This is a genomic window from Curtobacterium sp. MCBD17_035, assembly GCF_003234815.2.
In the GTDB taxonomy this organism is placed as follows: domain Bacteria; phylum Actinomycetota; class Actinomycetes; order Actinomycetales; family Microbacteriaceae; genus Curtobacterium.
In genome coordinates, this window is sequence record NZ_CP126279.1 from 908,781 (window position 1) to 963,850 (window position 55,070).

Consider the following 55,070-nt stretch of genomic DNA (forward strand, 5'->3'; position numbering starts at 1 on the left):
CGTGACCTGGAACATGATCACCTGGCTCCGCGGCCTGCCGTCCTCGTCCAGCCACGCGCTGTTCGGTGGCCTCATCGGCGCGGCGATCGTCGGCGCGGGCTTCGGCTCGGTGAACTACGCCTCGCTCCTCACGGTGGTGATCATCCCGGCCGTCCTCTCGCCGGTCATCGCATCGGTGGTCGCGTTCCTGGCGACCCGCATCGCCTACGCGGTCACGCGGCGCAAGGGCGCGCCGAACGAACGCGGCGGCTTCCGCATCGGTCAGATCTTCACCTCGTCCATGGTGTCGCTCGCCCACGGCACGAACGACGCCCAGAAGACCATGGGCGTCATCACGCTCACGCTCATCGCGGGCGGGTTCCAGCGCAGCGGGTCGGGCCCGGAACTCTGGGTGATCGTGGCCTGCGCCATGGCGATCGCGCTCGGCACGTACACGGGCGGTTGGCGCATCATCCGGACGCTCGGCAGCGGGCTCACGGACATCCGCGCGACGCAGGGCTTCGCCGCCGAGGCCTCGACCGCCGCGACGATCCTCGCGTCGAGCCACGTGGGCTTCGCCCTGTCGACGACGCAGGTGTCGTCGGGATCGATCATCGGTGCGGGGCTCGGTCGCCGCGGGTCGAAGATCCAGTGGTCGACGGCGGGCAAGATCGTCATCGCGTGGTTCATCACGTTGCCCGCCTCGGCAGCCGTGGGCGCGGTCGCGTCGGCGATCGCCCGCATCGGCACGGCCGGGCTCGTCGTCGACGCCGTGCTCGGGGCCGTGATCATCGCCGGGCTGTTCCTGTGGTCGCGGCGGAACCCGGTCGAGCAGGCCGCGGCGATCGAGGTCGACGTCGCCGCGAACTCGGTCCTCACGCGCAAGCAGCGCCGCGACCTGCAGCGCCGGAAGCGTGCTGAGGAGGTCGCGGCCCGCCGGGTGGCGTTGAGCCGCGAGAAGACCCTGCGCCGGATGGCCGCACGGAGAGGAGGCCGTCGATGATCGACTGGGGAGGCTTCTTGCTCGTCGTGCTCGTCGCGCTGATCTCCGCGTGCTTCGTCACCTCGGTGTACGGGCTCGGACTCCGTCTGTGGGTCACCGGGCGCGACGGCCGCGCGCGGTCGGCGCGCGCGGCGGCGGTGCTGTGCTTCGCGGTCTGCGCGGCCACGGTGCTGTACGGGGTGTACCTGATCGTCCCGCAGTTCCACCAGTAGCCCCGTCGGCCCGGTCACGAGACCGACGGGGCGGGCGCGGGTCGGGCCTCCCGGCCGTCAGTCCGTCGGCAGCGGCCGCTCGTCGGCGCGCACGCGGACCTGGTTCGCGAGGTCGCGCAGACGCTGTTCCTCGCGTTCGGTCTCGGGATCGGGCTCGGGCAGCTCCGCGGCGGCCAGGCGCACCTGCCGCGCGGTCGCGACGTCGTGGTCGTGCCACCGGGCCAGCGCGAAGTTGCGGCGCACGTCGCGGAGGGGGAGGCGGATCGTGGCGTCCGCCTCGACGCCGGCGAACAGCTGCCGCATCCGGATGATCTCCGAGTCGAGCTCGCCCCCGACCACGAGCACGAAGTTCGAGATGTAGAGGTAGACGAGCAGCAGGATCGCGCCACCGAGCCAGCCGTACGCGTGGTTGATGGACCCGATCGTCTTGACGTACACGACGAACCCGAGGGTCGCGAGGGCCCAGGTGCCGATCGCGAACCCGGCTCCGGCCGAGACCCACCGCAGGTGTGGTGCCCGGACGTTCGGCGTCGCGTAGTACAGCACCCCGACCATGACGACGAGGGTCGCGAGGAGGACGGGCCACTTGCCGACGTCCCACAGGCCCTCGAGCCAGGCCGGCCACCCCATGCGGTGCACGACCGTGGCGACCGCCGTCGGAGTGCCGAGCAGGATCGTGATCGCCACGGCGCCCCCGACCATGATGAGCATCGTGACGAGCAGCATCATGCTGCGGAACTTCCAGATCCGTCGCCCCTCCTCGACCTCGTAGGCCGTGTTCATCGCGCGCCCGAACGCGGTCGCGTACCCGGACAGCGACCACAGGGTCAGGAGGAGGCCGATGGCCAACGCGAGCTCCGGGCTGTCGAGCGCGGTGAGCTGCCGGAGCGGCGTCTCGAGGTGTCGCGCGGTCTCCGGGCGGATGATGGCGCCGAGGATCTGGATGATGTCGGTGATCGTGTCACCGGAGCGGTCGAGGATCGACACGGCCGACACGACGGTCAGGGCCGTGGGGAACGCCGTCAGCGTGGCGAAGAAGGTGAGCGAGGCAGCGGCGTCGACGACCCGGTGCCGGATGACCTGGTGGGTCGTCCGCCGGACGACCGCCCGGAACCCGGTGCGCTTGAGGGCACGCGAGTCGGCGTCCTGCATGCCGCCCACGCTAGCCGTCCGCGGGGCGGAGGGCGTCGTACCGCCGGAACGAGGGAACGAGGCGCAGCAGGAGCGCCACGAGTCCGATGATCACGACGCCGCCGACGATCGGCGGGACCGCGATGCCGACGGCCACGACGAGGCCCGCGTACAGGTCGCCGATCCGGGGACCGCCGGTCACCACGACGACGAAGATGCCCTGCAGTCGGCCGCGCATGCCGTCCGGTGCGGCGGCCTGGAGGATCGTCCCGCGGAACACGCTGCTCACGTTGTCCGCACCACCGGACACCAGGAGCGCCGCGGACGCGAGCACGAGCGCCGGCAGGATCCCGATGCCGAACCCGACGTGGGCGCGGCCGCCGAGCGCGTGGGCGGCCGCGATCACGATGCCGAACACGGCGATCGAGGCCCCGTAGACCGTGATCGCCCAACCCACCGCCTCACCCTGGCGTCGGACGTGTCCGAGCGGGCCGGAGAACACGCTCGACACGAGTGCCCCCACGGCGTACGCGGCCGTGAGCACGCCGACCGTGATCGAGCCGCCACCGATGACGAGCGCCCCGATCGCGGGGAACAGGACGCGGGGTTGGCCGAACGTCATCGCGATGATGTCGAGCACGAACGTCATCGTGATCGTCGGGGAGCGCCGGAGGAACCGCGCGCCCTCGACGAGCGACCCGAGCCCCGGGCGCTGTGCGTCGTGCTCCGGCGCCATGCGCGGCAGCGTGATGACCCCCGTGAACGCGAAGCTGAAGAGGACGACGTCGATCGTGTAGGTGGGCGCGTACCCGACGGCGGCCACGAGCACGCCGGCGACGGCGGGCCCCACCGTGACCGCGAATCCCGTCCCGATGCCGCTGAGCGCTCCGGCGGCCGGCAGCAGGTCGGTGCCGATGAGCCGCGGGATGATCGCGGAGCGGGAGGCCCCGATCACCGTCCCGGCGACCGCGTTCACCGTCGCGAGCACGTACAGCAGCGCCACGTTCTCGAGGCCGAGCCAGGCGTGCGTGGCGATGAGGGCGGTGGACACCCAGGCGAGGACCGCGCTCGCGAGGGCGACGGCGCGGCGGTCGAACGCGTCGGCGAGCATGCCGCCGTACAGCCCGGCCGCGATCATCGGCACGAGCGAGATGACCCCGACGAGCGAGACCGCGAACGTCGACCGGGTGATGTCGTACACCTCGAGGCCGACGGCGACGGTCGTCATCTGGGTCCCGATGCCGGCGACCGAGCTCCCGACCCAGAGGCGGGCGAACGCGGGGGACCGGCGCAGCGGCGTGAGGTCGGCGAGGAGCGACCGGTGCCGGGTCGGCTCGGTGTCGACGGACGCGGGAGGGGTCGGAGTGGTGGGGGTCTGATCGTGGGGGAGGCGGGGCCGTCGTCGGCCGGATGTGGAGTCACGGTGGGACCATTCTGCCGTCCCCCGCACCCGGACGCGCCCGGTGGGACCGGCCGTCATGCGGGCGTCACCCTCGTCGTGTTGGATGGCGACATGACTGACCTCAACAGCAAGCCCGAGTTCGACGCCCCGGAGGGCCCCGCCCCGACCGAGCTCGTCATCACCGACATCGTCGAGGGCGACGGCGCGGAGGCCCAGCCCGGATCGACCGTCAAGGTGCACTACGCGGGCGTCGAGTACGACTCCGGCGAGGAGTTCGACAGCTCCTGGAACCGGGGCGAGCCGATCGACTTCCCGCTCGCGGCGCTCGTCCGCGGCTGGCAAGAGGGCATCCCCGGCATGAAGGTCGGCGGCCGTCGCAAGCTCGTCGTGCCGCCGGATCTCGCCTACGGGCCGGCCGGTGGCGGGCACTTCCTGTCCGGCAAGACCCTGATCTTCGTCATCGACCTCCTCGGCGTGCGCTGATGCCGACCGCGGTCCCCACCGTCGAGCTCAACGACGGCACCGCCTTCCCGCGCCTCGGGCTCGGGACGTACGGGCTGAACGGCGACGAGGGCGTGGCGGCGGTCCGTGCCGGCATCGACGCGGGCTACCGGCTCCTCGACACGGCGCTCAACTACGGCAACGAGGACGCCGTGGGCCGTGCCGTACGCGAGTGCGGTCTCCCGCGTGAGGACCTCGTCGTCACCTCGAAGCTGCCCGGGCGACACCACGGGTACGACGAGGCGCACCGATCGATCGAGGAGACCCTCGGCAACCTCGGGTTGGACTCGGTCGACCTGTACCTCATCCACTGGCCGAACCCGTCCGTCGACAAATTCGTCGACACCTGGAAGGCCTTCGTCGACCTCCGGGACAGCGGCGTCGTCCGCTCCATCGGCGTCTCGAACTTCACCGAGGAGCACCTGCAGCGCATCGTCGACGCGACCGGTGTGGCCCCCGCGGTCAACCAGGTCGAGCTGCACCCGTACTTCCCCCAGGGCGCCCTCCGCGCGGTGCACGAGCGCCTCGGGATCGTGACCGAGAGCTGGAGCCCGCTCGCCAAGCAGAGCGAGCTCCTGACCGAACGCGTCGTCACGGACGCCGCGGCGGTGCACGGGGTCACCCCGGGGCAGGTCGTGCTGCGGTGGCACGTGCAGCTCGGTGCCGTGCCGGTGCCGAAGTCGGGCGACCCCGGACGGCAGCGCGAGAACATCGACGTGTTCGCGTTCGAGCTCACCGACGACGAGATGACGGCGATCTCCGGGCTCGAGCGTGGCCGGCTCTGGGGCGGCGACCCCGACTCGCACGAGGAGATGTGAGCCCGCGACGGGGCCGGTCGGACCGGCCCCGTCGTACCTCCACGCCGACACCTCCCACCACGGCGCGCGCGGGGCTACACTTGTCACCCCCGTCCCGAAGGGTGTTGCGTGACCGAGGAGTCAGAAGTCGACCGCGAACGTCAGTACGTCGACGGCCTGTTCGCACGGCTCGACGAGTTGTCCGCGGACGCCGCCCGGCGGCTGGCCGAGACCCGTCGTGAGTCCGTCGGTGGGAACCACCAGAGCCGCAGCGAACGCGACGCCTTCGCCCGCCTCTACGAGGACACCCTCACGACGCTCGAGCGCGTCGGGGACCGGCTCGTGTTCGGCCGCCTCGAGGTCGCGGACCCGGAGCAGGACGAGAGCGCCTTCCGCTACATCGGCCGCGTCGGGCTCCGCGACGCCGAGCACCGGCCGCTGCTGCTCGACTGGCGCGTCCCCGGCGCCAGCGCGTTCTACCAGGCGACGGCGGCCCACCCGATGGGCATGCGCGCGCGTCGGCACCTGACGCTGGCCGGTCGCGAGGTCGTCGGCGTCGAGGACGAGGTGTTCGACGCGACGCTCTACGACAGCGAGCGCACCCACCTGCAGGGTGAGGGCGCGCTGCTGGCCGCCGTGAGCGCGGACCGCACGGGCCGGATGACCGACATCGTCGCGACGATCCAGGGCGAGCAGGATCGCATCATCCGGTCCGCCATCGAGGGCGTCCTCGTCGTGCAGGGTGGCCCCGGCACCGGCAAGACCGCCGTCGCACTCCACCGGGCGGCCTACCTGCTGTACTCGCACCGCGAGCGTCTCCGCGGCTCCGGCGTGCTCGTCGTCGGTCCGTCGCCGGCGTTCCTGACGTACATCGAGCAGGTCCTCCCGTCGCTCGGCGAGACGGGCGTCGTCATGGCGTCCCTCGGGTCCCTGTACCCGGGCGTCGACACCGATCGGCACGACGGCGCGCGGGCCGCCGCGGTCAAGGGGTCGGCCGAGATGGCCGACCTGCTCCGCCGCGCGGTGCGGTCGCGGCAGATCGTGCCGACCGAGACCGTCACGGTCGACATCGAGGGCGAGCGTCTCGTGGTCCCGCCGTCGCTCATCGCCGCGGCGATGCGGAAGGCCCAGGAGCGGGGCAAGCCGCACAACGTCGCGCGGGTGACCTTCAACAAGGCGGCACTCGATGCCCTCACCGGTCTGCTCGCCGAGCAGCTGCGCGAGCGCGGGACCACGGTGGACGAGGCCGACGAGAAGGTCCTCCGCGAGGACGTCCGTTCGTCGTACGACGTGCGGGTGCTGCTGAACGGCGCGTGGATGCCGCTCCCGGCCGAGAAGTTCGTCGAGGACCTCTACGCGCGCCCGAACTGGCTCGCCTCGCTGACCCCGCACTGGTCCGCTGACCGGCGGGCGTTGCTCCGACGCTCGCGCGGTGCCGGGTTCACGGTCGAGGACGTCCCGCTGCTCGACGAGGCCGCCGAGCTCCTCGGCCCGTTCGACCCCTCGGGCGGTGGCGCCCGGCGGCAGGCGAAGGCGGCCCGACAGCGCGACGTCGAGAACGCCCGCATCGCGATCGAGAACATGGGCGTCGAGGGCATCGTGACGGCGGAGCAGGTCGCGGGGTCCTTCGCCGAGGGCGGTGACCCGCGCACCATCGCGGAGCGTGCAGCGGAGGACCGCGAGTGGACCTACGGCCACATCGTGGTGGACGAGGCCCAGGAGCTCTCGCCGATGCAGTGGCGGGTGCTCGCGCGGCGGAACCCGTTGCGGTCCTTCACGATCGTCGGGGACATGGCGCAGGGGTCCTCGCCCGCCGCCGCGCGGAGCTGGGACGACGTGCTCGGTGCCCTCGCCCGCCGTCGTCGAGGCCGGGCTCCCCGCGTGCCGCTCGACCACCGGATCGAGTACCTCACCGTCAACTACCGCACGCCGCGGCAGATCGTCGAAGCCGCCGGTCGGTTCGCTGAGGACGCCGGGCTCGCGGTCACCGCCACCCGTGCCGTCCGTGACGGTGATCCGGTCGAGCACGTCGCGGTGTCCCGCGCCGGCCTCGTCGACGCGGTCGTCGAGCAGGTCCGGGCCGAGCGGCGTCGGATCGGCACGGGCACCATGGGCGTCATCGCGCCCGACGACGCGATCGCGGTGATCCGCGAGCGGCTGGCGGCGACCACGGACGACCTCCGTTCACTCGAGGCGCCACGGCCCGGCGCGGTCACCGTCCTCACCGGTGCCGAGGCCAAGGGGCTCGAGTTCGACGGCGTGGTGCTCGTCGACCCGGACGGCGTCGGCGCCGACGCTGCCCGCGCGGCCGCCGCCGTGTACGTCGCCATGACGCGGCCGACCCGGCGGCTCGTCGTGCTCGACGTCATCGCGACCGACGAGGACGCCGGTGCGGCGGAGGCGGGGGACGTCGCGGCCTGATCTCGCCGGCGGTCAGCCCCGTTTCCGGTGCTCCACGAGGTCGAGCGCGTACTGCTGCCACCACTGCCCCGCGGCCGGTCCACCGTTGCACGTGCCGTCGCTCAGCCCGGGGGTCTTCACCCAGAGCAGGGCGTCGAGTCGGGTGGAGCCGGCGGTGACGTGCGGGGTCTGCCCGAGCCCGGCCCCCGGCGGGTTGCACCAGGTGCCGAGCCACCCCCGGCCGTTGCGGGACACGTCGATGACGAAGTGCGGGTCGCCCCCGATGCGGTCCGCGAGCCGGTCGGCGTACGCGCGCTCCTGGTCGACGCGGTAGAAGTTCGACACGTTCGTCGAGAAGCCCTGGGCCTCGTCGACACCGGCCTCGCGGAGACGCCGCGCCATGGTGTCCACGGGAACGCGGTCCTCGTTGCCGCCGTCGAGGTACACCGTGAGCCCGGCGTCGACGAGGGTGTGCACGGCCTGCCGGATCACCGGGATGCGACTCGTCCCGATGCGGGGGCAGTTCGAGATCTGGGCGAGGGAGTCCGGTTCGACGAGCACGACGGCGTGCGATCCCCGCATGGCGTCGGCCACGTGCCGCACCCAGGGGCCGTAGGCGGCCGTGCCGAGGCCGCCCTTCGAGTACCCGCCGCAGTCGCGGTCCGGCACGGCGTAGAGCACGAACGTCGGGGTCGCCTGGTGCGTCTGCGCGCTCTCGAGCACCGCGCGGACCGTGCGCACGGTGTCGGCGTTCGACCCCGCGCCCGTGAGCCACGTGGCGATCGGCTGGTCCGCGATCACCGAGAGCGCGTTCGCCGTCGCGACGTCGCCGCGGGTGCGAGCGGCGGACTCGGACCGGGCGGGGTGGTTCACGCTCGTGGGCTGCACGGCGAGTCCGCCGGGGAAGGCCTCAGCCGCGGTCCTGCGGGTCGCGATGACGCGCGTCGGCGTGGGGGTGGCATCGGGGGTCGACATGGAGCCTCCGTTCCGGTCGGCGTGGGGCAGGACGACCGTCAACGCGAGCACGAGCAGCAGCGCCAGCCCCACGGCGACCGCGCCGAGGACGGCCCACTGGCGGCGCCCCGACCGGTGGTGGCCGGCCGGCGGGCGGGGGTCAGGCCGCTCCGTGGGCATGGCGGTCCTCCTCGTCCTCACGGGTCGGTCGGACCAGCCTCGCATCACCGGCCCCGCGGCGGCCACTCGCCGGTCCGCTGTGTGCGATCTGCCAGGCGCGGCGCGGTCGGTGTCCAGCCAGGGCACAGGGGTGCGGCAGGCTGCTGCCCCAGACTGTGCGGATGTTCCGGAGACTGCTGCTGCTCGTCGTCACCGCCGGTTACGCCTGGGTGGTGTGGCGGATGACGCTGACACCCCAGCTGTTCTCCCGCTCCGGCAGTGATGCGGTCGCCCTCGTCCTCCGGCTGGCCCAGCAGCACGCGGCGACGGCGTGGGTCACCTACGACCGCGCGGAGTTCATGGCGAACATCGCGATGTTCGTCCCGGTCGGTGCGATCGCGGCGATGTGGCTGCCCCGGCGGGCGTGGTTCCTCGCGGGCATGCTCGCCGTCGGACTCTCGGTGGGCATCGAGTGGACGCAGCACGTCGCCCTGCCGGGCCGCGTCGCCGATCCGCGCGACGTCCTCTCGAACGGGCTCGGGGGGTTCCTCGGCGCCACGCTCATCGGGTTGGCCCGGTCGGCGGTGCCCGAACGCCGCCGCCGGCGCCCGCGCATGGTCTGACGGCCGCGCGTCGCGCGACCGGTCGACCCCGGTCCTCCCGTCCGTCCCCTGGTCCGGCCGTCCGGGGGGCACCCCTTCTGGAGCTGGCACCGGCCTGCCCGGGTCCGACACCCTGGGTGGTGGGCCGTGCAGGACGGCCCGACAGGAGGACCACCGCGTGCCCACCCACGACGTCCCGGGGGCGGTACGACTCGACGACCTCACGGACCGGGTCCCCGGGCAGACGCTCATGGCGGCCTGCCTCGCCGAGCAGGCGGCCGCGCCACCGCGAGGCCGTCTCGCACGCGTCGTCGGCGCGCGCGTGCTCACCGACGCGGCGCGGTCCTGGTACGTCGGCGTGGTGGGGGAGCGCGTGACCGCGCGGCTCCTCGAGGGGCTCGGACCGGAGCACGTCGTACTGCACTCCATCCCGGTGACGGACTCGGGCACGGACATCGACCACCTCGTCGTCGGACCCATGGGTGTCGTCACGGTGCACACGAAGCACCACCGCGATGCTCGCGTGTGGGTCGGCGGCGACACCGTGCTCGTCGCGGGTCAGCGCCGGCCGTACGTGCACGCGGCACGGAGCGATCGGACGCGCGTGCTGCGTGCCCTGGCGGCGCTCACGCTCCCCGTCGCACCGGTGACGAGTCTCGTCGCGGTGGTGCACGCCGCCCGGGTGCAGGTCCGACGCGCGCCGGAGGACGTCCGCGTCGTCGACGCCCGTCACCTCGTCCGGACGCTCCGCCGGCTCCCGACGGTCCTCGGTCAGGACGCGGTGTGGGCGCTCGCCGGGGCCGTGACCTCCACCGAGACGTGGGGCGTGCGGCCCGAGGGTGAGCCCGCCGACGTCGTGGCACGGTTCGCAGCGCTCGGACGGGAGGTGCGGGTCGCCCGCGCTGCGCGTCTCGCGTGGGCGGGTGCCGAGTGTGCGGGCGTCGCGGCCGGCCTCGTCGCGGTCGTCGCGGCCGTCCCCGGCCTCGTCGGGGCACTGTTCAGCTGACTCCGGGGCACGGACGGGGCTCGTCGGGGTCGTCCGGCAACGGGCCGGGGCCGGACGGGGCCCGTCGGGGTCGTCCGGCGACGGGCCGGTGGGGTATCATCGTGAGGTTGCCGTCGAACGGCCGCGGACACAGAGCGCCCACACATCCGGTGTGGTGCACCGCGCAGCAACAGGAAGGGGATCACCCATGGCACTCGAATCGAACGTCAAGAAGGCGATCATCGAAGAGTACGCGACCCACCCGGGCGACACGGGATCCCCCGAGGTCCAGGTGGCCGTGCTCACGCAGCGCATCAAGGACCTCACCGAGCACCTCAAGGAGCACAAGCACGACCACCACTCGCGTCGTGGTCTGCTGCTCCTCGTCGGGCAGCGTCGTCGTCTCCTCGGCTACCTCGCCGACGTCGACATCAACCGCTACCGCTCGCTCATCGAGCGCCTCGGCCTGCGTCGCTAGTCACTGCTCTGTCGGTCACTGCGGTCGACGATCGAAGTGCCTCCGCCAGGCGGGGGATCCGGTCTTGACCGAACGCCCCGTCCCTCCCACCGGAGGGGCGGGGCGTTCTGCGTTCCCGACGGGTGCGGTCGTCTCCCCGCGCGTTCGCACGGAGCGGGAATAGCGTGCACTGCACCGTCGTTCGGCTACCATGTACATGCAAACGCATCGAAAGAGGAGCGCATCGTGCAGTTCGGCATCTTCACCGTGGGTGACGTCACCACCGACCCGACGACCGGCAGGACGCCGACCGAGGCCGAGCGGATCCAGGCGGTCCTGACCATCGCGCAGAAGGCGGAGGAGGTCGGCCTCGACGTCTTCGCCACGGGCGAGCACCACAACCCGCCGTTCGTGCCGTCCTCGCCGACCACCATGCTCGGCTACCTCGCCGCGAAGACCGAGCGGCTGGTCCTCAGCACGAGCACGACACTCATCACGACGAACGACCCGGTGAAGATCGCCGAGGACTTCGCGATGCTCCAACACGTGTCCGGCGGCCGCACCGACCTCATCCTCGGCCGCGGGAACACCGGGCCCGTCTACCCGTGGTTCGGGCAGGACATCCGACAGGGCGTCAACCTCGCCATCGAGCACTACGCACTCCTCCGCCGCCTCTGGACCGAGGACGTCGTCGACTGGCAGGGCCACTTCCGCACGCCGCTGCAGGGTTTCACCGCGACGCCGCGCCCACTCGACGGCGTCGCCCCGTTCGTCTGGCACGGCTCGATCCGCACCCCCGAGATCGCCGAGCAGGCGGCCTACTACGGCGACGGCTTCTTCGCGAACCACATCTTCTGGCCCGCCAGCCACACCGCGAACATGGTCCGGCTCTACCGTGAGCGGTTCGAGCACCACGGACACGGGCCGGCCGCGAACGCGATCGTCGGGCTCGGCGGCCAGGTGTTCATGCGGAAGAACTCGCAGGACGCCGTCGCGGAGTTCCGCCCGTACTTCGACAACGCGCCGGTCTACGGCCACGGCCCGAGCCTCGAGGACTTCACGCGGCAGACCCCGCTCACGGTCGGCAGCCCGCAGGAGGTCATCGACCGGACCCTCGGCTTCCGCGAGTACGTCGGCGACTACCAGCGCCAGCTGTTCCTCATGGACCACGCGGGGCTGCCGCTCACGACCGTGCTCGAGCAGCTCGACATCCTCGGCGAGGAGGTCGTGCCCGTGCTCCGGAAGGAGTTCGAGGCCCGCCGTGCCCCGGGCGTCCCCGACGCCCCGACCCACGCCTCGCTCGTCGCGGCCGCGCAGTCGGCCGCCGTCGCCAGCGACGTCGCGGAGGTGCGCGCATGACCACCATCGCCGTCGTCTCCGCGGGGCTGTCCGAACCGTCGTCGTCGCGCCTCCTGGCCGACCGGCTGGCGGATGCCGCCGTGACCGCCCTCGGTGACCCTGACGACGGGGTGCCGGGAGGCGCGACGCGCGTCGTGCACGTCGACCTGCGCCCGCTCGCGCACGAGATCACCGACGCGATGCTGACGCGCTTCACACCGCCCGCGCTCGGCGCGGCGGTCGCCGAGGTCGTCGAGGCGGACGCCGTCGTGTTCGTCGCGCCGGTGTTCACCGCGGGCATGAGCGGGCTCGCGAAGTCGTTCCTCGACGTCCTCGAGACGGACGCACTCGTCGACATGCCCGTGCTGCTCGGTGCGACCGGTGGCTCCCCGCGGCACTCGCTCACGGTCGAGCACGGGTTCCGACCGGTCTTCAGCTATCTGCGCGCCGCCGTGGCGCCGACCGCGGTGTTCGCGGCCACCGAGGACTGGGGCGACGCCGAGGGCGTGGCGGCACTCGACCGTCGGATCCGCCGGGCGGGGGCCGACCTCGCCCACATGGTCCGGACCTCCCGGCGTCGTGTCCCCGTGACGGAGCCCGACGTCGTCGACTTCGGGAGTCTGCTCGAGGGCCTCGGTCAGTAGGGGGCACGCGGAGGGGGAGAGCCGCTCAGTACCAGTGCGGGTTCTCGCTCATCTCGTGGTTCCACGCGGCGCACGGGCTGCCGTACGCGTCCTTGATGTACGCCAGGCCCCAGTTGATCTGGGTGTCCTGGTTCGTCCGCCAGTCCGCGCCCGCCGTGGCCATCTTCGACGCGGGCAGTGCTTGCGGGATGCCGTAGGCGCCGCTCGAGACGTTGAGGGCGTTCGCCCGCCAGCCCGACTCCTGCGTCCACAGCGACACGAGGCACGAGAACTGGTCGGAACCCCAGCCGTAGGCACCGATCGCGCCTCGCGCGTACGCCTGCGCGCCCGCGGGGTCCGCGCCGACGCCGGACGGATCCGGGTACGACGTCGTGGGCGCGGCCGCCGCGACGGCGGACGTGGCGCGTTGGGCGGCCGCGCGCTCCGCAGCGAGCTGCGCGGCCCGCTTCTGGGCCGCGACCTGGGCGGCCACGGCCTGGCCGATCGCGTACTGCCGCTCGACCTTCGCCGTCGTGTCCTTGAGGGTGGCGAGCTGCGCGTACAGCTCGTCGCTGTGCTGCTGCGTGCTCGACACCGCGGCGTTCGCCGCTGCCTCCGCGGCGTCCGCCGCCGTCGACTTGGTCTCCGCGGCGTCGGCGAGGCGCTGGCGCTCCGCCTCGGCCCGCTGCGCCTGGTCGTGGAGGGACGTGGCCGTGTTCGCCGCCACGCTCGCGTCGCTCATCACACCGGCCCACGTGTCCGACAACTGGTCGAGGGTGCCGAGCTGGTACAGGAGGTCCTGGGGCTTCTTGGAACCGACGATGCGGCTCGTGATCGTGTCGCTGTCGCCCGAGCGGTAGAGGTGCGCGGCGAGCTGCCCCGCCCGGTCCTTAGCGCGCGCCGCGGTCTCGGCGGCGGCCGCTGCCCTGGCGGTCAGGTCGTCGGCCGTCTGGGTCGCCGCCCGGAGGTCGGACTCGGCCGCGGCGGCCTGGGCCGACGCGGTGAGCGCGGCGGCGGACTTCTGCGCGGCCACCGACTGGAGGCCCTTGAGCGCGTCCTGCACCTTCGCGACCTCGGCCTGCGTGGCCGCCTGGTTGCCCTTCGCCGCCTGGACGTCCGCCCACGACGGGTAGGTCGTGGCCTGGGCCGGGAGGGCTCCGACGACCGGCGCGACGAACGCGCACACGGTCAGGGTGAGGCCCGTCACGAGCAGCCGACGGCGCGCACGTCCGGGCGCGGCGGCACGCGTGGGGGAGGAGTGACGCATGGGCCCAGGCTAACGACCCACCGCGTGTTCGCCGCGAGCCATGCCGGAGCGGCGGACCCGGATGCTAGGCTCGTGACCGTCGGTGACGTATCCGTCATCGATCTGGAACCAACCGGAGCAGGCCGGCACGAAGCTGGTCATCGGTGGTGACCTACGGGACCGTCCCCCACGCGGGGCGAGCGGCGCCGTGGATTTCTACTGCTGGCCAGGCATGCGTCCCGCTGTCGTGTGGGCGCACGTGCACACCGTGCCCTCGACCCCCGGCCCTGCTGCACACACACCATGCGGCGTCGACCACGACGCCGACACCACCACGCACGCTCGACGAGTGTGCGTGGCCGTCACGCACACGAGGAGGCACCCCTTTGGAGGGTCCCGAGATCAAGTTCGCCGAGGCAGTGATCGACAACGGTCGCTTCGGTACCCGTACCGTCCGGTTCGAGACCGGTCGTCTCGCGCAGCAGGCGCAGGGCGCCGTCGCCGCGTACCTGGACGACGAGACCATGCTGCTGAGCGCCACGAGCGCCGGCAAGCACCCGCGGGAGGGCTTCGACTTCTTCCCGCTCACCGTCGACGTCGAGGAGCGCTCCTACGCCGCCGGCAAGATCCCCGGCTCGTTCTTCCGCCGCGAGGGCCGACCGTCGACCGAGGCCATCCTGGTCTGCCGGCTCATCGACCGCCCGCTCCGTCCGTCGTTCGTCGACGGGCTCCGCAACGAGGTCCAGATCGTCATCACGGTCCTGAGCATCGCGCCGGACGAGTTCTACGACGCCCTCGCGATCAACGCGGCGTCGGCCTCCACGCAGATCTCCGGTCTGCCGTTCTCCGGCCCGATCGCCGGTGTGCGCCTCGCGCTCATCGACGGCCAGTGGGTCGCGTTCCCGAAGCACTCGCAGCTCGAGCAGGCCGTGTTCGACCTGACCGTCGCCGGCCGGGTCGTCACCGACGAGGCCGGCAACGAGGACGTCGCGATCATGATGGTCGAGGCGGAGGCCACCGAGAACAGCTGGGGCCTCATCCAGGGTGGCGCCGTCAAGCCGGACGAGTCCGTCGTGGCGCAGGGCCTCGAGGCCGCCAAGCCGTTCCTCAAGGTCCTCGTCGAGGCCCAGGCGAAGATGGCCGCGCAGTCCGCCAAGGAGATCCAGGACTACCCGGTGTTCCCGGCGTACTCCGACGAGGTCTACGCGGCGGTCGAGGGTCTCGCCCTCGACGAGCTCAAGGGCGTGTACCAGATCGCCGGCAAGCTCGAGCGCCAGGACGCCGACGACGCCCTCAAGGCGCGCGTCAAGGAGGCCGTCGCGGCCCAGGTCGAGGCCGGCACCCTGCCCGCCGAGGCCAACGGTCAGGTCTCCGCCGCCTACAAGTCGGTGACGAAGAAGGTCGTGCGCGGCCGGATCCTCACCGAGCAGGTCCGCATGGACGGCCGCGGCCTCGCCGACATCCGTCCGCTCGACGCCGAGGTCGCGGTCATCCCGCGCGTCCACGGTTCGGCGATCTTCCAGCGTGGCGAGACCCAGATCCTGGGCGTCACGACGCTGAACATGCTCAAGATGGAGCAGCAGATCGACTCCCTGAGCCCGGTCACGAAGAAGCGCTACCTGCACCACTACAACTTCCCGCCCTACTCGACCGGTGAGACCGGCCGCGTCGGTTCGCCGAAGCGTCGCGAGATCGGACACGGCTTCCTCGCCGAGCGCGCCCTCGTGCCGGTCCTGCCGAGCCGCGAGGAGTTCCCCTACGCCATCCGTCAGGTGTCCGAGGCCCTCGGGTCGAACGGCTCCACCTCGATGGGCTCCGTGTGCGCCTCGACCCTGTCGCTCCTCAACGCCGGTGTGCCGCTGCGCGCGCCCGTCGCGGGCATCGCGATGGGTCTCGTCTCCGACACCGTCGACGGTCAGACCCGCTACGCGGCCCTGACCGACATCCTCGGTGCCGAGGACGCCCTCGGCGACATGGACTTCAAGGTCGCCGGCACGAGCGAGTTCGTCACCGCGATCCAGCTCGACACGAAGCTCGACGGCATCCCGTCGTCGGTCCTCGACGCCGCCCTGAAGCAGGCCAAGGAGGCCCGTTCGGCGATCCTCGGTGTCCTGACCGAGGCGATCGACGCCCCCGACGAGATGGCCGACACCGCGCCGCGCGTCATCAGCGTCCAGATCCCGGTCGACAAGATCGGCGAGCTGATCGGCCCGAAGGGCAAGACGATCAACGGGATCCAGGACGAGACCGGCGCCGACATCTCGATCGAGGACGACGGCACGGTCTACATCGGTGCGGTGGACGGTCCCTCGGCCGAGGCCGCTCGCGCCCAGGTCAACGCGATCGCGAACCCGACCAACCCGGAGATCGGGGACCAGTTCCTCGGTACGGTCGTCAAGATCGCCACGTTCGGTGCGTTCGTCTCGCTCCTCCCGGGCCGAGACGGACTCCTCCACGTGTCCGAGGTCCGGAAGCTCGCCGGTGGCAAGCGCGTCGAGAACGTCGAGGACGTCCTCGGGGTCGGCCAGAAGGTCCTCGTCGAGGTCACGAAGGTCGATGACCGCGGCAAGCTGTCGCTCGCGCCCGTGATCGCCGACGAGGCCGACACGGCGGCCGAGTCCGCGGACGCCGAGGGCGCCACGGTCTGACGCTCGCGCTCGACGGAACGGCCGTCGGTCCCCTCGGGGCCGGCGGCCGTTCCGCGTCTGCCGTCCGTCCGCCGTCCGCCGGCCGCCATTCGGACACCGCGAGATCGCAGAAGTTGCCGCTCCGCCCCGCGGCAGAGCGGCAACGACTGCGATCTCGGCGGGAGAGGCGCCGGGCGGCCGTGCGGCCGGGCGGCCGGGCGGCACGGCGGCCGGGCGGCAGGTCAGGCGGCGGGCGCGTCGGTGCCGAGCACGCGACTCGCCACGCGGCCCAGAGCCGCGCACGCCGCGATCGTGTCCCCGGCGTACGACCCCACCATCGCGCCGTCACGCGCGAGCATGAGTTCGTCGGCGCCGTCGCCCGGGAGCGGGTGGCCGGCCTGCTGCAGGAGCTCGGCGAGCTGATCGGTGTACCAGTCGCGGTGGGCCGACACGACCTCACGGACGGGGTGTCGGGGGTCGTGGTACTCCGCCGCGGCGTTGAGGAACGCGCAGCCCCGGAAGTCGGGGTCGTTGGTGGTGTCCACGACGGTGTCGACCCAGGTGCCGACCGCAGTCCGTGCGTCGGGTGCCTCGGCGATGATGGTGTCCATCGCCTGCTTGACCTGCTCGTGCCGGCTCCGCACGTAGGCGAGGATCAGGTTGTCCTTCGAGCCGTAGTGCTTGTAGAAGGTCGCCTTCGTCACGCTCGCCTCGGCGATGAGCCGGTCGACGCCGACGCCACGGATGCCCTCTTCGTAGAAGAGCCGGGCCGCCGTCTCGAGGATCCGGAGCTTCGCGCCGCCGGTCGGACGCGCGGTGCGGGTCCGGGGAGCTTCGCTCGACCCGGGTGTCGTCGGTCCCGGGAGACGCTGGACGGTCGGTTGGGGGGAATCGACCGTCACAGCGTGGCTCCTCGGGACAACGTCGGCTGTCGCGACACCGCGGGGGGACGTGTGTCGCACCAGGACCCGGTTGTCCGGTAGCCGCCGGACCGGCATCGAGGGGGCGGTGCCGTTCCGGTGCCGTCACTCTAGCACGAGGAGGACAGACAGACGAGTCCGTATGTCCGCATCGACTGTACCCCGTCCCCGGGTCATCCGCGGGCTGTCCACAAGCGCGTGCCGTTCCTGAGTCACGTCCGTGGAGACTCAGTAGGCTCGACGTGATGAACCGCCCCGTGCCGTTGCCGCTCGAAGCGCCGGAGACCGCCTTCCCCACCGCAGGGGGGACCCTCGTCCGGCGTTCGGTCCTCGCCTCGGGCGTCCGCGTGCTCACCGAGGCGGTCCCGTCTGCGCGGTCGACGAGCATCGGGTACTGGGTGGGGGTCGGTTCGCGCGACGAGCAACCCGGCCAGTACGGCTCGACCCACTTCCTCGAGCACCTGCTCTTCAAGGGCACACGCGAACGCAGCGCGTTGGACATCGCCGTGGCGTTCGACTCGGTCGGCGGCGAGCACAACGCGGCGACCGCCAAGGAGTACACCTGCTACTACGCCCGCGTCCGGGACCTCGACGTCCCGATGGCCGTGGCCGTGATCGGCGACATGGTGACGAACTCGGTCCTCGACCCGGAGGCCTTCGACGTGGAGCGCGCGGTGATCCTCGAGGAGCTCGCGATGGCTGCCGACGACCCGGCCGACCTCGCGGGCGAGGCCTTCTTCGCCGCCGCCTTCGCCGGCCACGCGCTCGGGCGTCCGATCGGTGGCACGCCGGACAGCATCCGTGCGGTCGAGCGCGACGAGGTCTTGGACCACTACCGGCAGCACTACATGCCGAGCGGCATCGTGGTCACGGCCGCGGGCGCGGTCGACCACGACCAGCTCGTCGAACTCGTCGCGGCGGCCTTCGGGGACGTCCCGCCGGCCACCCCGAACGCCCGTCGCTCGGCCGAGGTCCCGGCGGAGGGCGTCGAGTCCCGCCTGGAACTCATCCGTCGTCCCACCGAACAGGTCAGCCTCATCCGGGGTTCACACGGGCTCGACCTCCGCGACGACCGCCGCCCGGTGCTCAGCGTGCTCAACGCGGTGCTCGGTGGGGGCATGTCCTCGCGCCTGTTCCAAGAGGTCCGCGAGCGCCGCGGTCTGGCGTACGCCGTGTCCTCGTTCGCCCCGGCGTACCTCGACAACGGCGCGTTCGGGGTCTACGCCGGTTGTGCGCCCGACAACGTCGGGGCGCTGCTCGGCATCGTCGACGACGAGTTCCGCAAGATGACGGACAGCGGGATCTCAGCCGACGAGCTCGCGCGTGCGAAGGGCCAGATCGAGGGCGCGCTGACGCTGTCGCTCGAGGACACGGACGCGCGCATGACGCGGCTCGGCCGCTCCGAGCTCGGGGTGGGGGAGTTCACGGACCTCGCGACGGCCCTCGAGCGCGTCGATCGCGTGAGCACCGACGACGTCCTCGACCTCGCGCGCGACCTGTTGACCCGCCCCGTGGTCACGAGCGTGGTCGGCGCCGTCGACCGCGCCGACCTCGAGGGCGCTCCCGGCGCGGACGACGTCTGACCGGTCCGGCATGTCGCACTACCTCTACCTCGTCCGGCACGGGGAACACCAGGACGCCGAGCACGGCCTGCGCGACGGCAAGCTCTCCGAGCGTGGCAAGCGGCAGGCGACGCTCATCGCGGACCGTCTCGGCGGGGTCCCGTTCGACTCCGTCTGCCACTCGCCGCTCGAAGCGCCGGCCGAGACCGCCAGGATCATGCGTGAACGGCTCCCGGCGATCGGGCCCGAGGCATCGACGCTCCTGTTCGACTGCGTGCCCTCGGGCCCGACGTCCGAGATGCCGCACGCCTACCGGAGCTTCTTCGGCGGCGTGACGGAAGAGGAGATCGCGGCCGGCCAGGCCCAGATGGGTGACGCCGTCGCCGAGTGGTTCACGCCCTCCATCGAGGACCGCCACGACCTCCTCATCACCCACAACGCGGTGATCGCCTGGTTCGTGCGCGAGGTGTTCCAGGCGCCGGACTGGCGCTGGATGGGGACGAGCGTCGCCCACACCGCGCTCACCATCGTCCGCGTCCGGTCGGCGAAGCCGCCGGAGCTGGTGACCCTGAACGACACGGCGCACCTGCCCGTCGAACTGCGGACGGGCCTCCCGGTCCCGCAGCCGCTCTGACGGTCAGCCGACCCGCCGCCGGTACCAGGCGGTCGCGTTCGGGTTGTCGTTGTACGGCGCGATCCGCTCGTACCCGCGGCCGCGGTACATGGCGCCGGCGGCGACGAGACTGTCGTTCGTGTCGAGGACGACGCTCGTGGCGCCGAGGTCGACGGCAGCGCGCTCGAGCGCGTCCATGATCGCGGTCGCGACCCCCGCCCCTCGCGCGGCGGGCTCGACGAACACGTGTTTGACCTCGAACCGGACGTCCTCGTCGTCGTCGTCGATGCGCCGGAGGCCGCCGCAGCCGACGGCGTCCTCGCCGTCGTGTGCGACCACGAAGGTGCCGTGCGGCGGGACGAACTCGCGCGGGTCGGTCCGCTTGCGTCGGTACGACCCCTGCGCGACGGGGAACGTCGCGGCCCGCTCGTCGAGGTAGTGGTCGAGCAGGACGTCGACCTCGGGCAGATCGGCGGGGACGGCGCGCACGGAGACCACCTCCCGATCCTACGGGCGGACCGGGGATGGTTGGATGGGCCCATGAGCATCCCCGTCGCCGTGGTCGGTGCATCCGGTCGCCTCGGTCGCCTCGTCGTCTCGGTCGTGGAGGCGCTCGACGGGTTCGACCTCGTCGCCTCGCTCGGGTCGGGGGACCACGTGGAGGACGCCGGCCCGGACGTCTTCGCCGGCGCTCGCGTCGTGGTCGACGTCACGGTGCCGGCGCGGAGCCCGGCGATCGTCGACGCCGCGCTCGCGAGCGGTGCCAACGTCCTCGTCGGCACCTCGGGGTGGTCCGCGGACCGGCTAGCCCACCTCCGCGCCGTGCTCGGGGACCGGCCGGAGCAGGGGGCGATGGTGGTCCCGAACTTCTCGATCGGCTCCGTGCTCGCGACGCACCTCGCGACGATCGCGGCGCCTTGGTTCGACGCGGTCGAGATCGTCGAGGCCCACCACGCGGCGAAGGTCGACTCGCCGTCGGGGACGGCCGTCCGGACCGCGGAACGCATCGCCGAGGCCCGGCGCGACGTGGGGCCGGTCGCGGCGCCGCACGTGGACCAGCGCGCGCGGGGACAGCAGGTAGCGAGCGTGCCGGTGCACAGCCTCCGGCTACCGGGCGTCCGGGCCCAGCAGGACGTCGTGCTCAGCGGCGTCGGCGAGACCCTGACGATCCGGCACGACACGACGGACGATGTCGCCTACACGCCGGGTGTCCGCGCCGCGCTCCGTGCCGTGCCCTCCCTCCGGGGGCTGACGGTCGGGCTCGACAGCGTCCTCGGCATCGCCTGACGTGCGCTCGCGCTTCGCCGGCGTCGCGCTCATCGCCGCGCTCCTCGTCCTGTACCTCGTGCTCGTCGGTCAGCGCGCGGTGGCGTTCATCGCGACCGGGCTCGGCATCGGTGTCGGGATCGGGGTCGCGTTGCTCGTCGTGGCCGCGATCGGCGCCGTGCTCCTCGTGCTCGAGCTGCGGTTCGGCTTCCGCGTCACACGGCTCGCCACCCGACTCGAGCGTGAGGGCGGCGCCCCCGACGACGTCGTCCCGCTCCGGCCGTCGGGCCGCCCGGACCGCGCGGCGGCCGACGCGCTGTTCGCGCGCTACCGCGACGCCGTCCAGGCGGCGCCCGAGGACTGGCGGGCGTGGTTCCGCCTCGGAGTCCTGTACGACGCCGCGGGCGACCGGCGCCGCGCTCGCGACGCGATGCGCACGGCACTCCGGCTGTCGGCCGGTCACTGACCTGCCGGCCCGCGGCGTGCCGTCCGCGGCCCGCGGCCGGGTGTCAGCCGAGCAGCGCGTCGACCGCCTGCTCCACCGTCGCGTGCCGGAACGTGTAGCCGTCGGCCTGGAGCACCGCCGGGACGAGCAGCTGGCTCGCGAGCAGGAGTTCGTCCGCGGCGTCGCGGAGCGCCAGGCGCAGGACCGTCTCGGGCACCGTGAGCGCGTACGGTCGGTGCAGGTCCTGCGCGACGCGCCGGAGGACGTGGTCGGCGAGCGCCGGTGTGGGGCCGGCGAGGTTCACCGGCCCGGCGACCTCGGACGAGCAGAGGTGCACGATCGCGGCGACCTCGTCCTCGAGCGAGATCCAGGGCCAGTACTGGCCGCCGGTACCGAGCCGCGATCCGAGTCCGAGTCGGGTGAGGGGCAGCACGGGGGCGAGCGCGCCGCCGTCCGGCCCGAGCACGAGCCCGGTGCGGAGCAGGACCGTCCGGGTCGTGGAGGGCGCCTCGGAGGCCGCGGCCTCCCACGCGGTGCAGACCTCGGCGAGGAACCCCGCGCCGGGGTCGGCGGACTCGATGAGCCGGTCGGCGGGGCGGTCGCCGTAGTACCCGGACGCGGAGCCGCTGAGGAACGCGTGGGGCGGCGTCGCCGCGCGCTGCATCGCGGTGACGAGGGTCCGGGTCGCGTCGAGGCGCGAGGACCGGACGGCGCGTCGTCGCGCGGCCGTCCACGGCAGCCGGGCGATGCTCGCGCCCGCCAGGTTCACCACGACGTCGGCACCGTCGACGACCGCGGGGTCGAGGTCGGCGACGCCGGGCTGCCACCGGAACTCGTACGGCGACGTCGGCTCGCGACGCACGAGCGTCGTCACGTGGTGCCCCGCGGCGCGCAGGGCGGCCACGAGCGGCGTGCCGATGAAGCCGGACGCGCCGGCCACGAGCACGGAGAGCGGGGCGTCCGCCATGGGTCCTCCTTCGACCGCCCCACCGTACCGACGACGACCGACGCGCGACCGGGAGGCCCGACGCGCCTCCGCCGGATCGGGTCACGCTCGCCCGCCGGTCGCCCTGCCGCTGATCGCTCGGCCTACCGCCGGTCGCCCTGCCGCCGCTGGCTCGCCCTACCGCCGGTCGCCCTGCCGCCGCTCGCGGAGGACGGTGGTCGCCCGTAGGCTCGGAGCCATGACCGACACCGCGTCGCCGACCTCCGTCAAGCAGCCCGACCCGTCCGTCGCCACCCCGTACGAGGACCTGCTCCGGAAGGTGCTGGACGAGGGCGTGCCGAAGGGCGATCGCACCGGCACCGGCACGCGGAGCCTGTTCGGCGCGCAGCTGCGGTTCGACCTCGCGCAGGGGTTCCCCCTGGTCACGACCAAGCGCGTCCACTTCAAGTCCGTCGCGTACGAGCTGCTGTGGTTCCTCCGCGGCGAGTCGAACGTGCGGTGGTTGCAGGAGCACGGCGTGCGGATCTGGAACGAGTGGGCCGACGCGGACGGCGAGCTCGGTCCCGTGTACGGCGTGCAGTGGCGCTCGTGGCCCACGCCTTCGGGCGACCACGTCGACCAGATCGCCGAGGTCATCGAGCAGATCCGCACGAACCCGGATTCGCGTCGGCTCATCGTGTCGGCGTGGAACGTCGCCGACATCCCGTCGATGGCCCTCGCGCCGTGCCACGCGTTCTTCCAGTTCCACGTCGTCGACGGCAAGCTCTCGTGCCAGCTGTACCAGCGGAGCGCCGACATGTTCCTCGGTGTCCCGTTCAACATCGCCAGCTACGCGCTCCTGACGCACATGGTGGCCGCGCAGACCGGGCTCGAGGTCGGCGACTTCGTGTGGACCGGTGGCGACTGCCACATCTACGACAACCACGTCGAGCAGGTGCGCGAGCAGCTCGCGCGGACCGCGTACGCGCCGCCGCAGCTCCGGATCGCCCCGCGCGACGGCATCGACGCCTACGAGTACGAGGACTTCGAGCTCGTCGACTACGCGCACCACCCGACGATCCGCGGCGCGGTCGCCGTCTGATGCCCCGGGGCGAGGTCGGCCTCATCTGGGCGCGCTCGCGCGACGGCGTGATCGGTGCCGACGGGGACATCCCCTGGCACCTCCCGGAGGACCAGGCCGAGTTCCGCCGGGTGACGAACGGGGCGACCGTGGTCATGGGACGGCGCACATGGGACTCGCTCCCGCCGCGGTTCCGGCCACTGCCCGGGCGCCGCAACGTCGTGCTGACCCGCGACCGGTCGTGGTCGGCGGACGGCGCCGAGGTCGTCCACGACGTCGACACCGCCCTCACGGTGGCCGCGGACGGGCCCACATGGGTGATCGGCGGCGCGCAGGTGTACGAGGCGGCGCTGTCCCGAGCGGACCGCGTCCTCGAGACCGTGATCGACCTCGACGTCGACGGGGACACCACGGCGCCCGAGCTCGGACCCGACTGGCACACGGTCGCCGCCACGCCCTCGGCGACGGAGTGGCTGACGTCGCGGACGGGTCTGCGCTACCGCTTCGTCGAGTCGCGCCGTCGTGCCTGAGCCGGTCCGGGCCTCCCGACCGCTGGTCCCGGTGGATGAGCGCTGCCGGTACGCTGGTTCGCGTGTCCTCGCGTGAGAATCCCTTCGGTCAGGTCCTCGTCGCGCTCGTGACGCCGTTCACCGCCGACGGCGAGGTGGACTGGCCGGGCGTCGAACGGCACATCGACGACTGCATCACGGCGGGTGCCGACGGCATCGTCGTGACCGGCACCACGGGCGAGACCTCGACGCTCACGGACCCCGAGAAGCTCCGGCTCGTCGAGGTCGGCAAGTCGGTCGCGGCGGGCCGCGCGAAGATCATCACGGGTGGTGGCTCGAACGAGACCGCGCACGCGATGCAGCTGTACAAGCAGAGCGAGCGCGCCGGCGCTGACGGCGTCATGATCGTCACGCCCTACTACAACAAGCCGACCCAGGCCGGCGTCCTGACGCATTTCCGGATGATCGCGGACGCCACCGACCTGCCGGTGATCCTCTACGACATCCCGGGCCGGACCGGCGTCCCGATCATGTACGACACGATCGTCCGTGCCTCGAAGCACCCGAACATCGTCGCGGTGAAGGACGCCAAGGGCTCCTTCAGCGAGGTCAGCCGGGTGCTCAACAACACCGACCTCATGTACTTCTCGGGCGACGACGCCAACGTGCTGCCGCACCTGGCGATCGGGGCGACCGGTCTGATCGGCGTGACGGCGAACATCGCGGCGGCACCGTACCGCACGATCGTCGACGCGGTGAACCGGGGCGACCTCGCGGCGGCGACGGCCGAGCACCAGCGGCTCGAGCCCCTGGTCCGCGCCGTCATGACGCACGTGCCCGGCACCGTCGCGGCGAAGTACATCCTGCACGGCCTCGGTCGGATCGCGAGCCCGCGGGTGCGCCTGCCGCTCGTCGGCCCGGAGGAGTCCGAGGCCGCCGTCATCGAGGCCGAACTCGAGTTCGTGCGCGACATCCCCGGCGCCGACTTCTCCAACTTCCGCCCGGACCGCAACGCGGCGGCCGGCGGCGCGCTGCCCAAGGTGCCAGGCACCACTCGTTGACCACCCGCGGCGCACCCGGTGCGCCGCCCACACCCGTCAGGACCAGATGCCCACGAAGACCTCCGAGCCGCAGCCGCTCGAACCCGGCACCCTCCGCGTGATCCCCGTCGGGGGACTCGGCGAGATCGGCCGCAACATGACCGTGTACGAGTTCGACGGCAAGCTGCTCGTCGTCGACGCTGGCGTGCTGTTCCCCGAGGAGCACCAGCCCGGCGTGGACCTGATCCTGCCGGACTTCACCCCGATCCGCGATCGCCTCGACGACGTCCTCGGCGTGGTCCTGACGCACGGGCACGAGGACCACATCGGCGCCGTGCCGTACCTGCTCAAGCTCCGGCAGGACATCCCGCTCATCGGGTCCACCCTGACGCTCGCGCTCGTCGAGGCGAAGCTCAAGGAGCACCGGATCAAGCCGTACACGCTGACGGTGCGCGAGGACCAGGTCGAGCAGCTCGGCCCGTTCCACCTCGAGTTCGTGGCCGTGAACCACTCCATCCCGGACGCGCTCGCCGTCGCCATCACCACTCCGGCGGGCCGTGTGCTCCACACCGGGGACTTCAAGATGGACCAGCTCCCGCTCGACGACCGCATCACGGACCTGCGCGCGTTCGCCCGACTCGGCGAAGCCGGGGTCGATCTGTTCCTGCCGGACTCCACGAACGCGGACGTCCCGGGGTTCACCGCGCCCGAGCGTGACATCGGGCCGGTGCTCGAGAGCGTCATCGCCCGCGCACGCCGCCGCGTCGTCGTGGCGAGCTTCTCGAGCCACGTCCACCGCGTGCAGCAGGTGCTCGACGCCGCCGCGGCGAACAACCGCCGGGTGGCGTTCATGGGCCGGTCGATGGTCCGGAACATGACGATCGCGGCCGAGCTCGGGTACCTCCGGGTGCCGGACGACGTCCTCATCGACGCCAAGAAGGCCAAGGACCTGCCGGACGACCGCATCGTCTACATGTCGACGGGGTCCCAGGGCGAGCCGATGGCCGTGCTCGCGCGCATGGCGAACCTCGAGCACCAGATCGAGATCGGCGAGGGGGACACCGTCATCCTCGCGTCGAGCCTCATCCCCGGCAACGAGAACGCCGTCTACCGGGTGATCGACGGGCTGACGAAGCTCGGCGCCAAGGTCGTCCACAAGGGCAACGCGAAGGTGCACGTGTCGGGCCACGCCTCCGCGGGCGAGCTCCTGTACTGCTACAACATCCTGCGGCCGCGGAACGTCATGCCCGTGCACGGTGAGCACCGCCACCTGTACGCGAGCGCCGATCTGGCGATCCAGACGGGGGTCCCGCCGCGCAACGTGATCCTCGGCGAGGACGGCACCGTCGTCGACCTCAAGGACGGCGTGGTCCGCGTGGCCGGGCAACTCGACCTCGGCTACGTCTACGTGGACGGGTCGACCGTCGGCGAGATCACGGACGCGGACCTCAAGGACCGGCGTGTGCTGGCGGAAGAGGGCTTCATCTCGATCTTCTGCGCCGTCGACTTCACCACCGGCCAGTGCATCGTCGGCCCGGAGATCCAGTCGCGCGGGTTCGCCGAGGACGACTCCGTGTTCGACGAGGTCCGGCCGCAGATCGTCCGGGCGCTCGCCGACACGGCGGCGAACGGCGCGGGTGACCAGCACGCGTTCACGCAGGCCGTCCGTCGCACGGTGGGGCGCTGGGTGAACACGAAGCACCGGCGGCGACCGATGATCGTGCCGGTGGTCATCGAGGCGTAGGCGCGGCGGCACGAGCCAGCGGCACGAGCCGCGGCAGCACGAGGGCGGGGTCCGACGGACCCCGCCCTCGTCGTCGTCCGAATCCGTTGACAGACTTCGTTACTTTGGGATAGAAAGTCCGCACGGGCTCCCGCAGAGCAGCGGGAGCGGTTCGGCTATCTCAAAGGAGAGACCATGCACGACACCGACACGCGCGCCGCTGCTGAGGCGATCGGCCGGGGCATCAGCAGGCGCACCCTGTTCCGCTACGGCGGCGCCGGCGTCGCGAGCGTCGCCCTCGCGGAACTGCTGGCGGCCTGCTCCTCGGGGTCCTCCGCCTCGTCGAGCGGCACGACGACCGTCCGCATGTGGAGCTGGTACACGGGCCAGCGGGACGTGTTCCCCAAGGTGATCGCCGCGTTCGAGAAGAAGCACCCGAACATCAAGATCCAGAACCGGATCTTCGGGACGCCGGACCAGTACCTCCCGGCGCTCACCGCGGCCGTCTCGGGTGGTGACGTGCCCGAGATCTTCGCCCCGCACGTCCGCGCCATCACCTACGGCGAACAGGGGATCTCGGCGGACCTGCGCAAGGAGCTCGGGTCCGGCTTCTTCAAGGACTTCTTCTCGTCGAACAACCAGGAGTACACGAAGAACGGCAAGCAGTACGCGCTCGGGTTCATGGCGCAGACGTTCGGCCTGTTCTACGACCCGGACATGCTGAGCGCCGCGGGGGTGGACGGGGAGCCGGAGACCTGGGACGACCTCATCGCCGCCGCCGCGAAGATCGACGCCACGGGCAAGTCCACCGTCGCGTTCAGCGCGAACCCGACGACGAGCGCGCTCGACTTCTTCCTCCCGCTCATCACCCAGGTGACCGACGACCCGACGTACTATCTCAAGCTCGACCAGCTCGAGAAGGGCTACGCGTACACGAACAAGCCCGTGCTCGAGGCGCTCCAGCTCAACGACCGGATCGTCAAGGCGGGCGTGTTCCAGAAGGGCACGACGGGCACGTCGGGCGACCAGGCCACCCAGCTGTTCTACACGGGGGGGTGCGGCCATGCTGTTCGCCGGGTCCTGGATCCCGCAGTCACTCGCGCAGGACGCCCCCAAGGCGTTCCTCGACAAGTACAAGATCATGCGGACCCCGGCGATCAAGAGCGGGGCCCGACACTGGACCGCCGACCAGGCCGGAGCCGGTTGGGCGGTGTCCGCGACGAGCAAGGCCAAGGACGCCGCGATCGAGTTCCTCAAGTTCATGTACGAGCCGGCCCAGTACTCGCAGCTCATGAACGACTCGCTGAGCATGCCGTCGACCAAGAGCGCCGCGGACCGCGTGAGCGACCCGCACATCAAGCTCATGACGTCGTGGCTCCCCGACGGCTGCCCGCACATCCCGTTCGGCGCGGGATCGAGCGCGGCCGGTGACCCCCTCGGCAAGATCTTCGACCAGACCGCCTCGCCGGCCGAGGTCGCCAAGCAGATGCAGGCCGCCGTCCTCAACGCGAAGGGCTGACATGGCCGTCACCAATGTGCTCCGGCCGGAGCGGGCGGGACGGTCGGACGAGATGGGCCAGCGTGGGCGCGGTCCCCGCGGCACGGGTCGGGGCGGTGGCCCGGGCCGGAACCGCGGCCGGGGACGAGCGGGAGGCTCCGCTCGCCTCCGCCGCTGGGAGTGGGTCTCCGGGTACACCTTCGTCGCGCCGACCGTCCTGCTGTTCGCGGCGTTCGTCGGCTGGCCGATCCTCTACGCCGCCTACCTGTCGCTGACGCGGTGGAGCGGCTTCGGGATCCCGCAGTTCATCGGACTCGACAACTACACGCGCATGGCGAACGACCCGGTCGCCCGCCACGCGTTCGTCGTGACCGTGCTCTACGCGGTCGTGACCACGGTCCTCCAGACCGCATTCCCGCTCGTGATCGCGGTGCTCGTCGCGAACGTGTGGAAGGGCCTCAGCGTCGTGGTCCGGACGATCCTGTTCGTCCCCGGCCTGGTGTCGTTCGTCGTCTCGGGTGCGCTGTGGAAGCTCATCTACGACCCGAACATCGGCACGCTCAACCGGACGCTCCGCGGGCTCGGGCTCGGCAGTCTCGCGGCGAACTGGCTGTCGACCCCGTCGCTCGTGCTGCCGGCGATCATCGCGGTGTCACTCTGGATGGCAATCGGCATGAACATGCTCATCTTCTTCGCCGGCATCCAGGGCATCGACCCCTCGCTGTACGAGGCCGCCGAGGTCGACGGCGCGTCCCGGTTCCAGCAGTTCCGGTTCGTGACGATCCCGGGCCTCCGGATCGTGACGGCGATCGTGATCAGCCTGAACCTGATGAACGGCTTCAAGGTGTTCGACATCATCTTCGTCATGACCGGCGGTGGTCCGAGCCACCAGTCCGAGGTGTTCGGCACCTACCTGTACAGCCTCGCGTTCGGGTCCACCGGTGGGTCCGTGCCGCAACTCGGCTACGGCAGTGCCTTCAGCGTCGTCGTCATGCTCCTGTGCGGCGTCGCCGTGCTCGTCCAGATCGTGCTCGCGAGGAGGGCCGCCCGATGACCGCCATCAAGCAACCGGTGTCCCGGACCGACGTCCGCCGCCTCGACCAGGCGCCGCGGCACCGACGGGTCCCGTACGCCCGGTCGGTCGCGGCGATCATCCTCGTGGCGATCTGCGCGGTGACGGTGTTCCCGCTGCTGTGGCTGCTGGCGACGTCGCTCCGCCCGGAGAACACCGTGTTCAACGGGCCGTTCTTCCCGACGATGCTCACGACGCGGGCCTACGGCACGGCGTGGACGTCGACGGACTTCGGGCTGCACTTCCTCAACAGCCTCTGGATCACCACGGCGACGGTCGCGGGCGTGCTCGTGTTCGCCTCGATGACCGGGTACGCCTTCGCCAAGCTCCGGTTCCCGTTCAAGAACGTCCTCTACGTCGCGCTCCTGTCGACCCTGATGATGCCGTCGACGGCGCTCATCATCCCGCTCTACCTGCAGCTCAAGAACATCGGGCTGCTCAACAGCCAGTTCGGCCTGCTCGTGCTCTACATCAGCAGTTCGGCACCGTTCGCCATGTTCCTCATGCGGGCCTTCTTCGAGACCCTGCCCGACGAACTCGTCCAGGCCGCGCGGATCGACGGTGCCGGCGAGTTCACGGTGTTCTGGCGGGTGATCCTGCCGTTGGCCCGACCCGGGGTCGCGACGGTCGTCATCTTCCAGTTCCTGTCGACGTGGAACGAGTTCCTCATCGCGAACACGGTGCTGCAGAACACGCGGGCACTCCCGCTCCAGCCGGTCCTGTTCAGCCTCATCGGGCAGTACCAGACCGACTGGCCGTCGCTCGCGGCCGGCTTGACGCTGTCGATCGTGCCGGTCGTGCTCGTGTACGTCTGGATGCAGCGACAGTTCGTCGCGGGCATGACCCTCGGGGCGGTGAAGAGCTGATGGTCGACCTCGGTACCACGATCGATCCCGACCTCGATGCGACCCCGGGCGGCTGGATGCGGCCCCTCGGGAGGACCGGGCTCACCGTCTCCGCGGTCACCCTCGGCGCGGCACCCCTCGGCAGCATGCCGGAGAACTTCGGCCATCCCGTCGAGGAGGACGACGCGGTCGCCCTCGTCGACCAGGTCCTCCACAGCCCGATCCGGACGATCGACACCGCGAACGGGTACTCGGGCGGCGCGAGCGAACGGCGCATCGGCCTCGGCATCGCGCGCGCCGGCGGCCTGCCGGACGACGTGCTCGTCGTCACGAAGGTGGACGCCCGGGACGGCGACTACTCGGGCGTCCGCGTCCGCGCGTCCGTCCGCGAGAGCCAGGAGCGGCTCGGCATCGACCGGCTGCCGCTCGTGCACCTCCACGACCCCGAGTTCCACGACCTCGACGCGATGACGGCGCCGGGTGGCGCGGTCGACACGCTCGTCGCCCTCCGGGACGAGGGCGTCGTCGAGCACATCGGCCTCGCGGGCGGGGACGTCCACGTCATGCGGCGGTACCTCGACCTCGGGGTGTTCGAGGTCCTCCTCGTGCACAACCGCCTGACGCTCGTCGACCGCAGCGCCGAGTCGCTCGTGGCCCGGGCGGCCGAGACCGACGTCGCGGTCGTCAACGCGGCCGTGTTCGGCGGGGGGATCCTCGCCGCACCGCGGAGTGGCCGGACCGACTACGGCTACCGCCCCGCGCCTCCGGCCACTCGCGCCGCCATCACCGCGATGGCCGACGTCTGCGACCGGTACGGGACCGACCTCGCGACGGCGGCGCTCGCCGCGTCCGTGCGGGAGCCGGCGGTCGCGAGCACGATCGTCGGGTTCAGTCGACCCGAGCGGATCGCGACGACCGTCGACGCCGCGACCACGGACCTCCCGGACGACCTGTGGGCGGAACTCGCCGCCCTCCGGCCGGCTCCGGAGCACTGGCTCGACGCCCGCTGAGGCGCCGAGCACCACGACATGGGCCCGCACCGACGCGGGCCCGGGAAGCAGGAGACCATGCCCCTCGTCCGCGTCGACATGCACGCGGCCCTCGCACCACGTCGCGAGGCCATCAGCGCCGCCATCCACAAGGGACTCGTCGACGGGCTCGCGATGCCCGAGGACGACCTGTTCCAGGTCTTCCGGCTCCACGAGCCCGGGGAGCTCGTGTACTCACGGACGTTCCCGAACGCGGACCGCAACGGCATCCTCTTCGTGCAGATCCTGCTCGCCCGCATCTACGGTCCCGAGGACAAGCAGCGCATGTACGGGTGCGTGGTCGACGAGCTGGTGGGTGCCGGGGTGAAGCGCGACGAGGTCCTCATCGCCGTGACCGAGAACGAGGGCAGCGACTGGTGCGCCCCGGACAAGGAGGCCTGACGTGGCGTTCACCAGGAGCGATCTGCCCGACGACTTCGTCATCGGCACCGCCACGGCCGCGTACCAGGTCGAGGGGTCGGTCGACGTCGACGGCCGCGGACCGAGCATCTGGGACGACTTCGCCCGCGTCCCCGGCGCGATCACCGACGGCTCGACGGGCGACCCGGCCGACGACCACCTCCGCCGGTACCGCGAGGACGTCGCGATCATGGCGGACCTCGGCGTCGACGCGTACCGGTTCTCGGTCGCGTGGCCGCGCATCCAGGCGGACGGCACCGGGCCGGCGAACCAGGCGGGGCTCGACCACTACCGCCGCCTCGCGGAGTCACTGCTCGAGCGGGGCATCACCCCGTGGGCGACGCTGTACCACTGGGACCTCCCGAGCGCGCTCGAGGCGCGGGGCGGCTGGCTCGAGCGGGACACGGCGGACCGGTTCGCGGAGTACGCGGGTCTCGTCGTCGCGGGCCTCGGTGACCTCGTCGACCACTGGATCACCCTGAACGAGCCGTGGTGCTCGGCGTTCCTCGGGTACGCGTCCGGTGTGCATGCGCCGGGCAAGCAGCTCGGGACCCGTGCCGCGCACGCGGCCCACCACCTGATGCTCGGGCACGGGCGTGCCGTCCCGGCCATCCGTGCTGCCGCCCGGCCGACCGCGCAGGTCGGGGTCACGCTCAACCTCTACTCGGTGCGGTCGGCGACCGACTCGGCCGACGACCGCGACGCCGCCCGACGCATCGACGGCCTCCAGAACCGGCTGTTCCTCGAGCCGCTGCTCCTCGGCCACTACCCGGAGGACGTCGTCCGTGACCTCGGGGAGCAGGACTGGTTCGCGGCGAACCCCGCGTCCGACGCCGCCGAGATCGCGGCGGACGTCGACTTCGTGGGCGTCAACTACTACAGCCGGCACACCGTGCGGGCCGGTGGCGGGACCGGCGCGGCGACCAACGCCGGTGGCGCCGTCGGCGCGGTGAGCGCGAACCCGGGCAGCGAGTTCGTCGAGACCGTCGACACCGGTGCACCGCGCACGCAGATGGGGTGGGAGATCCACCCGGACGGCCTCGTCGACGTCCTGCGCATGGTCCACGCGCTCCGGCCCGAGCTGCCGATCGCGGTCACCGAGAACGGCGCGGCCTACGAGGACGTGGTCGACGAGACGGGTGCCGTCGAGGACGAGGAGCGCCGTGCGTACGTCGAGGCGCACCTCGCGGCGTGCGCCGACGCGGTCCGCGAGGGGATCCCGCTCCGCGGGTACTTCTGCTGGAGCCTCCTCGACAACTGGGAGTGGGCGTTCGGGTACACGCGCCGCTTCGGCATCGTGCACGTCGACTACGCGACCCAGCAGCGGACCGTCAAGCGGAGCGGCCGCTGGCTGGCCGGCGTGCTCGGCGGCCCCCTCGCGACCACCACCGAGCAGTCAGGAGCCCAGGCATGACCACCACCGACACGGACCGCACCGACCCGGCCGCCGCTGAGCCACCGCTGCGCACCCCGGCGGTCGCGACCAAGCGCCTCCCGACCGTCGCACCGACCCGGTACGCGCTCGTCGGCAACGGGTGGCGCACCGAGGTCTACCTCCGGGTGGCGCAGCTGTTGCCCGACCGGTTCCGGGTGACCGGCGTGGTGACGCGTCGAGCCGAGGCCGGGGCGGAACTCGAGCGCCGGTGGGGCGTCCCGACCTGGCGGACGCTCGACGACCTCCTGGCCGCGGAGCGTCCCGAGTTCGTCGTCCCGAGCGTCCCGTGGCCGGTGACGCCCGGGCTCGTCCGCGAGCTCGTCGGACGCGGGGTCCCCGTGCTCACCGAGACGCCGCCGGCGCCGGACCTCGACGGCATGCGGTCGCTCTGGGCCGACGTCGGCGCGGCGGACCTCGTCCAGGTCGCCGAGCAGTACCTGCTCATGCCGCTCCACGCCGCTCGGCTGGCAGCGGTGCGGGACGGCGCGGTCGGTGTCCCGACCTCCGTGCACGTCAGCTCGACGCACCTGTACCACGCGGTGTCGATGATCCGCGGGTTCCTCGACGTCGCCCCGGGGCCGGTGACCGTGCGGTCCGTGACCTCGACCGCGCCCCTGGTCGACCCGATCACGCCGGACGGCTGGACGCACGACACGGAGCCGAAGCCGGCCCGGACGATCCTGTCGACGCTCGACCTCGGGGACGGCCGCACGGGGCTCTACGACTTCACGGACAACCAGTGGTGGAACCCGGTGCGTCCGGACCACCTGGCGGTCCGCGGGTCGACGGGCGAGCTCCACGACGAGACCCTCGTGCGCATGCTCGACACCACGACCCCGGTGACGTCGCGGTTCGAGCGGGCGCAGACCGGCCACGGCATGGACTACGAGGGGCTCGACACGACGCACATCAGCCTCGACGGGCGCCCGGTGTGGCGGAACCTGTACGAGGGCGGACGCCTCATGGACGACGACCTCGCCGTCGCCGAGCTGCTGACGCGCACCGGCGCATGGACCCGCGACGAGGCCCCGGGCCCCTACCCGCTCGCCGAGGGCCTGCACGACCACCACGTCGGGCTCGCCATCGAGGAGGCCGCTGGCACCGGCACGGCGGTGACGATCTCGAACGAGCCCTGGGTGACGTCGCGTGCGTGACGTCGCCGGCCCTCCCGGCCGATCCGCGCCGTCGTTCGTCGCGACCGCGCTCTTCGACGGCGTCACGCTCGACGGCTGGCACGCCGTCCCGCGCACGCCCGTGGCCGCACGGCCGGGAGGCCCGGCACCGGACCCCGCGTCACCCGCGGTCCGCGACGCCCTCGCCACGGGTGGTGCGTGGTCCGTGGTCGACGGTGCCGTCGTGGGCGGCCAGGAGCGCCGCGGACTCGGCGGCTACCTGGTCAGCGACGAGGTGTTCGGTGACGTCGACCTGACGGTGCTGGTGCGACCGGACTGGCCCGCGGACACCGGGATCATGCTCCGAGCCTCGGCGCTCGGGTCGCAGGGGTACCAGGTGCTCGTCGACCACCGGCCGTCCGGCTCCATCGGCGGGTTCTACGGCAACGGGATCGGCGGGTTCCACGCCGTCGGGTTCGCCGTCGACGCCGTCCGCGACGCCGGCGGGCGAGCGGTCGGTCTGACCGAGGACGACCCGGTGACGAGCCGCGAGCCGGTGACGCCGGAGAAGCGGGCCCTGCTGACGCACGCCGCCAGCGCCGAGGCGTTCCTCGCCGCGTGGCGATGGGACGACTGGAACGAGCTCCGGATCCGGTGCGTGGGGGAGTGGCCGGTGCTGACGACCTGGGTCAACGGGCTCCTCGTCGCCGAGTGCGACACCGGGGCGCTCCCACCGGACCGGTTCGACCGCGCCGCCGTCCGCGCCCTGCTCGGTCGCGCGGGGCACATCGCACTCGAGGTGCACGACAACGACCCCGCGCTCGGGGACGAGCGATGGGGGCCAGGCGCGGTCGTGCGGTGGCGGGACCTGCGGGTCGTGCGGCTCGACTGACCGACGCCGCCGGGTGCGCCGGAGTCGCGGAGTCGCGGGGTCCGCCGGGGCCGCCGGGGCCGCCGGGTCAGCCGCGACCGGCGCGGGTCCGCGTCAGCCGGGCGTGGAGCACGGCGGCGGCAGCGCCGAGCGCGGCGGCGTCCCGGCCGACGGCGCTCATCGCCACGTGCACGGGATGCGTCCCCCGCATCACCGCGTGCGCGTGGAGCTCGCGCTGCACCGCCCGCAGGTAGCGCACGCCGGCGGTGGCGAACCCCGGGCCCGCGAGGTAGACCTCGTCGAGGTCGAGCAGGTTGACGAGGTTCAGGATCGCCCGCGCCAGGTACTCGGCGGACTCCTCGACGAGGGCGAGCGCGCCGGTGTCGCCCTGTACGGCCGCGGCCGCGACGCGTGCGAAGGTCGCGCGGACGTCGGCCGTCACCGCCCGGGCGTCGTCGCCGTCCGTGGTGGTGTCGATGCCGAGCCGCGCAACGAGGGCCGCGTCGGTGCGGGCTCGTGCGACGACGGCGGCGGGCGCGGCGAGGACCTCGAGGCAGCCGCGGGACCCACACCAGCAGGGCGGCCCGTCCCACCGCAGGGACATGTGCCCGATCTCCCCGGCGTTCGACGACGCGCCCCGGTGGACGTCGCCACCGACGAGCAGCCCGCACCCGATGCCCGTCGCCATGTAGACGGTGGCGAAGTCGCGCGTGGAGGGCACGCGGCCCGACCAGAACTCGCCGAGGGCGGCGCAGTTCGCGTCGTTGTCGACCGTGACCGGCAGGTCGGTCGCCGCGGTGAGCGCGTGCCCGAGCGCGAAGTCGTCCCACTCGCTCCACGAGTCGGTGGACCGGAGCACCCGACCGGGCAGGTCGAGCCGTCCCTCGCCGGCGACGCCGATCCCGATCACGGTGTCGCGGTCGATCCCGTGGTCGGCGAGCATGACGGCGACGTCCCGGGCGACACGGGCCACGACGGCCTCGGGTGACTCGGTCCCGGTCCCCGCGACGCTCCGTGCGTCGATCGGGCGACCGCTGAGGTCGACGAGGACGTACACGTCCTGCGCGGTGTCCAGGGCGACCCCGACCGCGTAGCCGGCGGTGCTGTTCAGCTCGAGCAGGACGGCGCGTTTGCCGCCGGTCGACTCCGCGTACCCGACCTCGGACACGAGGCCGTCGTCGAGCAGGGTCCGGACGATCTTCGAGATCGTCGCGTTCGTCAGTCCGGACCGCTCCGCGAGCTCCGTGCGGCTGATGGTGCCACTCGAGCGGATGAGGTCCACGATCGCGCTCCGGGTCTCGGCGACCGAGGCGCCCTTGAGGCGACGGATCGGTGCGTCGGGGCGGACCGTGACCATCGTGTCGTCCTCCTCGTCGCTCCTGGCCCCACGGTACCGGGTGCGGGGGCGCGGCCCGTCACGGCGGGCCTCCCGCCGGACGTCCCCGGCTCGGGTTAGGGTTCCGCTCATGGCCGGGAGCACCAAGTCGTCGTCGCGCGCGTCCTCGGGGTCCCGTGCGTCCTCGGGGTCGCGGGCGTCCTCGCCCGCGCGCGGGTCCGGCGGCACGGGGGCCCGCGGCACCACCTCCCGGACCCAGGCGACCACCCGGAAGCTCCCGCAACCGGTCGAGGTCGTCGGGCCGAACCCCCTCGTGACCGCCTGGACGGGTGCAGCGCACGGTGTCGGCGCGGTGTTCCGGCTGCTCGGCAAGGAGTCGCTCGAGCACGACGAACGACGCGACGGCTTCCCGTTCCTGCTGTTCCTGCTCGCGATCGCCGGTGCCGTGGTCGAGTGGCTCAACCCCGCCAACCCGGTCGCGGTGGCCCTGGACGCCTACACGTTCGGTGGTCTGTTCGGTCGGCTCGCGGTCGCGTTGCCGGTCATCATGATCGTGTTCGCCGGGTGGTTGTTCCGGCATCCCGCGTCCGTGCACGACAACACCCGCATCGGCATCGGCCTGGGGTTGCTCGTCATCGGCATCTCCTCCGTCTGTCACATCTACGGCGGTCAGCCCCCGGCGTCCGACGGCATGCCCGTGCTCGCACAGGCGGGCGGGATCATCGGCTGGGTGGTGATCGGCTGGATCGTCGCGGCCGCGACCGCGTGGATCGCCACCCCCGTGGCCGTCGCGCTCATCGCGCTCTCGCTGTTCATCATCACGAAGACGCCGCCGAACCACGTCGGTCGACGCGTGCACGAGCTCTACGCGTACCTGTTCGGCACGCCGGGGCCGGCTCCGATCGACGCGGACGCACCCGCGCCCGTGGCACCGCGCCGTGGCCGGAACACCTCGGCGTCGTCGTCGTTCGACCCGTTCGAGGACCTCGACGGCGGCGGCAGCGGCGACGGCTCGGGCGAGGGCGAGCCCGGGGCGCTCCCGTGGTGGCGGCGCAACAAGACCGGGCGCGAGGAGGATCCCGCCTACGACACCCCCGTGCTCCCGCACGCCGAGACGTCCGACGCCGCGGCCGCCACCGGCCGCGGCGCCGCGGCTGCGCCGGTCGCCCCGGGTCCGGTCGGGGTCGCGGGAGCGGTGGGCTCGGGCGCCGCGGCGGGCCTCGTCGACCTGACGCCGGCCGAACCCGTGTCGGTCAACCTCAACGACTCGCTCGAACAGGACGTCGCCGAGGACCTCGACCGCGCCGAGGAGGCCCTCCGTGCGTTCGACGCGCAGGCGCCGGGCCGCGTGCGCCACGACGAGGCCCAGGCCGCGACCGAGGTCATCCGTCCCGCCGTGGCCGAGCCCGTCACGGACGTGCTGCCCCTCGACGAGGACGAGCAGGACGGCCTGCCCGACACGACCGCCGACGATGCTCCGGCCACGCCCTACCGCCTGCCCGCCGCCTCGACGCTGAGCCCGGGCACCCCCGCGACGGCGCACAGCACCGCGAACGACGAGATGGTCGCGGCGATCACCGGCGTCCTCACCGAGTTCAAGGTCGACGCCAAGGTCACGGGGTTCTCGCGCGGCCCGACGGTCACCCGGTACGAGATCGAACTCGGCCCGGGGGTCAAGGTCGAGCGCGTCACGGCGTTGAGCAAGAACCTGTCGTACGCGGTCGCCTCGAACGAGGTCCGCATCCTCTCGCCGATCCCCGGCAAGAGCGCGATCGGCGTCGAGATCCCGAACTCGGACCGCGAGATCGTCTCGCTCGGCGACGTGCTGCGGTCGAACGCAGCCACGAAGTCGAAGCACCCGATGACCATCGGCGTCGGCAAGGACGTCGAGGGCGGCTTCGTCGTGGCGAACCTCGCGAAGATGCCGCACCTCCTGGTCGCCGGCTCCACGGGGTCCGGCAAGTCGAGCTTCGTCAACTCGATGATCACGTCGCTCCTCATGCGCGCGAAGCCGAGCGAGGTCCGCATGGTCCTCGTCGACCCGAAGCGCGTCGAGCTCTCGATCTACGCCGGTGTCCCGCACCTCATCACCCCCATCATCACGAACCCGAAGAAGGCGGCCGAGGCGCTGCAGTGGGTCGTGAAGGAGATGGACATGCGGTACGACGACCTCGCGTCGTTCGGGTTCCGGCACGTCGACGACTTCAACCGTGCCGTGTCGAACGACGAGATCGTCCTGCCCGCCGGCAGCGAGCGGAAGCTCAAGCCGTACCCGTACCTCCTCGTCGTGGTGGACGAGCTCGCGGACCTCATGCTCGTCGCGCCGCGCGACGTCGAGGACTCGATCGTCCGCATCACGCAGCTCGCCCGGGCGGCCGGAATCCACCTCGTCCTCGCGACGCAGCGTCCCTCGGTGGACGTCGTCACGGGGCTCATCAAGGCGAACGTGCCGTCGCGGCTCGCGTTCGCGGTGACGAGCGTGACGGACTCCCGGGTCATCCTCGACCAGCCGGGAGCCGACAAGCTCATCGGCCAGGGCGACGGACTGTTCCTGCCGATGGGGTCGTCGAAGGCCGTCCGCGTGCAGGGCGCCTGGGTGCAGGAGAGCGAGATCGCCGAGGTCGTCGCGCACGTCACCCGCCAGGCCCGCCCGGAGTACCGCCAGGACGTCCAGGCGGTCGTCGAGCGCAAGGAGATCGACGCCGACATCGGTGACGACCTCGAGCTTCTCCTCGCGGCCGTGGAGCAGGTCGTCTCGACGCAGTTCGGGTCGACCTCGATGCTCCAGCGGAAGCTCCGCGTGGGCTTCGCCAAGGCGGGGCGGCTCATGGACCTCATGGAGTCACGCGAGATCGTCGGGCCGAGCGAGGGCTCGAAGGCCCGCGACGTCCTCATCACGGTCGAGCAGCTTCCCGAGACCCTCGCGCGACTCCGGGGTGAGGAGCCCCCCGCGCCGGCCGCCCCGGTCACCCCGACGCGCGAGGGCGCGGAGGGCGACGCCGGGTACCGCGGGTCCGACGACCCGGTCGCCGACATGACCCGTGGGTACGATGAGGTCGAGAGCGATCCGGACGAGGACGCCTGGAGCCTGACCGGCAGGGAGTGATCACCATGAGCGCCTCCGGTGAGTCCACCGCGACGCAGAAGCGGTTCCCGTGGCGGGGGCGGGTGATCCGATCGGGATCGGGGCCGGCGTCGACCGCGAACGTCGCCAACGTCATCACCGTCATCCGGATCCTGATGGCGCCGGTGTTCTTCGTCTTCCTGCTGCTCGACGCGGGGCAGGACGGCCCCCTCCGGATCTGGGCAGCCGTGCTGTTCGTCGTCGCGATCGTCACCGACAGCGCCGACGGCATCATCGCCCGCCGGCAGAACCTCGTCACCGACTTCGGCAAGCTCGTCGACCCGATCGCCGACAAGGTGCTCATCGGCGGTGCCCTCGTCTCGCTCTCGGTGCTCGGGGAACTGCCCTGGTACGTCACCGTCCTCATCATGGTGCGCGAGATCGGCATCACGGTCTTCCGCTTCGCGGTGCTGAGCGACCGGGTCATCCCCGCGAGCCGCGGCGGCAAGGTCAAGACGGTCCTGCAGGCCGTCGCGATCACCCTGGCCCTCATCCCCTTCTGGAACGTCTTCGGCGGTTGGGTGCACGTCGTCGACGCCGTCCTCATGGTGTTGGCGTTCCTCGCGACGATCCTGAGCGGTCTCGACTACCTGTGGCAGGCCTGGCGGCACGGCCGGGAGGCGCGGTGACGGTCACCGACGCACCCGACGCTGTCGTGCCTCCCGGCTCGCTGGCGGTCGCGATCGTGCGCGCACTCGCGGCGCGCGGCGAGACACTCGCCGTCGCGGAGTCGCTCACCGGCGGTCTCGTCGTGGCGGAGCTCGTCGCCGTCCCGGGTGCGAGCGCGGTCGTGCGCGGCGGTGTGGTCGCCTACGCGACGCCGTTGAAGCACCGGCTGCTCGGCGTCGACGCGGCGCTGCTGGCGACTCGGGGGGCGGTCGATCCGGAGGTCGCGCGGCAGATGGCGACCGGGGTGCGTGCGGCGACGGCGGTCGACGGCCTCGCGGCGACCTGGGGCATCAGCACGACGGGCGTCGCCGGACCGGAACCGCAGGACGGCAAGCCGGTCGGCACGGTGTTCGTCGGGATCGCGCGGGCCGGTGTCGCCGAGGCGTCCGAACTCCGGCTGGATGGTGACCGTGCGGCAATCCGCGCGGGGGCCGTCTCCGAACTCCTCACACGCTTGCACCAGGCGGTCACGGCGAGCACGTCCGGGGAATAGGGCGCGTTTCCATCCGGTTACAAGTGGTGCATTCACAAGCACCACCCAGAGCCCCCTGGTTAGCATGCACGAACCGGCGGCGATAGTGTTGCTGTCCCGTTCTCGGTCACCGGGATCGAGCGGGATCGGGATGACAGGAAGGAGGAGTTCTCATGGTTCTCGTTCGTCAGGAAATCGGCGATGTCCTGCGGGACTTCCGCTTGCAGAAGGGCCGGACCCTCCGTCAGGTCGCCAGCAAGGCCAGTGTCGCGCTCGGATACCTGAGCGAGGTGGAGCGCGGTCAGAAGGAAGCCAGCTCCGAGATCCTCGCTTCGGTCGCCGACGCGCTCGACACGCCCATCTCGGTCATCATGCGCGAAGTCGGTGACCGCCTCGCGGTCGTCGAGGGCATCACCTCCCCGGTTCCGGACATGCTGCCGGACGACCTCGTCGCCGAGTTCGACAACGACCTCGCGGTGCGCTGAGCGCAGTCCGCGTCGGAACGCCCCGGTCCTGCTGGACCGGGGCGTTCCGCGTTCCGCGGGCGCGGCGATCAGGGCCAGCGGCGGCGGCCTCGACGAGTGCGTCCGGCCCCGCCTCGTGTCCGGGGTCCTCGCTACCATGGGGCCGTGCGCGTGAGTGAGTTCTGGCAGGCGGTCGAGGACGAGTTCGGTCCGGCCTACGGTCAGGTGGTCACGCGCGACGTCGTCCTCGGGGCGGTGGGCGGACGGTCGGCGGCCGACGCGCTCGCGGCGGGGGTGCCGGCCCGCGACGTCTGGGAGGCCCTGTGCGACGCGCAGGACGTGCCCGTCGGACGGCGGCACGGCAAGGGCCTCCGCGCTCCGCGCGACTGACGCCCACTCGAACACGTCTTCGGCGTGTTGCTCGAACGCGTGTTCGACCCGGTGCTACCGTCCTGCACAGATGCTCGTGGCGACGTACCGTCCACAGCGGTCTGCTCTCGGCGTGGTGATGTCGGTGGCCGGTCGTAGGTTCGGTCCATCGGATGAGCATCCGAGCCTTGTCGGTGAACCGAGGACCCTGCCCCACCGGTCCTCGCGAAGGCGACAGCCTACAGGCGCCGTACACGAGCAGAAGGAGCGCATCATGCCCTCACCCGCAGACCGCGAGAAGGCCCTCGAGACCGCACTCGCCCAGATCGACCGACAGTTCGGCAAGGGCACGGTGATGCGCCTCGGGAGTGACGAACGCGCCCCCGTCGCCACCATCCCCACCGGATCCGTGGCGCTCGACGTCGCTCTCGGCATCGGCGGCCTCCCGCGTGGTCGCATCATCGAGATCTACGGTCCGGAGTCCTCCGGCAAGACGACCCTGACGCTGCACGCCATCGCGAACGCGCAGCGCAACGGCGGCATCGCGGCCTTCATCGACGCGGAGCACGCCCTCGACCCCGAGTACGCGAAGAAGCTCGGCGTCGACATCGACGCACTCCTCGTCTCCCAGCCCGACACGGGTGAGCAGGCGCTCGAGATCGCGGACATGCTCGTCCGTTCGGGCTCGATCGACCTGGTCGTGGTCGACTCCGTGGCCGCGCTCGTGCCCCGCGCCGAGATCGAGGGCGAGATGGGCGACTCGCACGTCGGCCTCCAGGCCCGCCTCATGTCGCAGGCACTCCGGAAGCTGGCCGGTGGGCTCAACCAGACGCAGACCACGATGATCTTCATCAACCAGCTGCGCGAGAAGATCGGCGTGTTCTTCGGCAGCCCGGAGACCACCGCTGGCGGTAAGGCGCTCAAGTTCTACGCCTCGGTCCGGCTGGACATCCGCCGCATCGAGACCCTGAAGGACGGCACCGAGGCCGTGGGCAACCGCACCCGGGTCAAGGTCGTCAAGAACAAGATGGCGCCGCCCTTCAAGCAGGCCGAGTTCGACATCCTCTACGGCGTGGGGATCTCGCGCGAGGGCTCGTTGCTCGACTTCGGTGTGGAGCACGGCATCGTCAAGAAGTCGGGCGCCTGGTACACGTACGAGGGCGACCAGCTCGGCCAGGGCAAGGAGAACTCGCGCAACTTCCTCATCCAGAACGGCGACATCGCCGCCGAGATCGAACGCAAGATCCTCGCGAAGCTCGGTGTCGGTGCTGCCGCTGCCACCGCTGACGCCCCGGCGCCGGTCGAGTCTCTCGAGAAGAAACTCGCCGCCAAGAAGGGCGCGTGAGCTCCCGAGACAGCTCCATGCCTGACGACGGCCTCGCACCGGTCACCGACATCTTCGGTGCGCGGTCGTCGGCACGGGCGACGTCGTCCCGGCGCGCACCGGCGGAAGGCGGAGCACCGTTTGCCGAGCCCGGCGCACACGGCGCGAGCATGGGCGGCCCGGACGGGGATGACGCGATCCCGGTCGGTCTCGTCCGCGACGAGACCGACGTCGACCGCCCGGACGCCTCCGACGCGTGGCTCCCTCCGGTGACGGGTTCCACCGTCGGGTCCGTCGAGACCGTCGGGCCCGCCGCCCCGGTGCGCCGACTGCGGGCTGCCGACCGGGACGATGACGCCGAGCACGAGACGGTCGAGTCAGCACCCACGCAGGACGAGTTGCTCGCCGAGGCAGAGCGGATCAGCATCCGGGCGCTCAGCCGCCGTGGCACGAGCACGTCCGAGCTGCGGACCGCCCTCCTCGGGCGCGAACTCCCCGAGGACATCGTCGAGCACGAGATCGCTCGACTCGTCCGGGTCGGTCTCCTCGACGACGTGCGGCTCGCTGCCGACCTCGTCGACCGTCTGCACGACCGCAAGGGCCTGGGGCGACAAGGCGTGGTGGCGGAGCTCCGGCGGCGGGGCGTCGACCAGGCGGCGATCGACGCGGCCCTGGCGGACCAGGACGACGACGCGGCGGAGTCCGAGCGTGCGATCGAGTTGGCGCGCAAGCGTGCCGGACAGATGCGGGGGCTCGACCACGAGACCGCGGAGCGCCGGCTCTCGGGGTTCCTCATGCGCAAGGGCTACGGCGGATCGGTCGTGCGGACCGCCGTCCGGATCGCACTCGACGGCGGCGGCCGACGGGGTGGCGTGCGCTTCGAGTAGGCGGGCCGGGCCTGCCGGTCTGGGCGACGGTGACGCCGCCGTACACTGACAGCACCATGGCGACCACCACCCCAGCGCGCCCCCGCACCTACGAGGTCCGGACCTACGGGTGCCAGATGAACGTGCACGACTCGGAGCGTCTCAGCGGGTCACTCGAGGCGGCCGGATACGTGCCGGCTGTGGACGAGCAGGCCGACGTCGTCGTGATCAACACCTGCGCGGTCCGCGAGAACGCGGACAACCGCCTGTACGGCAACCTCGGCCACCTGGCCGGGGTCAAGCGTGAGCACGAGGGGCTGCAGATCGCCGTCGGTGGGTGCCTGGCGCAGAAGGACAAGAACGTCATCCTCGAGAAGGCCCCGTGGGTCGACGTCGTGTTCGGCACCCACAACATGGGCTCGCTGCCCGCGATGCTCGAGCGCGCACGCCACAACGGCGAGGCGCAGGTCGAGATCCTCGAGGCGCTCGAGGTGTTCCCGTCGACGCTGCCCACCAAGCGGGACTCCACGCACAGCGGGTGGGTGTCGATCTCCGTCGGCTGCAACAACACGTGCACGTTCTGCATCGTCCCGTCGCTCCGGGGCAAGGAGAAGGACCGCCGACCGGGCGACGTCCTGGCCGAGATCCAGGCGCTCGTGGACGACGGCGCGATCGAGGTCACGCTGCTCGGCCAGAACGTCAACTCGTACGGCGTCGAGTTCGGCGACCGCCAGGCGTTCAGCAAACTCCTCCGCGCTGCCGGTTCGATCGAGGGGCTCGAGCGGGTCCGGTTCACCAGCCCGCACCCCGCCGCGTTCACCGACGACGTCATCGACGCCATGGCCGAGACGCCGAACGTGATGCCGCAGCTCCACATGCCGCTGCAGTCCGGCTCGGACCGCATCCTCCGGGCGATGCGGCGGAGCTACCGCAGCGACCGCTTCCTCGGGATCCTCGACCGGGTCCGCGCCCGCATCCCGCACGCGGCGATCTCGACGGACATCATCGTCGGTTTCCCCGGCGAGACCGAGGCCGACTTCCAGGACACGCTCCGGGTCGTCGAGCGTGCACGGTTCGCGTCGGCGTTCACGTTCCAGTACTCCATCCGCCCGGGGACGCCCGCGGCGACGATGGAGCAACAGGTGCCGAAGGAGGTCGTGCAGGACCGCTACGACCGACTCGTGGCGCTGCAGGACCGGATCGTCGCCGAGGAGAACGCACGGCAGGTCGGCCGAACGGTCGAGGTCCTCGTCGCGACGGGCGAGGGGCGGAAGGACGACGCGACCCACCGACTGAGCGGGCGGGCCGAGGACGCCCGTCTCGTGCACTTCGGTGTACCCGCCGGCTCGGAGGTCCCCCGCCCGGGCGACGTCGTGACGGTCGAGATCACGCGCGGCGCACCCCGGTACCTCATCGCCGACACGGACGCGCCGCTGCGCGTCCGCCGCACCCGCGCGGGCGACGCGTGGGACCGCGCGCAGGCCGCCTCGTGTGGCGTGCCGGTCCCGGCCGACGCCGGTGCCGCGGACGCTGCGGTCGGGCCCCGGCCGGTGTCGCTCGGGCTGCCGACGCTGCGGGTCGGCGCGCCTTCCGGCCGCTGACGGTGCTCGAGACGCCTGCATCGTCGGGGGCATCGGCATCGGCATCGGCGTCGGCATCGGCGTCGGCGTCGGCGTCGTCGGAGGCGCGGGCCAGCGATCCGGGCGTGGAGGGCCCGGACGTCATCGCGATCGTGGGTGCCACGGGCACCGGCAAGTCGGACCTGGCGCTCGGCATCGCCGAAGCACTCCGCCGAGACGGTCTCCCGGCCGAGATCGTGAACGCCGACGCGATGCAGTTGTACCGCGGGATGGACATCGGGACGGCCAAGGTCCCGATCGCCGCCCGACGCGGTGTGCCGCATCGACTGCTCGACGTGCTCGACGTGACCGACGAGGCGAGCGTCGCGGCGTACCAGCGTGACGCCCGGGCGGCGATCGACGCCGTGGTCGGGGCGGGCGCGCCGGTCGTGCTCGTCGGCGGGAGCGGCCTGTACGTGTCGAGCGTGCTCCACGACCTGTCCTTCCCCGCCACGGATCCGGAACTCCGCGCGGCGCTCGAGCGCGAGGCGGACGAGCACGGGGCGGCCGCACTGCTCGAACGACTGCGTGCCCTCGACCCTGCGGCGGCGGCAGCGGTCGACCCGCGGAACACCCGGCGTCTGGTGCGCGCCGTCGAGGTCGCGACGAACCGGGATCCGGTGCGCCCGCGCCTCCCGTCCGCACCGCGGCCGTGGCGACCGATGCGGGTGCTGCACCTGCAACGGCGGCGTGAGGTCCTCGTGCCGATGCTGCACGAGCGTGCCGCGAGGATGTTCGACGACGGCCTCGTCGACGAGGTCGCGGGGCTCGTCGACGTCGGCCTGGAGGCCGGACGGACGGCCCGCGCGGCGATCGGCTACGCGCAGGCTCTCGACGTGCTGCACGGCCGCTCGGACCTCGAGGGCGCCGTGACGTCGACCGCGGTCGCGACGCGGCAGTACGCCCGCCGACAGGTTTCCTGGTTCCGGCGGCTGCGCGAGGCGGAGTCGCTCGACGTGACCGGAGCGGGCCACGACGACCTCGAGCGGGTGGCCGTCGCCGTGGCTGCCGACCGCGGCCGCGGGGACGCGTCCGAGGCCCTCGCTAGGATCGGGGCGTGACCGAACTCCACTTCACCAAGGGCCACGGCACGGGCAACGACTTCGTGCTGTTCGCCGACCCGGACGCGACAGTGGACCTGACACCGGAGCGCATCCGTGCCATCGCCGATCGTCGCTTCGGCGTGGGCGCCGACGGCGTGATCCGCGCGGTCAGGACGGCCGCGGTGCCGGACGGCCGATCGATCGCCGCCGTCGCTCCCGAGGCCGAGTGGTTCATGGACTACCACAACGCCGACGGCAGCGTCGCCGAGATGTGCGGCAACGGCGTGCGGGTGTTCGCGCGCTACCTGACCGACGCCGGACTGGTCGACCTCGCGCCGGGCGAGACCCTGGCGATCGGGACGCGGAAGGGCGTGGTCGACCTGCAGCGGTCGACCAACGGGTTCTCGGCGGACCTCGGACGATGGGGGCTCGGCATCGCCGGTCTCGACGGCGACGAGGTCCTCGTCCGCGCCCGCAACCTCGACGGCGCGCGCCCGGGCCTCCCGATCGACGTCGGCAACCCGCACGTCGTCGTCGCCGTGGCGACGGACGACGAACTCGCGGGGCTCGACCTGACCTACGTGCCGGTCCTCGAGCCGGCACCGCCCGCGGGCGCGAACGTCGAGTTCGTCCTGCCCGGCGATCCGCTCGTGCGCGACGGCGTCGGCCACATCACGATGCGCGTCCACGAGCGCGGCAGTGGCGAGACCCTGTCGTGCGGCACGGGGGCCGTCGCGGCGGCCCTGGCGGTCCGCCACTGGGCCGGTCCGCAGGCGCCGGACACCTGGCGGGTCCGCGTGCCCGGCGGCGTCCTGACGGTCCGGATGGCCGCTGCGGAGGACGGCGAGCACGTCGCGCTGAGCGGTCCCGCCGACCTGGTGTTCGAGGGCGACCTCACCGTCTGACGGCCGGTGCCATGACGCACCCGCCGCGATCAGCGTGTCCGGTGCACCCGGATGACGCGGTACCCGCGGTCGGTCGTCGCGCGCGTGACCACGAGGTCCGTGTCGAGCGTCTCGGCCAGCCACCGCTGCAGCGAGTCGCCGCCCAGGTTCTTGGCCACCACGAGCCAGGCGTCCCCACCCGGTTCCAGGCGCGGGAGCCACGTGAGCAGGATCGAGTGGAGCTCGTCCTTGCCCACCCGGATCGGGGGGTTCGACCAGATGGTGGCGAACCGGAGGTCCTCCGGCACCGCCTCCGGCAGACGCACCGTGACGTTCCGGGCACCGGCCGTCGCCGCGTTCGCCCGAGCCAGGTCGAGCACACGCTCGTTGACGTCGACGCCCCAGACCTCGGCCTCGGGCGCCTGCAGCGCCATGGCGATGCTGAGCGGACCCCACCCGCAGCCGACGTCGAGGAGCGCCCCGGTCGCGGGCGGTGGCGGCACGCTCTGCAGCAACACCCGCGTGCCCGCGTCGAGCCGGTCCGGGCTGAAGACGCCCGCGGCGGTGGCGAGGGTGAGCGTCCGCCCGGCCAGGGTGACCGTGATGCGCCGCGGTCGGGCGTCGCTCTCCGGCTGGGCCGAGAAGTAGTGCTCGTTCGCCATGGATGAACCGTACCGGCATCTCCGTGTGTCGCCGGGTGCCCGGAGGTAGCCTGTGGACGATGACGGAGCAGGACGACATGGTCGAGGGTGTCCTCGAGGAGCAGCAGCACGACGGTGTGGTCGAGCGGGTGTTGCGGAACGCCGAGAGCAGGACGACCCCGGCGGTGTTCGCGCCGGCGCAGGCGATCCAGACCACCGACGCCGAGGTCGTGGGGTGGCAGGGCGACGGCGAACAGTACGACCGTGAGGACCGTGCCGCGCTGCGTCGCGTGTCCGGTCTGTCCACCGAGCTCGAGGACGTCACCGAGGTCGAGTACCGGCAGCTGCGGCTCGAGCGCGTCGTCCTCATCGGCGTGTACGCGCAGGGTGACGCCCAGGACGCCGAGAACTCGATCCGTGAGCTCGCTGCCCTCGCGGAGACGGCGGGTGCGGTCGTGCTCGACGGTCTGCTCCAGCGCCGCCCGCACCCGGACCCGAGCACGTACCTCGGCCGCGGCAAGGCCGAGGAACTCGCGATGGTCGTCAAGGCGACGGGCGCGGACACCGTCATCGCCGACACGGAACTCGCGCCGAGCCAACGCCGTGCGCTCGAGGACGTCGTCAAGGTGAAGGTCATCGACCGCACCGCCGTCATCCTCGACATCTTCAGCCAGCACGCCAAGAGCCGCGAGGGCAAGGCACAGGTCGAACTCGCGCAGCTCGAGTACCTGCTCCCGCGCCTCCGTGGTTGGGGTGAGTCGATGTCCCGTCAGGCGGGTGGCCAGGTCGGCAGCGCCGGCGCCGGCATGGGGTCCCGTGGTCCCGGTGAGACCAAGATCGAGCTCGATCGGCGTCGCATCCACACCCGGATGGCCCGGTTGCGTCGACAGATCGCGGGGTTCGCCCCGGCGCGCGAGGCGAAGCGCGCCGAGCGGCACCGCAACGAGGTGCCGAGCGTCGCCATCGCGGGGTACACGAACGCCGGCAAGTCGAGCCTGCTCAACCGCCTGACCTCCGCGGGCGTCCTCGTGCAGAACCAGCTCTTCGCCACCCTGGACGCGACCGTCCGTCGGACCGAGACCGGGGGCGGCCGCCCGTTCACGTTCGTCGACACGGTCGGGTTCGTCCGGAACCTGCCGCACCAGCTCGTCGAGGCCTTCCGGTCCACGCTCGAGGAGGTCGGTGAGGCCGACGTCGTGCTGCACGTGGTCGACGGCTCCCACCCCGACCCGGGCGCGCAGCTGAGCACCGTCCGCGACGTCATCGCCGATGTCGGTGCCCGGGACGTGCCCGAGGTGGTCGCGTTCAACAAGGCCGATCTCGTCGACGCCGACCAGCGTCTCGTCCTCCGCGGCCTCGTACCGGACGCCGTCTTCGTGTCCGCGCGGACCGGCGAGGGGATCCCCGAGCTGCTCGCCGCGATCGAGGCGCGTCTGCCGGAGCCCGACGTCGAGCTGACGATCGTGGTCCCGTACGACCGAGGCGACCTCGTGTCCCGGCTGCACGACGAGGGCGCGGTGGAGCAGACCGAGTACCTGGTCGACGGCACCCGCCTGGACGTCCGCGTCTTCGCGCGCCAGGTCAGCGAGCTCGCGCCGTTCGTGGTCGCGCCGGTCCACTCCGCCTGAGCGGGGCGTCGCGGCTGGGAGGCCCGAAACCGGCCCGGCGCACCACCGTGCCGTTCCGCGTCCAGCGGACGGACCCGGGTGTGCGCGACGTCACACGGAGCGCAGGACCGCCACGACGCGTCCGAGCACCGTGGCCGCGTCGCCGAGGATCGGCTCGAACGCGGTGTTCCGCGGGAGCAGCCAGGTGTGGCCGTCGCGCTGGCGGAACACCTTGACCGTCGCCTCCTCGTCGAGCATCGCGGCGACGATCTCGCCGTTCTCGGCGGTCTGCTGGCTCCGCACGACGACCCAGTCGCCGTCGCAGATCGCGGCGTCGACCATGGAGTCCCCGACCACGCGGAGCATGAACAGGTCACCGGTCCCGACCAGCTGACGGGGGAGCGGGACGATCTCGTCGACGTGCTGTTCGGCCGTGATCGGGATACCGGCGGCGATCCGGCCGACGAGGGGAACGAGCGTCGTCGCGTCGATGTCCGGGCCGTCCTCCGGTCGGGGCTCGTCCACGAGGACCTCGAGCGCGCGCGGTCGGTTCGGATCGCGGCGGATCCAGCCGCCGAGCTCGAGCTGACCGAGCTGGTGCGTGACGCTCGACAGTGAGGAGAGGCCGACCGCGTCACCGATCTCGCGCATGCTCGGCGGGTACCCGCGGTTCGCGATCGAGGAGCGGATGGCGTCGAGGATCGCCTGCTGCTTCGGGGTCAGGGGCTTCTGGGTGCGCATCTCGCGTGGTGCGTCGTCTGCCATGTGCGTCGTGCTCCCCGGTCCGGCCAGTGGTCGTCGCCCCGTCCGACGGGAATGTCGGTGGTTCCCGTCAGGCTGGCTCCAGTCGATCGAAACTGTATCCGCCAGGACCAGGCGCGCCAAACACCTGTTCGAGCGTGTCGTCGATACAAAACCCCGTTCAGCATCAGTAGGACTTGCGTGCGCTTCGGATCGAACGTATGTTCGGTACAGGTCTTCGGACCGCCGAGGCGACCCATGTACGAGGAAGGCGTCAGCATGAGCACCATCAGCAGCACATCCGCCGGTACGGTCCGTCCCCGGCTCCGGATCACTCGGCGGGGCCGGGTCGTCCTCACCACCGTCAGTGCACTCCCCGTGTTGCTCGTGGTCGCCCTCGCCGCCCTCAACGGTGGGCAGGCCGCAGCGGGGGACCACGCGGCGCACGTGCACTTCACGACGGTGACGATCCAGCCGGGCGAGTCCCTGTGGCAACTCGCGCAGGACGAAGCCCCGAACGTCGACCCGCGCGACTTCGTGCAGGACGTCGTCGACCTCAACAACCTCCCGAGCGCCGCCGTCCAGGCGGGCGAGAAGCTCGCCATTCCGACGCAGTACACGACGGGCTCCTGATCGGCCTCCCGGACGGGGTGACGCCGTCGTCATCCCGTCCGGCTGGTCGGTCCGCGTTGACTGCCGCCGCCCTACGATGGTCCGGTGGCGATCACCCTGGACGACCTCCCCATCCGTGACGACCTCCGTGGTCAGACCCCGTACGGGGCGCCGCAGAAGCACGTCCGCGTCCAGCTGAACGTCAACGAGAACACGCATCCCGTGCCGCCCGAGGTCGCCGAGGACATCCTCGCCTCGATCGGCGCGGCGCTCGCCACGGTGAACCGCTACCCGGACCGCGAGTTCACCGCGCTGCGCTCGTCGCTCGCCTCGTACCTCGGGCACGGCCTCGCGCCGGAACACGTCTGGGCTGCGAACGGTTCGAACGAGGTCATCCAGCAGCTCTTGCAGGCGTTCGGTGGTCCCGGGCGGTCCGTCCTCGGGTTCCCGCCCACCTACTCGATGCACTCCATCATCGCCTCGGGTACCGGTACCCGGTGGATCCCCGCGCAGCGGGACGCCGAGTTCGGCATCAGCCCGGCGACGGCGGTCGCGGCGGTGCGCGAGCACCGCCCCGACATCGTCTTCTTCTGTGGTCCGAACAACCCGACGGGCACGCCGCTGTCGCTCGACACCGTGGCCGAGGCCTACGACGCGACGGACGGCATCGTCATGGTGGACGAGGCCTACGCGGAGTTCATGCCGAAGGACCACCCCTCGGCCCTGACCCTGCTGCCCGGGCGGGAACGGCTCGTCGTGTCGCGGACGATGAGCAAGGCGTTCGCCTTCGCGGGCGCGCGCGTCGGCTACCTGGCGGCCGATCCCGCGGTGGTCGACGCGCTCCGCCTCGTCCGGCTGCCGTACCACCTGTCGGCCCTGACGCAGGCCGCCGCGGTCGCCGCGCTGCGGCACGCGCCGGAGATGCTCCGGATGGTCGACGACATCGTGGTCCAGCGCGACCGGATGGTCCGCGAGCTCGGGGACATGGGCTTCCGCCCCTACGAGACCTGGTCCAACTTCGTGCTCTTCGGCGGCGTGGCGGAACCCCGCCGCGTGTTCGAGGAACTCCTCGAGCGTGACGTCATCGTCCGCGACCTCGGGATCCCCGAGCACCTGCGGGTCAGTGCCGGGACGGCCGACGAGACCTCGGCGTTCCTCACGGCGATGCGCGAGATCGACCCCGTTAGGGTTGGAGCATGACCGGCTCGCGCACCGCTTCGATCACCCGCGTGACGAGCGAGTCGAGCGTCACGTTGTCGCTCGACCTCGACGGCACCGGTCGTTCCTCGATCTCGACGTCTGTCCCGTTCTACGACCACATGCTCACCGCGTTCGCGAAACACTCGCTCATCGACCTCCAGGTCGAGGCGTCGGGTGACACCGACATCGACGCGCACCACACCGTCGAGGACACCGGCATCGTCCTCGGACAGGCGCTGCGGCAGGCGCTCGGCGACCGCGCCGGGATCGGGCGGTACGGCGATGCGCTCGTGCCCCTGGACGAGGCGCTCGCCCAGGCCGTGGTCGACGTCTCGGGTCGTCCCTACCTCGTCCACACGGGGGAGCCCGAGGGCTTCGCGTTGCACCGCATCGGCGGCCACTTCACCGGCTCGCTCGTCCGGCACGTGTTCGAGGCCGTGACGATGCACGCCGGTCTCACCGTGCACGTCCGGGTCCTCGCGGGCCGTGACCCGCACCACATCGCCGAGGCCGAGTTCAAGGCGTTCGCGCGGGCACTGCGTGCGGCGGTCCAGCCGGACCCGCGGGTGGAGGGCATCCCGTCCACGAAGGGTTCGCTGTGAGCGCTCGTCCGGACGTCGTCGTGCTCGACTACGGGTCGGGCAACATCCACTCGGCCGCCAAGGCGCTCGAGCGGGCGGGGGCGGACGTCACGGTCACGGCGGACCGCCAGGCGGCGCTCGCGGCCGACGGGCTCGTCGTCCCTGGGGTCGGCGCGTTCCGAGCGGTGATGGACCAGCTCGACACCGTGCGGGGCGGCGACCTCGTCGACCGACGGCTCGCCGGGGGCAAGCCGGTGCTCGGCGTGTGCGTCGGCATGCAGGTGATGTTCGAGCGGGGCGTCGAGCGCGGGTCCGATGTGCCGGGACTCGGGCAGTGGCCGGGGACGATCCACCAGTTGCGCGCGGAGGTCCTGCCGCACATGGGATGGAACACCGTGCAGCCGCCCGCCGACTCCGTGCTCTTCGACGGTCTGAGCGGCGAGCGGTTCTACTTCGTCCACTCCTACGGCGCGACGTCCCTCGACATCGACGCACAGCCGCCGTTCCCCGCCCCGAAGGTGACGTGGGCGGAGCACGGCGAGCGCTTCGTCGCGGCGGTCGAGAACGGTGCGCTCGCAGCGACCCAGTTCCACCCGGAGAAGTCGGGCGAGCCGGGCATCGCGCTGCTCCGGAACTGGCTCCGGACCCTCTGACCCTCCGAACCCGGGAACACCATGAGCGATTCCTCCACCACACCGGCCCTCGTCCTGCTGCCCGCGGTCGACATCGTCGACGGCACGGCCGTCCGGCTGACCCGGGGCGAAGCCGGCAGCGAGACCGGGTACGGCGACCCCGTCGACGCCGCCGCCGCGTGGCGCGAGCAGGGCGCCGAGTGGATCCACCTCGTCGACCTCGACGCGGCGTTCGGTCGTGGCGACAACCGCGATGTGATCGGGCGCGTCATCGCCGCGGTCGACGGCGTGTCGGTCGAGCTGTCCGGAGGCATTCGTGACGACGCCTCGCTCGAGGCGGCGCTCGCGACGGGAGCGGCCCGGGTCAATCTCGGCACAGCGGCGCTCGAGCACCCGGAGTGGGCCGCTCGCGTGATCGGCGAGCACGGGGAGCGCATCGCCGTGGGCCTCGACGTCCGCGGGACGACCCTCGCCTCCCGTGGGTGGACCGAGGACGCGGGCGACCTGTTCACCGTCCTCGCGCGGCTCGAGGACGCCGGGTGTGCCCGCTACGTCGTGACGGACGTGACGAAGGACGGCACGCTGCAGGGGCCGAACGTCGACCTCCTGCGGCAGGTCCTCGAGCGCACCGAACGACCTGTGGTCGCCTCGGGCGGTGTCTCGGCGCTCGAGGACCTCCGATCGCTCCGCGAACTCGTGCCCCTGGGGCTCGAGGGCGCGATCATCGGCAAGGCGCTGTACTCCGGTGCGTTCACCCTGCCCGCGGCGCTCGAGGTCGCGGGGGAGTAGGGCGTGGCCGCCGACCATCACGACCACGCCGGTCACCACCACGGTGGCGACGGCACATCCGCGTCCTCCGGCATGGCGGCCGACAGCGCGGGTCTCCCGTGGGCGGGCCGCACGTTCCAGGCGCACGACACGACGTTCGCGGGCGACGACGGCACGGCCGACCCGGCGCTGTCCGCAGCGCTCGAGGGCGTCCGGGCGGGGACGGGCTCGCACGTCACGGTGCTCGACGCGCTCCGCGGCGCCCGGTTGCTCGTGCCGCTCGTGGCCCACGCCGGTGACGTCGGGGTGGGACTGGACGGCCGCCCGGTGGACAAGACGCAGGAGCTCTCGATCGTCACGGTGGCGGGGCCGGACGGGCGCCGCGTGATGCCGGCGTTCACCTCGGTCGACGCCATGCGGTCGTGGGACCCGCGAGCTCGACCCGTCCCGGTCGAGTCCCGCCGCGTCGCGCTCGCGGCGGCGAGTGAGGGCACGGAGCTCATCGTGCTCGACCCGACCGCGCCGACGGAGTTCGTCGTGCGCCGTCCGGCCGTGTGGGCGCTGGGACAGGACCTCCCCTGGGTTCCCAGCTACGCGGACCCGTTCGTCGGCGAGGCCTTCGTCGCGTCGTTCGCCGACGAGCCCGACGTCGTCCGGGTGGAATTGGCCCCTGGCGACGCCGGTGGCCGCTTCGCGGGCCCCGAACTCATCGTCGGTCTCGTGCTCGTACCCGGTCTGGATGCGGAGGCGGTGCGCGGACTCGTGTCGCGCCTCCAGGCCCGCTGGTCGGCGGACCGGTTCATCACCGAGCACGTCGACAGCCTCGGCGTCGCGCTCCGGGCGGCCTGAGCGGAGCGCTGGGGCGTCGGGGCGGAGCGCTGGGCCGTCGGGCGGAGCGCTGGGCCGTCGGGCGGAGCGCTGGGCCGTCGGGCGGAGCGCTGGGCCGTCGGGGCGGAGCGCTGGGTCGTCCGGCCGGAGCGCGCGGGGTCGCGTGAGCGGACCGTGGCGCGCTGGTCGACCGGCCCGCGGCGCCCTAGTTGACCGGCCCGGTGTACTTCTCGCCCGGTCCCTGCCCCGGTGCATCGGGGATGCTCGACGCCTCGCGGAAGGCGAGCTGCACGCTCCGGAGGCCGTCACGGAGTGGACGGGCGTGGTGGTCGCCGATCTCCGGGGCGGCAGCGGTGACCAGCCCGGCCAGGGCCGTGATCAGCTTCCGCGCCTCGTCGAGGTCCGTCTGCGAGTCCGGGTCGTCCGCGAGCCCGACCTTGACGGCGGCCGCGCTGAGCAGGTGGATGCTGACGGTGTTGATGAGTTCGACCGCGGGGACCTCCGCGATG

Annotated in this window: 55 protein-coding genes and 2 pseudogenes (2 of these 57 cut by a window edge); 46 read left to right on the plus strand and 11 right to left on the minus strand. The window is 72.2% G+C overall.

The window, feature by feature from the left end; all coding sequences use genetic code 11:
* A protein-coding gene (locus DEI93_RS04385; protein ID WP_111011075.1) for an inorganic phosphate transporter crosses the window boundary here: on the plus strand, positions 1–982 show its 3' portion. 275 nt of this gene lie to the left of the window's left edge; the window shows 982 of its 1,257 coding nt (coding positions 276–1,257); its start codon lies beyond the left edge, outside the window; it ends in the stop codon at positions 980–982.
* Positions 979–1,194 (plus strand): hypothetical protein, encoded by a 216-nt coding sequence (locus DEI93_RS04390; protein WP_111011076.1) that lies wholly within the window; start codon positions 979–981, stop codon positions 1,192–1,194. Before DEI93_RS04385 ends, DEI93_RS04390 begins: the two co-directional genes overlap by 4 nt.
* Before the next feature lie 57 nt (positions 1,195–1,251).
* Here DEI93_RS04390 and DEI93_RS04395 read toward each other — a convergent pair whose 3' ends face one another.
* Together DEI93_RS04395 and DEI93_RS04400 are read right to left on the minus strand one after the other, a co-directional pair.
* A complete protein-coding gene (locus DEI93_RS04395; RefSeq protein WP_146244097.1) occupies positions 1,252–2,346 on the minus strand; it encodes a YihY/virulence factor BrkB family protein in 1,095 nt (364 codons plus the stop codon).
* Between the two features lie 10 nt (positions 2,347–2,356).
* On the minus strand, positions 2,357–3,805 hold the full coding sequence (locus tag DEI93_RS04400) for an MFS transporter (RefSeq protein ID WP_284158612.1): 1,449 nt from the start codon (positions 3,803–3,805) through the stop codon (positions 2,357–2,359).
* Between the two features lie 33 nt (positions 3,806–3,838).
* On the opposite strand from DEI93_RS04400, the gene DEI93_RS04405 reads away from it, so the two are divergent.
* The 3 genes from DEI93_RS04405 to DEI93_RS04415 all read left to right on the plus strand — a co-directional run bounded on the left by DEI93_RS04405 (position 3,839) and on the right by DEI93_RS04415 (position 7,446).
* On the plus strand, positions 3,839–4,210 hold the full coding sequence (locus tag DEI93_RS04405; RefSeq protein WP_111011087.1) for an FKBP-type peptidyl-prolyl cis-trans isomerase: 372 nt from the start codon (positions 3,839–3,841) through the stop codon (positions 4,208–4,210).
* On the plus strand, positions 4,210–5,046 hold the full coding sequence (locus DEI93_RS04410) for an aldo/keto reductase (RefSeq protein WP_111011088.1): 837 nt from the start codon (positions 4,210–4,212) through the stop codon (positions 5,044–5,046). The genes DEI93_RS04405 and DEI93_RS04410 overlap by 1 nt, the downstream gene beginning before the upstream one ends.
* A gap of 108 nt (positions 5,047–5,154) precedes the next feature.
* Positions 5,155–7,446, plus strand: coding sequence for a HelD family protein (locus DEI93_RS04415; protein ID WP_111120424.1), 2,292 nt, complete (start codon positions 5,155–5,157; stop codon positions 7,444–7,446).
* 12 nt (positions 7,447–7,458) lie between these two features.
* Here DEI93_RS04415 and DEI93_RS04420 read toward each other — a convergent pair whose 3' ends face one another.
* On the minus strand, positions 7,459–8,559 hold the full coding sequence (locus DEI93_RS04420; protein ID WP_181436111.1) for a glycoside hydrolase family 6 protein: 1,101 nt from the start codon (positions 8,557–8,559) through the stop codon (positions 7,459–7,461).
* A gap of 161 nt (positions 8,560–8,720) precedes the next feature.
* Between DEI93_RS04420 and DEI93_RS04425 the strand changes: the two genes are divergently transcribed.
* From DEI93_RS04425 to DEI93_RS04445, 5 genes are all read left to right on the plus strand, one after another.
* Positions 8,721–9,161 carry a VanZ family protein gene (locus DEI93_RS04425; protein WP_111011091.1) on the plus strand — a complete coding sequence of 147 codons (441 nt, stop codon included), beginning with the start codon at positions 8,721–8,723 and terminating at the stop codon, positions 9,159–9,161.
* A 157-nt stretch (positions 9,162–9,318) separates the two neighbouring features.
* Positions 9,319–10,146: a nuclease-related domain-containing protein gene (locus DEI93_RS04430; protein WP_111120423.1), complete on the plus strand. Its 828-nt coding sequence runs from the start codon at positions 9,319–9,321 to the stop codon at positions 10,144–10,146.
* A gap of 187 nt (positions 10,147–10,333) precedes the next feature.
* Positions 10,334–10,603, plus strand: coding sequence for a 30S ribosomal protein S15 (gene rpsO, locus DEI93_RS04435; RefSeq protein WP_111011093.1), 270 nt, complete (start codon positions 10,334–10,336; stop codon positions 10,601–10,603).
* Between the two features lie 225 nt (positions 10,604–10,828).
* Positions 10,829–11,941 carry an LLM class flavin-dependent oxidoreductase gene (locus DEI93_RS04440; RefSeq protein ID WP_111011094.1) on the plus strand — a complete coding sequence of 371 codons (1,113 nt, stop codon included), beginning with the start codon at positions 10,829–10,831 and terminating at the stop codon, positions 11,939–11,941.
* Positions 11,938–12,564, plus strand: a complete 627-nt coding sequence (locus DEI93_RS04445; protein WP_111026898.1) for a CE1759 family FMN reductase — start codon at positions 11,938–11,940, stop codon at positions 12,562–12,564. Before DEI93_RS04440 ends, DEI93_RS04445 begins: the two co-directional genes overlap by 4 nt.
* A 25-nt stretch (positions 12,565–12,589) precedes the next feature.
* Here DEI93_RS04445 and DEI93_RS04450 read toward each other — a convergent pair whose 3' ends face one another.
* A complete protein-coding gene (locus tag DEI93_RS04450) occupies positions 12,590–13,810 on the minus strand; it encodes a coiled-coil domain-containing protein (protein WP_258370222.1) in 1,221 nt (406 codons plus the stop codon).
* A gap of 365 nt (positions 13,811–14,175) precedes the next feature.
* Between DEI93_RS04450 and DEI93_RS04455 the strand changes: the two genes are divergently transcribed.
* On the plus strand, positions 14,176–16,437 hold the full coding sequence (locus tag DEI93_RS04455; RefSeq protein WP_111120422.1) for a polyribonucleotide nucleotidyltransferase: 2,262 nt from the start codon (positions 14,176–14,178) through the stop codon (positions 16,435–16,437).
* A 221-nt stretch (positions 16,438–16,658) separates the two neighbouring features.
* On the opposite strand, the gene DEI93_RS04460 is transcribed toward DEI93_RS04455, so the two are convergent.
* Entirely contained in the window at positions 16,659–17,318 is a 660-nt protein-coding gene (locus DEI93_RS04460) for a TetR/AcrR family transcriptional regulator (protein WP_258372318.1), read from the minus strand.
* Between the two features lie 263 nt (positions 17,319–17,581).
* On the opposite strand from DEI93_RS04460, the gene DEI93_RS04465 reads away from it, so the two are divergent.
* On the plus strand, positions 17,582–18,919 hold the full coding sequence (locus DEI93_RS04465; RefSeq protein WP_111120420.1) for a M16 family metallopeptidase: 1,338 nt from the start codon (positions 17,582–17,584) through the stop codon (positions 18,917–18,919).
* A gap of 10 nt (positions 18,920–18,929) precedes the next feature.
* The gene (locus tag DEI93_RS04470) at positions 18,930–19,532 is read left to right on the plus strand and encodes a histidine phosphatase family protein (RefSeq protein ID WP_111120419.1); all 603 of its coding nucleotides are present in this window, start codon (positions 18,930–18,932) and stop codon (positions 19,530–19,532) included.
* Between the two features lie 3 nt (positions 19,533–19,535).
* Here DEI93_RS04470 and DEI93_RS04475 read toward each other — a convergent pair whose 3' ends face one another.
* Positions 19,536–20,009, minus strand: coding sequence for a GNAT family N-acetyltransferase (locus DEI93_RS04475; RefSeq protein ID WP_111037296.1), 474 nt, complete (start codon positions 20,007–20,009; stop codon positions 19,536–19,538).
* Positions 20,010–20,051: 42 nt separating this feature from the next.
* Here DEI93_RS04475 and dapB point away from each other — a divergent pair, with 42 nt between their 5' ends.
* The gene (gene dapB, locus DEI93_RS04480) at positions 20,052–20,798 is read left to right on the plus strand and encodes a 4-hydroxy-tetrahydrodipicolinate reductase (RefSeq protein WP_111011101.1); all 747 of its coding nucleotides are present in this window, start codon (positions 20,052–20,054) and stop codon (positions 20,796–20,798) included.
* 1 nt (position 20,799) lies between these two features.
* Positions 20,800–21,243, plus strand: a complete 444-nt coding sequence (locus DEI93_RS04485) for a hypothetical protein (RefSeq protein WP_111011102.1) — start codon at positions 20,800–20,802, stop codon at positions 21,241–21,243.
* A 43-nt stretch (positions 21,244–21,286) separates the two neighbouring features.
* Here DEI93_RS04485 and DEI93_RS04490 read toward each other — a convergent pair whose 3' ends face one another.
* A complete protein-coding gene (locus DEI93_RS04490; RefSeq protein ID WP_111120418.1) occupies positions 21,287–22,189 on the minus strand; it encodes a TIGR01777 family oxidoreductase in 903 nt (300 codons plus the stop codon).
* A 217-nt stretch (positions 22,190–22,406) separates the two neighbouring features.
* Here DEI93_RS04490 and DEI93_RS04495 point away from each other — a divergent pair, with 217 nt between their 5' ends.
* The 14 genes and pseudogenes from DEI93_RS04495 to DEI93_RS04555 all read left to right on the plus strand — a co-directional run bounded on the left by DEI93_RS04495 (position 22,407) and on the right by DEI93_RS04555 (position 34,802).
* On the plus strand, positions 22,407–23,249 hold the full coding sequence (locus DEI93_RS04495; protein WP_111011104.1) for a thymidylate synthase: 843 nt from the start codon (positions 22,407–22,409) through the stop codon (positions 23,247–23,249).
* Positions 23,249–23,758: a dihydrofolate reductase gene (locus DEI93_RS04500; RefSeq protein WP_111011105.1), complete on the plus strand. Its 510-nt coding sequence runs from the start codon at positions 23,249–23,251 to the stop codon at positions 23,756–23,758. Before DEI93_RS04495 ends, DEI93_RS04500 begins: the two co-directional genes overlap by 1 nt.
* A 35-nt stretch (positions 23,759–23,793) precedes the next feature.
* A complete protein-coding gene (gene dapA, locus DEI93_RS04505) occupies positions 23,794–24,798 on the plus strand; it encodes a 4-hydroxy-tetrahydrodipicolinate synthase (RefSeq protein ID WP_375334634.1) in 1,005 nt (334 codons plus the stop codon).
* A 46-nt stretch (positions 24,799–24,844) separates the two neighbouring features.
* On the plus strand, positions 24,845–26,521 hold the full coding sequence (locus tag DEI93_RS04510; RefSeq protein WP_111011107.1) for a ribonuclease J: 1,677 nt from the start codon (positions 24,845–24,847) through the stop codon (positions 26,519–26,521).
* A 345-nt stretch (positions 26,522–26,866) separates the two neighbouring features.
* Positions 26,867–27,535 (plus strand): annotated as a pseudogene (locus DEI93_RS16450) (ABC transporter substrate-binding protein); the annotation flags it as partial.
* Between the two features lie 28 nt (positions 27,536–27,563).
* Positions 27,564–27,779, plus strand: a pseudogene (locus DEI93_RS16455) (extracellular solute-binding protein); the annotation flags it as partial.
* Positions 27,780–27,863: 84 nt separating this feature from the next.
* Positions 27,864–28,019 (plus strand): hypothetical protein, encoded by a 156-nt coding sequence (locus DEI93_RS04520; RefSeq protein WP_181436112.1) that lies wholly within the window; start codon positions 27,864–27,866, stop codon positions 28,017–28,019.
* Between the two features lies 1 nt (position 28,020).
* On the plus strand, positions 28,021–29,052 hold the full coding sequence (locus tag DEI93_RS04525; protein WP_111120416.1) for a carbohydrate ABC transporter permease: 1,032 nt from the start codon (positions 28,021–28,023) through the stop codon (positions 29,050–29,052).
* On the plus strand, positions 29,049–29,936 hold the full coding sequence (locus DEI93_RS04530; RefSeq protein WP_111011110.1) for a carbohydrate ABC transporter permease: 888 nt from the start codon (positions 29,049–29,051) through the stop codon (positions 29,934–29,936). Before DEI93_RS04525 ends, DEI93_RS04530 begins: the two co-directional genes overlap by 4 nt.
* The gene (locus tag DEI93_RS04535) at positions 29,936–30,925 is read left to right on the plus strand and encodes an aldo/keto reductase (protein ID WP_181436110.1); all 990 of its coding nucleotides are present in this window, start codon (positions 29,936–29,938) and stop codon (positions 30,923–30,925) included. Before DEI93_RS04530 ends, DEI93_RS04535 begins: the two co-directional genes overlap by 1 nt.
* Positions 30,926–30,982: 57 nt before the next feature.
* Positions 30,983–31,345, plus strand: a complete 363-nt coding sequence (locus DEI93_RS04540) for a tautomerase family protein (protein ID WP_111120415.1) — start codon at positions 30,983–30,985, stop codon at positions 31,343–31,345.
* 1 nt (position 31,346) lies between these two features.
* Positions 31,347–32,777 (plus strand): GH1 family beta-glucosidase, encoded by a 1,431-nt coding sequence (locus DEI93_RS04545; RefSeq protein ID WP_111026889.1) that lies wholly within the window; start codon positions 31,347–31,349, stop codon positions 32,775–32,777.
* On the plus strand, positions 32,774–33,952 hold the full coding sequence (locus tag DEI93_RS04550; RefSeq protein ID WP_111120414.1) for a Gfo/Idh/MocA family protein: 1,179 nt from the start codon (positions 32,774–32,776) through the stop codon (positions 33,950–33,952). The genes DEI93_RS04545 and DEI93_RS04550 overlap by 4 nt, the downstream gene beginning before the upstream one ends.
* Positions 33,945–34,802, plus strand: a complete 858-nt coding sequence (locus DEI93_RS04555) for a 3-keto-disaccharide hydrolase (protein WP_111120413.1) — start codon at positions 33,945–33,947, stop codon at positions 34,800–34,802. The genes DEI93_RS04550 and DEI93_RS04555 overlap by 8 nt, the downstream gene beginning before the upstream one ends.
* 67 nt (positions 34,803–34,869) lie before the next feature.
* Here the strand turns inward: DEI93_RS04555 and DEI93_RS04560 are convergent, their stop codons facing one another.
* Entirely contained in the window at positions 34,870–36,138 is a 1,269-nt protein-coding gene (locus DEI93_RS04560; RefSeq protein ID WP_111120412.1) for an ROK family transcriptional regulator, read from the minus strand.
* Positions 36,139–36,247: 109 nt separating this feature from the next.
* Between DEI93_RS04560 and DEI93_RS04565 the strand changes: the two genes are divergently transcribed.
* The 10 genes from DEI93_RS04565 (at position 36,248) to dapF (ending at position 46,972) form a co-directional block, all read left to right on the plus strand.
* Entirely contained in the window at positions 36,248–39,223 is a 2,976-nt protein-coding gene (locus DEI93_RS04565; protein WP_111120411.1) for an FtsK/SpoIIIE family DNA translocase, read from the plus strand.
* Between the two features lie 5 nt (positions 39,224–39,228).
* Positions 39,229–39,870 (plus strand): CDP-diacylglycerol--glycerol-3-phosphate 3-phosphatidyltransferase, encoded by a 642-nt coding sequence (gene pgsA, locus DEI93_RS04570; protein ID WP_111011144.1) that lies wholly within the window; start codon positions 39,229–39,231, stop codon positions 39,868–39,870.
* Positions 39,867–40,403: a CinA family protein gene (locus DEI93_RS04575; RefSeq protein ID WP_258368718.1), complete on the plus strand. Its 537-nt coding sequence runs from the start codon at positions 39,867–39,869 to the stop codon at positions 40,401–40,403. Before pgsA ends, DEI93_RS04575 begins: the two co-directional genes overlap by 4 nt.
* Before the next feature lie 152 nt (positions 40,404–40,555).
* Positions 40,556–40,867, plus strand: a complete 312-nt coding sequence (locus DEI93_RS04580) for a helix-turn-helix domain-containing protein (RefSeq protein ID WP_111011116.1) — start codon at positions 40,556–40,558, stop codon at positions 40,865–40,867.
* Positions 40,868–41,011: 144 nt separating this feature from the next.
* Positions 41,012–41,236 (plus strand): DUF3046 domain-containing protein, encoded by a 225-nt coding sequence (locus tag DEI93_RS04585; protein ID WP_111011117.1) that lies wholly within the window; start codon positions 41,012–41,014, stop codon positions 41,234–41,236.
* 253 nt (positions 41,237–41,489) lie between these two features.
* Positions 41,490–42,560 carry a recombinase RecA gene (gene recA / locus DEI93_RS04590; protein WP_111014006.1) on the plus strand — a complete coding sequence of 357 codons (1,071 nt, stop codon included), beginning with the start codon at positions 41,490–41,492 and terminating at the stop codon, positions 42,558–42,560.
* Between the two features lie 17 nt (positions 42,561–42,577).
* Positions 42,578–43,426: a regulatory protein RecX gene (locus DEI93_RS04595; protein WP_111120410.1), complete on the plus strand. Its 849-nt coding sequence runs from the start codon at positions 42,578–42,580 to the stop codon at positions 43,424–43,426.
* Positions 43,427–43,482: 56 nt separating this feature from the next.
* A complete protein-coding gene (gene miaB, locus DEI93_RS04600) occupies positions 43,483–45,006 on the plus strand; it encodes a tRNA (N6-isopentenyl adenosine(37)-C2)-methylthiotransferase MiaB (RefSeq protein ID WP_111120409.1) in 1,524 nt (507 codons plus the stop codon).
* 104 nt (positions 45,007–45,110) lie between these two features.
* Positions 45,111–46,085, plus strand: coding sequence for a tRNA (adenosine(37)-N6)-dimethylallyltransferase MiaA (miaA, locus tag DEI93_RS04605; protein WP_111011121.1), 975 nt, complete (start codon positions 45,111–45,113; stop codon positions 46,083–46,085).
* Positions 46,082–46,972 (plus strand): diaminopimelate epimerase, encoded by an 891-nt coding sequence (gene dapF / locus DEI93_RS04610; protein WP_111120408.1) that lies wholly within the window; start codon positions 46,082–46,084, stop codon positions 46,970–46,972. Before miaA ends, dapF begins: the two co-directional genes overlap by 4 nt.
* 29 nt (positions 46,973–47,001) lie before the next feature.
* Here the strand turns inward: dapF and DEI93_RS04615 are convergent, their stop codons facing one another.
* The gene (locus DEI93_RS04615; protein ID WP_111011123.1) at positions 47,002–47,613 is read right to left on the minus strand and encodes a class I SAM-dependent methyltransferase; all 612 of its coding nucleotides are present in this window, start codon (positions 47,611–47,613) and stop codon (positions 47,002–47,004) included.
* 59 nt (positions 47,614–47,672) lie between these two features.
* Between DEI93_RS04615 and hflX the strand changes: the two genes are divergently transcribed.
* On the plus strand, positions 47,673–49,220 hold the full coding sequence (gene hflX / locus DEI93_RS04620; RefSeq protein ID WP_181435419.1) for a GTPase HflX: 1,548 nt from the start codon (positions 47,673–47,675) through the stop codon (positions 49,218–49,220).
* Positions 49,221–49,310: 90 nt separating this feature from the next.
* On the opposite strand, the gene lexA is transcribed toward hflX, so the two are convergent.
* Positions 49,311–49,964, minus strand: coding sequence for a transcriptional repressor LexA (gene lexA, locus DEI93_RS04625; RefSeq protein ID WP_111011124.1), 654 nt, complete (start codon positions 49,962–49,964; stop codon positions 49,311–49,313).
* Positions 49,965–50,219: 255 nt separating this feature from the next.
* Here lexA and DEI93_RS04630 point away from each other — a divergent pair, with 255 nt between their 5' ends.
* From DEI93_RS04630 to DEI93_RS04655, 6 genes are all read left to right on the plus strand, one after another.
* A complete protein-coding gene (locus tag DEI93_RS04630; RefSeq protein WP_258368719.1) occupies positions 50,220–50,573 on the plus strand; it encodes a LysM peptidoglycan-binding domain-containing protein in 354 nt (117 codons plus the stop codon).
* A gap of 84 nt (positions 50,574–50,657) precedes the next feature.
* Positions 50,658–51,752, plus strand: a complete 1,095-nt coding sequence (locus DEI93_RS04635) for a histidinol-phosphate transaminase (protein WP_111011126.1) — start codon at positions 50,658–50,660, stop codon at positions 51,750–51,752.
* Positions 51,749–52,354 (plus strand): imidazoleglycerol-phosphate dehydratase HisB, encoded by a 606-nt coding sequence (gene hisB / locus DEI93_RS04640; RefSeq protein ID WP_111011127.1) that lies wholly within the window; start codon positions 51,749–51,751, stop codon positions 52,352–52,354. Before DEI93_RS04635 ends, hisB begins: the two co-directional genes overlap by 4 nt.
* Positions 52,351–52,986: an imidazole glycerol phosphate synthase subunit HisH gene (gene hisH / locus DEI93_RS04645; RefSeq protein WP_111011128.1), complete on the plus strand. Its 636-nt coding sequence runs from the start codon at positions 52,351–52,353 to the stop codon at positions 52,984–52,986. The genes hisB and hisH overlap by 4 nt, the downstream gene beginning before the upstream one ends.
* A gap of 21 nt (positions 52,987–53,007) precedes the next feature.
* Positions 53,008–53,754 carry a bifunctional 1-(5-phosphoribosyl)-5-((5-phosphoribosylamino)methylideneamino)imidazole-4-carboxamide isomerase/phosphoribosylanthranilate isomerase PriA gene (gene priA, locus DEI93_RS04650; protein WP_111026876.1) on the plus strand — a complete coding sequence of 249 codons (747 nt, stop codon included), beginning with the start codon at positions 53,008–53,010 and terminating at the stop codon, positions 53,752–53,754.
* 72 nt (positions 53,755–53,826) lie between these two features.
* Complete coding sequence (locus DEI93_RS04655) at positions 53,827–54,582, plus strand: SseB family protein (RefSeq protein WP_111120428.1); 756 nt, start codon at positions 53,827–53,829, stop codon at positions 54,580–54,582.
* 184 nt (positions 54,583–54,766) lie between these two features.
* On the opposite strand, the gene DEI93_RS04660 is transcribed toward DEI93_RS04655, so the two are convergent.
* Positions 54,767–55,070: the 3' portion of a DUF1844 domain-containing protein gene (locus DEI93_RS04660; protein ID WP_111011148.1), read on the minus strand. 44 nt of this gene lie beyond the right edge of the window; only the last 304 of its 348 coding nucleotides appear in the window; its start codon lies off the right edge, out of view — the gene reads right to left on this strand; the stop codon is at positions 54,767–54,769.

Excerpts from the sequence above, each read along its gene's own strand:
- DEI93_RS04630 (WP_258368719.1), top strand. The coding sequence starts at position 50,220 with ATGAGCACCATCAGCAGCACATCCGCCGGTACGGTCCGTCCCCGGCTC.
- dapA (WP_375334634.1), top strand. The coding sequence starts at position 23,794 with ATGAGCGCTGCCGGTACGCTGGTTCGCGTGTCCTCGCGTGAGAATCCC.
- hflX (WP_181435419.1), top strand. The coding sequence starts at position 47,673 with ATGACGGAGCAGGACGACATGGTCGAGGGTGTCCTCGAGGAGCAGCAG.
- DEI93_RS04595 (WP_111120410.1), top strand. The coding sequence starts at position 42,578 with ATGCCTGACGACGGCCTCGCACCGGTCACCGACATCTTCGGTGCGCGG.
- DEI93_RS04615 (WP_111011123.1), bottom strand. The coding sequence starts at position 47,613 with ATGGCGAACGAGCACTACTTCTCGGCCCAGCCGGAGAGCGACGCCCGA.
- DEI93_RS04495 (WP_111011104.1), top strand. The coding sequence starts at position 22,407 with ATGACCGACACCGCGTCGCCGACCTCCGTCAAGCAGCCCGACCCGTCC.
- lexA (WP_111011124.1), bottom strand. The coding sequence starts at position 49,964 with ATGGCAGACGACGCACCACGCGAGATGCGCACCCAGAAGCCCCTGACC.
- DEI93_RS04535 (WP_181436110.1), top strand. The coding sequence starts at position 29,936 with ATGGTCGACCTCGGTACCACGATCGATCCCGACCTCGATGCGACCCCG.
- pgsA (WP_111011144.1), top strand. The coding sequence starts at position 39,229 with ATGAGCGCCTCCGGTGAGTCCACCGCGACGCAGAAGCGGTTCCCGTGG.
- rpsO (WP_111011093.1), top strand. The coding sequence starts at position 10,334 with ATGGCACTCGAATCGAACGTCAAGAAGGCGATCATCGAAGAGTACGCG.
- recA (WP_111014006.1), top strand. The coding sequence starts at position 41,490 with ATGCCCTCACCCGCAGACCGCGAGAAGGCCCTCGAGACCGCACTCGCC.
- DEI93_RS04655 (WP_111120428.1), top strand. The coding sequence starts at position 53,827 with ATGGCGGCCGACAGCGCGGGTCTCCCGTGGGCGGGCCGCACGTTCCAG.
- hisB (WP_111011127.1), top strand. The coding sequence starts at position 51,749 with ATGACCGGCTCGCGCACCGCTTCGATCACCCGCGTGACGAGCGAGTCG.
- DEI93_RS04400 (WP_284158612.1), bottom strand. The coding sequence starts at position 3,805 with ATGACGGCCGGTCCCACCGGGCGCGTCCGGGTGCGGGGGACGGCAGAA.
- DEI93_RS04445 (WP_111026898.1), top strand. The coding sequence starts at position 11,938 with ATGACCACCATCGCCGTCGTCTCCGCGGGGCTGTCCGAACCGTCGTCG.
- DEI93_RS04530 (WP_111011110.1), top strand. The coding sequence starts at position 29,049 with ATGACCGCCATCAAGCAACCGGTGTCCCGGACCGACGTCCGCCGCCTC.
- DEI93_RS04500 (WP_111011105.1), top strand. The coding sequence starts at position 23,249 with ATGCCCCGGGGCGAGGTCGGCCTCATCTGGGCGCGCTCGCGCGACGGC.
- DEI93_RS04410 (WP_111011088.1), top strand. The coding sequence starts at position 4,210 with ATGCCGACCGCGGTCCCCACCGTCGAGCTCAACGACGGCACCGCCTTC.
- DEI93_RS04450 (WP_258370222.1), bottom strand. The coding sequence starts at position 13,810 with ATGCGTCACTCCTCCCCCACGCGTGCCGCCGCGCCCGGACGTGCGCGC.
- DEI93_RS04550 (WP_111120414.1), top strand. The coding sequence starts at position 32,774 with ATGACCACCACCGACACGGACCGCACCGACCCGGCCGCCGCTGAGCCA.
- DEI93_RS04405 (WP_111011087.1), top strand. The coding sequence starts at position 3,839 with ATGACTGACCTCAACAGCAAGCCCGAGTTCGACGCCCCGGAGGGCCCC.
- priA (WP_111026876.1), top strand. The coding sequence starts at position 53,008 with ATGAGCGATTCCTCCACCACACCGGCCCTCGTCCTGCTGCCCGCGGTC.
- miaB (WP_111120409.1), top strand. The coding sequence starts at position 43,483 with ATGGCGACCACCACCCCAGCGCGCCCCCGCACCTACGAGGTCCGGACC.
- dapB (WP_111011101.1), top strand. The coding sequence starts at position 20,052 with ATGAGCATCCCCGTCGCCGTGGTCGGTGCATCCGGTCGCCTCGGTCGC.
- DEI93_RS04465 (WP_111120420.1), top strand. The coding sequence starts at position 17,582 with ATGAACCGCCCCGTGCCGTTGCCGCTCGAAGCGCCGGAGACCGCCTTC.
- DEI93_RS04390 (WP_111011076.1), top strand. The coding sequence starts at position 979 with ATGATCGACTGGGGAGGCTTCTTGCTCGTCGTGCTCGTCGCGCTGATC.
- DEI93_RS04540 (WP_111120415.1), top strand. The coding sequence starts at position 30,983 with ATGCCCCTCGTCCGCGTCGACATGCACGCGGCCCTCGCACCACGTCGC.
- DEI93_RS04580 (WP_111011116.1), top strand. The coding sequence starts at position 40,556 with ATGGTTCTCGTTCGTCAGGAAATCGGCGATGTCCTGCGGGACTTCCGC.
- DEI93_RS04560 (WP_111120412.1), bottom strand. The coding sequence starts at position 36,138 with ATGGTCACGGTCCGCCCCGACGCACCGATCCGTCGCCTCAAGGGCGCC.
- DEI93_RS04490 (WP_111120418.1), bottom strand. The coding sequence starts at position 22,189 with ATGGCGGACGCCCCGCTCTCCGTGCTCGTGGCCGGCGCGTCCGGCTTC.
- DEI93_RS04565 (WP_111120411.1), top strand. The coding sequence starts at position 36,248 with ATGGCCGGGAGCACCAAGTCGTCGTCGCGCGCGTCCTCGGGGTCCCGT.
- DEI93_RS04425 (WP_111011091.1), top strand. The coding sequence starts at position 8,721 with ATGTTCCGGAGACTGCTGCTGCTCGTCGTCACCGCCGGTTACGCCTGG.
- DEI93_RS04525 (WP_111120416.1), top strand. The coding sequence starts at position 28,021 with ATGGCCGTCACCAATGTGCTCCGGCCGGAGCGGGCGGGACGGTCGGAC.
- DEI93_RS04395 (WP_146244097.1), bottom strand. The coding sequence starts at position 2,346 with ATGCAGGACGCCGACTCGCGTGCCCTCAAGCGCACCGGGTTCCGGGCG.
- DEI93_RS04470 (WP_111120419.1), top strand. The coding sequence starts at position 18,930 with ATGTCGCACTACCTCTACCTCGTCCGGCACGGGGAACACCAGGACGCC.
- DEI93_RS04420 (WP_181436111.1), bottom strand. The coding sequence starts at position 8,559 with ATGCCCACGGAGCGGCCTGACCCCCGCCCGCCGGCCGGCCACCACCGG.
- DEI93_RS04520 (WP_181436112.1), top strand. The coding sequence starts at position 27,864 with ATGACGTCGTGGCTCCCCGACGGCTGCCCGCACATCCCGTTCGGCGCG.
- DEI93_RS04510 (WP_111011107.1), top strand. The coding sequence starts at position 24,845 with ATGCCCACGAAGACCTCCGAGCCGCAGCCGCTCGAACCCGGCACCCTC.